The organism is Planktotalea sp. (assembly GCF_050633725.1).
Lineage (GTDB): Bacteria > Pseudomonadota > Alphaproteobacteria > Rhodobacterales > Rhodobacteraceae > Planktotalea.
Genome location: NZ_JBOEHB010000012.1, coordinates 1 through 55,617, shown reverse-complemented (window position 1 = coordinate 55,617; position 55,617 = coordinate 1). Strand labels below are relative to the sequence as shown.

General features: G+C 55.3%; 57 protein-coding genes (1 of these 57 only partly in view). 30 read left to right on the top strand and 27 right to left on the bottom strand.

The window, feature by feature from the left end; translation table 11 throughout:
* Both ACRBCU_RS11310 and ACRBCU_RS11305 read right to left on the bottom strand, forming a co-directional pair.
* On the bottom strand, positions 1 to 765 hold the beginning of the coding sequence (locus ACRBCU_RS11310) for a 2-isopropylmalate synthase (RefSeq protein ID WP_431365490.1). Its footprint begins 807 nt before the window's first position; 765 of the gene's 1,572 nt are visible here — the first part of the coding sequence; it begins with the start codon at positions 763 to 765; its stop codon lies beyond the left edge, outside the window.
* 330 nt (positions 766 to 1,095) lie between these two features.
* On the bottom strand, positions 1,096 to 2,511 hold the full coding sequence (locus ACRBCU_RS11305) for an MORN repeat-containing protein (RefSeq protein WP_431365489.1): 1,416 nt from the start codon (positions 2,509 to 2,511) through the stop codon (positions 1,096 to 1,098).
* 157 nt (positions 2,512 to 2,668) lie between these two features.
* On the opposite strand from ACRBCU_RS11305, the gene ACRBCU_RS11300 reads away from it, so the two are divergent.
* From ACRBCU_RS11300 to ACRBCU_RS11290, 3 genes are all read left to right on the top strand, one after another.
* The gene (locus ACRBCU_RS11300) at positions 2,669 to 4,342 is read left to right on the top strand and encodes an NAD+ synthase (RefSeq protein ID WP_431365488.1); all 1,674 of its coding nucleotides are present in this window, start codon (positions 2,669 to 2,671) and stop codon (positions 4,340 to 4,342) included.
* Between the two features lie 122 nt (positions 4,343 to 4,464).
* Positions 4,465 to 4,812, top strand: coding sequence for a hypothetical protein (locus tag ACRBCU_RS11295; RefSeq protein ID WP_431365487.1), 348 nt, complete (start codon positions 4,465 to 4,467; stop codon positions 4,810 to 4,812).
* Positions 4,809 to 5,402 (top strand): VTT domain-containing protein, encoded by a 594-nt coding sequence (locus ACRBCU_RS11290; protein ID WP_431365486.1) that lies wholly within the window; start codon positions 4,809 to 4,811, stop codon positions 5,400 to 5,402. Before ACRBCU_RS11295 ends, ACRBCU_RS11290 begins: the two co-directional genes overlap by 4 nt.
* A 15-nt stretch (positions 5,403 to 5,417) precedes the next feature.
* Here ACRBCU_RS11290 and ACRBCU_RS11285 read toward each other — a convergent pair whose 3' ends face one another.
* The 6 genes from ACRBCU_RS11285 to ACRBCU_RS11260 form a co-directional block, all read right to left on the bottom strand.
* Positions 5,418 to 5,756 (bottom strand): hypothetical protein, encoded by a 339-nt coding sequence (locus ACRBCU_RS11285; RefSeq protein WP_431365485.1) that lies wholly within the window; start codon positions 5,754 to 5,756, stop codon positions 5,418 to 5,420.
* Complete coding sequence (locus ACRBCU_RS11280; protein WP_431365484.1) at positions 5,756 to 6,652, bottom strand: amidohydrolase family protein; 897 nt, start codon at positions 6,650 to 6,652, stop codon at positions 5,756 to 5,758. Before ACRBCU_RS11280 ends, ACRBCU_RS11285 begins: the two co-directional genes overlap by 1 nt.
* A gap of 18 nt (positions 6,653 to 6,670) precedes the next feature.
* Complete coding sequence (yghU, locus tag ACRBCU_RS11275) at positions 6,671 to 7,522, bottom strand: glutathione-dependent disulfide-bond oxidoreductase (RefSeq protein ID WP_431365483.1); 852 nt, start codon at positions 7,520 to 7,522, stop codon at positions 6,671 to 6,673.
* A gap of 4 nt (positions 7,523 to 7,526) precedes the next feature.
* A complete protein-coding gene (locus ACRBCU_RS11270; protein WP_431365482.1) occupies positions 7,527 to 9,047 on the bottom strand; it encodes a malonate--CoA ligase in 1,521 nt (506 codons plus the stop codon).
* 208 nt (positions 9,048 to 9,255) lie between these two features.
* Complete coding sequence (locus ACRBCU_RS11265) at positions 9,256 to 9,723, bottom strand: hotdog fold domain-containing protein (RefSeq protein WP_431365481.1); 468 nt, start codon at positions 9,721 to 9,723, stop codon at positions 9,256 to 9,258.
* Between the two features lie 68 nt (positions 9,724 to 9,791).
* Positions 9,792 to 10,718: an MBL fold metallo-hydrolase gene (locus ACRBCU_RS11260; protein ID WP_431365480.1), complete on the bottom strand. Its 927-nt coding sequence runs from the start codon at positions 10,716 to 10,718 to the stop codon at positions 9,792 to 9,794.
* Positions 10,719 to 10,813: 95 nt separating this feature from the next.
* Here ACRBCU_RS11260 and ACRBCU_RS11255 point away from each other — a divergent pair, with 95 nt between their 5' ends.
* The 3 genes from ACRBCU_RS11255 to ACRBCU_RS11245 all read left to right on the top strand — a co-directional run bounded on the left by ACRBCU_RS11255 (position 10,814) and on the right by ACRBCU_RS11245 (position 14,143).
* On the top strand, positions 10,814 to 11,242 hold the full coding sequence (locus ACRBCU_RS11255) for a DUF1801 domain-containing protein (protein ID WP_431365479.1): 429 nt from the start codon (positions 10,814 to 10,816) through the stop codon (positions 11,240 to 11,242).
* 60 nt (positions 11,243 to 11,302) lie between these two features.
* Positions 11,303 to 12,628, top strand: a complete 1,326-nt coding sequence (gltX, locus tag ACRBCU_RS11250; protein ID WP_431365478.1) for a glutamate--tRNA ligase — start codon at positions 11,303 to 11,305, stop codon at positions 12,626 to 12,628.
* Between the two features lie 111 nt (positions 12,629 to 12,739).
* Positions 12,740 to 14,143 (top strand): MATE family efflux transporter, encoded by a 1,404-nt coding sequence (locus ACRBCU_RS11245; protein ID WP_431365477.1) that lies wholly within the window; start codon positions 12,740 to 12,742, stop codon positions 14,141 to 14,143.
* Here ACRBCU_RS11245 and ACRBCU_RS11240 read toward each other — a convergent pair.
* Positions 14,140 to 14,691, bottom strand: a complete 552-nt coding sequence (locus tag ACRBCU_RS11240) for a gamma-glutamylcyclotransferase family protein (RefSeq protein WP_431365476.1) — start codon at positions 14,689 to 14,691, stop codon at positions 14,140 to 14,142. The two genes, ACRBCU_RS11245 and ACRBCU_RS11240, sit on opposite strands and share 4 nt — an antisense overlap.
* Positions 14,692 to 14,765: 74 nt before the next feature.
* Here ACRBCU_RS11240 and ACRBCU_RS11235 point away from each other — a divergent pair, with 74 nt between their 5' ends.
* Positions 14,766 to 15,242, top strand: coding sequence for an RrF2 family transcriptional regulator (locus ACRBCU_RS11235; RefSeq protein ID WP_431365475.1), 477 nt, complete (start codon positions 14,766 to 14,768; stop codon positions 15,240 to 15,242).
* Positions 15,243 to 15,246: 4 nt separating this feature from the next.
* Here ACRBCU_RS11235 and ACRBCU_RS11230 read toward each other — a convergent pair whose 3' ends face one another.
* Positions 15,247 to 17,763 carry an ABC transporter permease gene (locus ACRBCU_RS11230; protein ID WP_431365474.1) on the bottom strand — a complete coding sequence of 839 codons (2,517 nt, stop codon included), beginning with the start codon at positions 17,761 to 17,763 and terminating at the stop codon, positions 15,247 to 15,249.
* Positions 17,760 to 18,434, bottom strand: coding sequence for an ABC transporter ATP-binding protein (locus tag ACRBCU_RS11225; protein WP_431365473.1), 675 nt, complete (start codon positions 18,432 to 18,434; stop codon positions 17,760 to 17,762). The genes ACRBCU_RS11230 and ACRBCU_RS11225 overlap by 4 nt, the downstream gene beginning before the upstream one ends.
* A gap of 30 nt (positions 18,435 to 18,464) precedes the next feature.
* On the opposite strand from ACRBCU_RS11225, the gene ACRBCU_RS11220 reads away from it, so the two are divergent.
* The gene (locus tag ACRBCU_RS11220) at positions 18,465 to 19,163 is read left to right on the top strand and encodes an arylesterase (protein WP_431365472.1); all 699 of its coding nucleotides are present in this window, start codon (positions 18,465 to 18,467) and stop codon (positions 19,161 to 19,163) included.
* A gap of 2 nt (positions 19,164 to 19,165) precedes the next feature.
* Here the strand turns inward: ACRBCU_RS11220 and ACRBCU_RS11215 are convergent, their stop codons facing one another.
* Entirely contained in the window at positions 19,166 to 19,807 is a 642-nt protein-coding gene (locus ACRBCU_RS11215; protein ID WP_431365471.1) for a TetR family transcriptional regulator C-terminal domain-containing protein, read from the bottom strand.
* A 166-nt stretch (positions 19,808 to 19,973) separates the two neighbouring features.
* Between ACRBCU_RS11215 and ACRBCU_RS11210 the strand changes: the two genes are divergently transcribed.
* The 8 genes from ACRBCU_RS11210 to ACRBCU_RS11175 all read left to right on the top strand — a co-directional run bounded on the left by ACRBCU_RS11210 (position 19,974) and on the right by ACRBCU_RS11175 (position 27,134).
* Positions 19,974 to 21,230, top strand: coding sequence for a Zn-dependent hydrolase (locus ACRBCU_RS11210; protein ID WP_431365470.1), 1,257 nt, complete (start codon positions 19,974 to 19,976; stop codon positions 21,228 to 21,230).
* A complete protein-coding gene (locus ACRBCU_RS11205) occupies positions 21,227 to 21,466 on the top strand; it encodes a hypothetical protein (RefSeq protein WP_431365469.1) in 240 nt (79 codons plus the stop codon). Before ACRBCU_RS11210 ends, ACRBCU_RS11205 begins: the two co-directional genes overlap by 4 nt.
* A gap of 37 nt (positions 21,467 to 21,503) precedes the next feature.
* Complete coding sequence (gene hydA, locus ACRBCU_RS11200) at positions 21,504 to 22,967, top strand: dihydropyrimidinase (protein WP_431365468.1); 1,464 nt, start codon at positions 21,504 to 21,506, stop codon at positions 22,965 to 22,967.
* A 15-nt stretch (positions 22,968 to 22,982) separates the two neighbouring features.
* A complete protein-coding gene (locus ACRBCU_RS11195; protein ID WP_431365467.1) occupies positions 22,983 to 23,765 on the top strand; it encodes an ABC transporter ATP-binding protein in 783 nt (260 codons plus the stop codon).
* 45 nt (positions 23,766 to 23,810) lie between these two features.
* Positions 23,811 to 24,674, top strand: coding sequence for an ABC transporter permease (locus ACRBCU_RS11190; protein ID WP_431365466.1), 864 nt, complete (start codon positions 23,811 to 23,813; stop codon positions 24,672 to 24,674).
* Entirely contained in the window at positions 24,671 to 25,510 is an 840-nt protein-coding gene (locus tag ACRBCU_RS11185; protein WP_431365465.1) for an ABC transporter permease, read from the top strand. Before ACRBCU_RS11190 ends, ACRBCU_RS11185 begins: the two co-directional genes overlap by 4 nt.
* A 38-nt stretch (positions 25,511 to 25,548) precedes the next feature.
* Entirely contained in the window at positions 25,549 to 26,538 is a 990-nt protein-coding gene (locus ACRBCU_RS11180) for an ABC transporter substrate-binding protein (protein ID WP_431365464.1), read from the top strand.
* Positions 26,539 to 26,627: 89 nt separating this feature from the next.
* The gene (locus tag ACRBCU_RS11175; protein ID WP_431365463.1) at positions 26,628 to 27,134 is read left to right on the top strand and encodes a hypothetical protein; all 507 of its coding nucleotides are present in this window, start codon (positions 26,628 to 26,630) and stop codon (positions 27,132 to 27,134) included.
* 23 nt (positions 27,135 to 27,157) lie between these two features.
* On the opposite strand, the gene ACRBCU_RS11170 is transcribed toward ACRBCU_RS11175, so the two are convergent.
* Positions 27,158 to 27,862: an endonuclease/exonuclease/phosphatase family protein gene (locus ACRBCU_RS11170; protein WP_431365462.1), complete on the bottom strand. Its 705-nt coding sequence runs from the start codon at positions 27,860 to 27,862 to the stop codon at positions 27,158 to 27,160.
* A 51-nt stretch (positions 27,863 to 27,913) separates the two neighbouring features.
* On the opposite strand from ACRBCU_RS11170, the gene ACRBCU_RS11165 reads away from it, so the two are divergent.
* From ACRBCU_RS11165 to ACRBCU_RS11135, 7 genes are all read left to right on the top strand, one after another.
* On the top strand, positions 27,914 to 28,567 hold the full coding sequence (locus ACRBCU_RS11165) for a hypothetical protein (protein ID WP_431365461.1): 654 nt from the start codon (positions 27,914 to 27,916) through the stop codon (positions 28,565 to 28,567).
* Between the two features lie 109 nt (positions 28,568 to 28,676).
* On the top strand, positions 28,677 to 29,390 hold the full coding sequence (locus tag ACRBCU_RS11160; RefSeq protein WP_431365460.1) for a succinate dehydrogenase/fumarate reductase iron-sulfur subunit: 714 nt from the start codon (positions 28,677 to 28,679) through the stop codon (positions 29,388 to 29,390).
* Positions 29,390 to 29,737: a succinate dehydrogenase gene (locus tag ACRBCU_RS11155; protein WP_431365459.1), complete on the top strand. Its 348-nt coding sequence runs from the start codon at positions 29,390 to 29,392 to the stop codon at positions 29,735 to 29,737. The genes ACRBCU_RS11160 and ACRBCU_RS11155 overlap by 1 nt, the downstream gene beginning before the upstream one ends.
* Entirely contained in the window at positions 29,734 to 30,087 is a 354-nt protein-coding gene (gene sdhC, locus ACRBCU_RS11150; RefSeq protein ID WP_431365458.1) for a succinate dehydrogenase, cytochrome b556 subunit, read from the top strand. Before ACRBCU_RS11155 ends, sdhC begins: the two co-directional genes overlap by 4 nt.
* Position 30,088: 1 nt before the next feature.
* Positions 30,089 to 31,849 carry an L-aspartate oxidase gene (locus ACRBCU_RS11145; protein WP_431365457.1) on the top strand — a complete coding sequence of 587 codons (1,761 nt, stop codon included), beginning with the start codon at positions 30,089 to 30,091 and terminating at the stop codon, positions 31,847 to 31,849.
* Positions 31,846 to 32,802: a fumarate hydratase gene (locus tag ACRBCU_RS11140; protein ID WP_431365456.1), complete on the top strand. Its 957-nt coding sequence runs from the start codon at positions 31,846 to 31,848 to the stop codon at positions 32,800 to 32,802. The genes ACRBCU_RS11145 and ACRBCU_RS11140 overlap by 4 nt, the downstream gene beginning before the upstream one ends.
* Positions 32,799 to 33,467: a fumarate hydratase C-terminal domain-containing protein gene (locus tag ACRBCU_RS11135; protein WP_431365455.1), complete on the top strand. Its 669-nt coding sequence runs from the start codon at positions 32,799 to 32,801 to the stop codon at positions 33,465 to 33,467. The genes ACRBCU_RS11140 and ACRBCU_RS11135 overlap by 4 nt, the downstream gene beginning before the upstream one ends.
* A 12-nt stretch (positions 33,468 to 33,479) precedes the next feature.
* Here ACRBCU_RS11135 and yihA read toward each other — a convergent pair whose 3' ends face one another.
* The 4 genes from yihA to ACRBCU_RS11115 all read right to left on the bottom strand — a co-directional run bounded on the left by yihA (position 33,480) and on the right by ACRBCU_RS11115 (position 38,279).
* On the bottom strand, positions 33,480 to 34,133 hold the full coding sequence (yihA, locus tag ACRBCU_RS11130) for a ribosome biogenesis GTP-binding protein YihA/YsxC (RefSeq protein ID WP_431365454.1): 654 nt from the start codon (positions 34,131 to 34,133) through the stop codon (positions 33,480 to 33,482).
* On the bottom strand, positions 34,130 to 34,870 hold the full coding sequence (locus tag ACRBCU_RS11125) for an MOSC domain-containing protein (RefSeq protein ID WP_431365453.1): 741 nt from the start codon (positions 34,868 to 34,870) through the stop codon (positions 34,130 to 34,132). The genes yihA and ACRBCU_RS11125 overlap by 4 nt, the downstream gene beginning before the upstream one ends.
* Complete coding sequence (gene yidC, locus ACRBCU_RS11120; protein WP_431365452.1) at positions 34,870 to 36,675, bottom strand: membrane protein insertase YidC; 1,806 nt, start codon at positions 36,673 to 36,675, stop codon at positions 34,870 to 34,872. Before yidC ends, ACRBCU_RS11125 begins: the two co-directional genes overlap by 1 nt.
* Before the next feature lie 122 nt (positions 36,676 to 36,797).
* A complete protein-coding gene (locus ACRBCU_RS11115; protein ID WP_431365451.1) occupies positions 36,798 to 38,279 on the bottom strand; it encodes an EAL domain-containing protein in 1,482 nt (493 codons plus the stop codon).
* 289 nt (positions 38,280 to 38,568) lie between these two features.
* Here ACRBCU_RS11115 and ACRBCU_RS11110 point away from each other — a divergent pair, with 289 nt between their 5' ends.
* The gene (locus ACRBCU_RS11110) at positions 38,569 to 39,939 is read left to right on the top strand and encodes a glutamate--cysteine ligase (protein ID WP_431365450.1); all 1,371 of its coding nucleotides are present in this window, start codon (positions 38,569 to 38,571) and stop codon (positions 39,937 to 39,939) included.
* Positions 39,940 to 39,974: 35 nt separating this feature from the next.
* Here ACRBCU_RS11110 and ACRBCU_RS11105 read toward each other — a convergent pair whose 3' ends face one another.
* The 7 genes from ACRBCU_RS11105 to ACRBCU_RS11075 form a co-directional block, all read right to left on the bottom strand.
* Positions 39,975 to 40,805: a tryptophan 2,3-dioxygenase gene (locus tag ACRBCU_RS11105; protein WP_431365449.1), complete on the bottom strand. Its 831-nt coding sequence runs from the start codon at positions 40,803 to 40,805 to the stop codon at positions 39,975 to 39,977.
* A 35-nt stretch (positions 40,806 to 40,840) separates the two neighbouring features.
* Complete coding sequence (plsY, locus tag ACRBCU_RS11100; protein WP_431365448.1) at positions 40,841 to 41,443, bottom strand: glycerol-3-phosphate 1-O-acyltransferase PlsY; 603 nt, start codon at positions 41,441 to 41,443, stop codon at positions 40,841 to 40,843.
* Positions 41,444 to 42,751 (bottom strand): dihydroorotase, encoded by a 1,308-nt coding sequence (gene pyrC / locus ACRBCU_RS11095; RefSeq protein ID WP_431365447.1) that lies wholly within the window; start codon positions 42,749 to 42,751, stop codon positions 41,444 to 41,446.
* On the bottom strand, positions 42,748 to 43,275 hold the full coding sequence (locus tag ACRBCU_RS11090) for a hypothetical protein (protein ID WP_431365446.1): 528 nt from the start codon (positions 43,273 to 43,275) through the stop codon (positions 42,748 to 42,750). Before ACRBCU_RS11090 ends, pyrC begins: the two co-directional genes overlap by 4 nt.
* Positions 43,272 to 44,258: a DUF4268 domain-containing protein gene (locus tag ACRBCU_RS11085; protein ID WP_431365445.1), complete on the bottom strand. Its 987-nt coding sequence runs from the start codon at positions 44,256 to 44,258 to the stop codon at positions 43,272 to 43,274. The genes ACRBCU_RS11090 and ACRBCU_RS11085 overlap by 4 nt, the downstream gene beginning before the upstream one ends.
* Before the next feature lie 112 nt (positions 44,259 to 44,370).
* Positions 44,371 to 44,892: a hypothetical protein gene (locus ACRBCU_RS11080; RefSeq protein WP_431365444.1), complete on the bottom strand. Its 522-nt coding sequence runs from the start codon at positions 44,890 to 44,892 to the stop codon at positions 44,371 to 44,373.
* Positions 44,889 to 45,842: an aspartate carbamoyltransferase catalytic subunit gene (locus ACRBCU_RS11075; protein WP_431365443.1), complete on the bottom strand. Its 954-nt coding sequence runs from the start codon at positions 45,840 to 45,842 to the stop codon at positions 44,889 to 44,891. Before ACRBCU_RS11075 ends, ACRBCU_RS11080 begins: the two co-directional genes overlap by 4 nt.
* A 100-nt stretch (positions 45,843 to 45,942) precedes the next feature.
* Between ACRBCU_RS11075 and ACRBCU_RS11070 the strand changes: the two genes are divergently transcribed.
* The 5 genes from ACRBCU_RS11070 (at position 45,943) to ACRBCU_RS11050 (ending at position 52,843) form a co-directional block, all read left to right on the top strand.
* Entirely contained in the window at positions 45,943 to 46,722 is a 780-nt protein-coding gene (locus tag ACRBCU_RS11070; protein ID WP_431365442.1) for a uracil-DNA glycosylase, read from the top strand.
* Positions 46,715 to 47,350, top strand: coding sequence for a LysE family translocator (locus ACRBCU_RS11065; RefSeq protein WP_431365441.1), 636 nt, complete (start codon positions 46,715 to 46,717; stop codon positions 47,348 to 47,350). The genes ACRBCU_RS11070 and ACRBCU_RS11065 overlap by 8 nt, the downstream gene beginning before the upstream one ends.
* On the top strand, positions 47,350 to 47,892 hold the full coding sequence (gene moaB, locus ACRBCU_RS11060; RefSeq protein ID WP_431365440.1) for a molybdenum cofactor biosynthesis protein B: 543 nt from the start codon (positions 47,350 to 47,352) through the stop codon (positions 47,890 to 47,892). Before ACRBCU_RS11065 ends, moaB begins: the two co-directional genes overlap by 1 nt.
* Before the next feature lie 94 nt (positions 47,893 to 47,986).
* A complete protein-coding gene (locus ACRBCU_RS11055; RefSeq protein ID WP_431365439.1) occupies positions 47,987 to 49,444 on the top strand; it encodes an efflux RND transporter periplasmic adaptor subunit in 1,458 nt (485 codons plus the stop codon).
* A gap of 3 nt (positions 49,445 to 49,447) precedes the next feature.
* Positions 49,448 to 52,843, top strand: coding sequence for an efflux RND transporter permease subunit (locus ACRBCU_RS11050; protein WP_431365438.1), 3,396 nt, complete (start codon positions 49,448 to 49,450; stop codon positions 52,841 to 52,843).
* Here ACRBCU_RS11050 and ACRBCU_RS11045 read toward each other — a convergent pair.
* Complete coding sequence (locus ACRBCU_RS11045; protein WP_431365437.1) at positions 52,840 to 53,649, bottom strand: protein-disulfide reductase DsbD domain-containing protein; 810 nt, start codon at positions 53,647 to 53,649, stop codon at positions 52,840 to 52,842. The two genes, ACRBCU_RS11050 and ACRBCU_RS11045, sit on opposite strands and share 4 nt — an antisense overlap.
* Positions 53,650 to 53,785: 136 nt before the next feature.
* Between ACRBCU_RS11045 and ACRBCU_RS11040 the strand changes: the two genes are divergently transcribed.
* Entirely contained in the window at positions 53,786 to 54,361 is a 576-nt protein-coding gene (locus tag ACRBCU_RS11040) for a YqgE/AlgH family protein (RefSeq protein WP_431365436.1), read from the top strand.
* On the opposite strand, the gene ACRBCU_RS11035 is transcribed toward ACRBCU_RS11040, so the two are convergent.
* The gene (locus ACRBCU_RS11035; RefSeq protein ID WP_431365435.1) at positions 54,358 to 55,437 is read right to left on the bottom strand and encodes a 5-(carboxyamino)imidazole ribonucleotide synthase; all 1,080 of its coding nucleotides are present in this window, start codon (positions 55,435 to 55,437) and stop codon (positions 54,358 to 54,360) included. The two genes, ACRBCU_RS11040 and ACRBCU_RS11035, sit on opposite strands and share 4 nt — an antisense overlap.
* Positions 55,430 to 55,617, bottom strand: a 188-nt coding sequence (locus tag ACRBCU_RS11030; RefSeq protein ID WP_431365434.1) for an AIR carboxylase family protein, incomplete at its 5' end; no start/stop codon positions are given. The genes ACRBCU_RS11035 and ACRBCU_RS11030, both read right to left, overlap by 8 nt.

Here is a 55,617-nt window from a genome sequence, read left to right as displayed (position 1 = left end):
GCCGCGCACTTTCAGCGCCATGACGACCTCTTCGAGCGCAGTGTTACCCGCGCGCTCGCCTAAACCGTTGATGGTGCATTCAATCTGACGCGCGCCGCCCTCGACGGCCGCCAAAGAGTTCGCAGTCGCCATGCCCAGATCGTTATGGCAGTGCGTTGCAAAGATGATGTTATCCGCGCCTGGCACCTTTTCGATCAACATACGGATCAAATCTGCGCTTTCGCGTGGGGCGGTATAGCCAACAGTGTCGGGAATATTGATCGTCGTTGCACCCGCTTTGATCGCGATTTCAACGGTGCGGCAGAGGTAATCCTCTTCCGTGCGCGTGGCGTCCATTGGCGACCATTGGATGTTGTCACAAAGGTTGCGCGCATGAGAAACCGTATCGTGAATGCGCTCGGCCATTTCGTCCATTGTCAGGTTCGGGATCGCGCGGTGCAAAGGGGATGTGCCGATAAACGTGTGAATGCGCGGTTTGCTTGCATGTTTCACCGCCTCCCAGCAGCGATCAATGTCGGCAAAGTTTGCGCGGGCGAGGCCGCAGATCACCGAATTACGCGAGTTTCGTGCAATCTCGCTCACAGCGCGGAAATCACCCTCTGACGCGATGGGGAAACCCGCTTCGATGATATCAACGCCCATGTCATCCAAAAGGCCAGCGATCTCCAGCTTTTCATCATGTGTCATCGTCGCGCCGGGGCTTTGTTCGCCGTCGCGCAATGTGGTGTCAAAAATGACGACGCGGTCTTTATCTGTATTTGTCATGGTCTGTCTCATTTGCATTTGACCTGCTTAAGCGGGCCTATATCCGGAATTTCAAGGTGAAGTGGCGCGATCTTGCATCCCCTGAGCGCTCGCGCCGACCGGCACGCTCAGAGGCTGGTAAGTAGGAGCGCGAGGCCAAGCAGAGACGCAGCGCGGGCGCGCTGTGCATCAATCTGGATATGGCCAATCGTTTTCATGAAGTTGGTTATAACGCGATTCCCGTTAAGGAAAACCCCTTTTTGGCGGCTCCAGTGTTTGGCAGTGCTTTGCACGAGATGCCAAAGCCAAAAATTGTTTTGCTGATGCCTGCGAAAGCGCGCTTAACAGGCCTTATTCGTTTGACCCGGCCGCGGGTTCGGAAAGCTGGCCATTGACCCACAGGCCAGAAACAACTTTGCCATCCGTATAGCGCATTTCACCCTGACCTTCGCGTTTGCCGCCAGCGAATGCGCCCGTATACACATCACCGCTTGCATAGGTTGCAACGCCTTGGCCGGTCATTGCTCCGTTGGCCCATGCGCCTTCATAGGAAAACCCGTCTGCCATGCGAAATGTGCCGCGTCCGCTACGTTGACCGTCTTTGAACTGGCCCTCGTAGATTGATCCGTCTGGAAAGCTTGCCGTGCCATTGCCCGTGATCTGATTGTCGAGCCAAGCGCCTTCATATCGGTATCCGTTCGGCCGTGTCATAACGCCTTGGCCGTTGTGTTTGGCGTCCTTGAATTCGCCTTCATAGATTGTGCCGTTCGCATAAACCGCACGACCTGTTCCTTCGATAACGTTAGCGACCCACTGTCCTTCGTAGCCCGATCCGTTGGGGTAAGTAATTTTGCCTTTTCCTTGTGCGAGACCGTCTTTCATCTGGCCTTCATAGACTGAGCCATCGGGGTAATTCACGCGCCCAATCCCGTCGATTAGCCCTTTGCGCCACTCACCCGAATATGTGTATCCATCTGTTGCGGTGAATGTTCCGTTGCCGTCGCGCAGATCATTCAGGAAATCACCGACATAGGTATCGCCATTTTGGTAAGTGACTTTGCCTTGGCCTTCGCGGCGCCCCGCGACCAAATCGCCCTCGTAAAGATCGCCGTTAGGCTGGATAACTTTACCAAGCCCACTCAGCTGACCACCGCGCCAAGGGCCGTCCAAAATCATTCCATCGCTCAGAGTGAAAACACCAATGCCCTCGCGTTTGCCGTCTTGGACCTGCCCATGATATTCAGAGCCGTCAGGATAAGCGATTGTTGCGGCGCCCTCTTTGACGCCATTTACCCAATCGCCTTTGTATGTGTAGCCATCCGCTCGGCTTAGAACGCCTTTACCGTGCTGCTTGCCACCTCGAAACCCGCCCTCATAACGATTGTTGTCTGCGCTTATCGAAATGCCAGTGCCTTGCGGCACGCCGTCTTGCAGGCTGCCTTCATAGGTGCTTCCGTCAGAATAGGTGATCTTGCCGATGCCCTCGGGCTTGCCCTTGGCAAACGCCCCTTCATAAACCGCGCCATCAGGGAATTGCGCGCGTCCTTGCCCCAAAATTTCACCTGCAACCCAATCGCCAGAGTATTCATACCCGTTCGGTAGCTTCAAAGTTCCCGTGCCGTGCTGCATGCCATCTTTGAACGTGCCTTCATACACCCCGCCATCATCATATTGCTTGGTCTGAACGCCCGTCGTTTGCGCGCTAAGGCCAACAGGGAGTGACATCAAAACAAGGCTGGTAGCAAAGGCGAGAGGGGCGAGGCGCATGGGCAAGCTCCGTTGCGAGAGGTCAAAATTCTGGTGCGAGCCTAGTTCACCCCCCGTGCAAAGCCAATTGATTTTCGCGCGCTCGTGCGCGGTGCCTCTTTCCCTCGCTCTTGGCTGTGATACATCTTTGCAAACTTGAATTGCCGGAGCGCATGTTATGACTGTTGCCACCCCATCTGATCGCTTTCGGATCACTCTTGGCCAATTAAACCCGAGCGTGGGTGACATAGCTGGAAACGCTGCCAAGGCGCGCGCTGCTTGGGAAGCAGGCCGCGACGCTGGTGCGGATCTCGTGGCTCTGCCAGAGATGTTCATCCTTGGGTATAATGCGCAAGATTTGGTGATGAAGCCCGCAGTGCAAGCCGCGTGCCTCGCGGCGATCGAAACACTTGCCAATGAATGCAAAGACGGTCCTGCTTTGGCAATCGGTGGCCCAAGCGTTGAAGAGGGCAAGCTTTATAACGCTTATTTCATCTGCCGCGGCGGAAAAATCGTTAGCACTTCGCTTAAGCATCACTTGCCAAACGAAGATGTGTTCGACGAAGTACGCATCTTTGACAGTGGTCCCTTGGGCGGTCCTTACTCAGTAAGCAACACCCGTATCGGTAGCCCGATTTGCGAAGATGCCTGGCACGAAGATGTGACCGAAACTCTGGAAGAAACAGGGGCAGAGTTCTTTCTTGTCCCGAACGGCTCGCCCTACTACCGCGGTAAGTTTGATGTTCGCATGAACCAAATGGTCAGCCGCGTTGTCGAAACGGGTCTCCCCTTGATCTATTTGAACATGGTAGGGGGTCAGGATGATCAGGTCTTTGACGGCGGCTCTTTCGCCTTGAACCCGGGCGGCGCTTTGGCGGTGCAATTACCGGTCTTTGATGAAGAGATCGCGCACATTGACCTTATGCGCACGGATGAAGACTGGCGCGTCGAAGAGGGCGCCAAGGCCGTGATCCCAGGCCAGTTCGAGCAGGATTACCGCGTTTGCGTTGAAGCTCTGCGCGATTACATGGGCAAAACAGGCTTTAAGAAAGTCCTGCTTGGCATGTCAGGCGGCATTGATAGCGCGCTGGTCGCAACCATCGCGGTGGATGCGCTGGGCGGCGAGAATGTGCGCTGCGTGATGCTGCCGTCGGAATACACCTCCCAAGGCTCGCTTGAGGATGCCAAAGACTGCGCAGAACGTATTGGCGCGACTTATAACTTCGTCCCGATCAAAGAGGGGCGCGATGCGATCACCAACACGCTTGCACCTTTGTTCGAAGGATATGAGAGCGACATCACGGAAGAAAATATCCAGTCTCGTCTGCGTGGCCTGTTGCTTATGGCGATGAGCAACAAGTTTGGATCAATGCTGCTGACCACGGGCAACAAATCCGAGGTCGCCGTCGGATATGCAACGATCTACGGCGATATGGCGGGCGGATATAACCCGATCAAAGACATGTATAAGGTCCGCGTGTTCGAAGTCTGCCGTTGGCGCAACGAAAACCATTTTGACTGGATGTCAGGACCAAAGGGTGAAGTCATCCCACCTTCAATCATCGACAAGCCACCGTCTGCGGAGCTGCGCCCTGATCAAAAAGACAGCGATAGCCTGCCCGATTATCCTATCCTTGATGGGATTTTGGAAATGCTGGTGGACGATGATGCCTCAGTCGCGGATTGTGTTGCGGCAGGGTATGAGCGTGATGTGGTCAAAAAGATCGAGCATCTGCTTTATATTTCCGAATACAAACGCTTCCAATCTGCGCCCGGCACCCGCCTATCACGGCGCTCATTCTGGCTTGATCGACGTTATCCGATTGCGAACAGGTGGCGCGACGAAAGCTAAGCGCCGAGTTTCGGTTCTTGATTTAGCGCAATGATTTTGGCTGCCTTTGCGAGTAACCAAATCGCAAAAGGGGCAACTCTGCTCGCTTGTTTGGTCGTTGCTAAAGAAAAGCACCTCTTAATATGAAACCCCCGATTAAGCCTTTTCATCTCGGAAAAATCCTAATCGCAGCGCTGCTGACTGCGCTCGCGTTTGCGCTCTTGTCGTTGTTCCTTTTGTTCGTGCAGGCGCGCAACGCGCAACACCATTTGGCGGGAGAGGTGATCTCTGTCGAAGGCACGTCAATCACCATCCAGAATGCTCGAGGAAAGAAAACGGTCCTTGTTGTACCTTCTCAGGCAACGCTGCATGGGGTTGATGCGATTAGTGGGCTTGTTCTGGGTCAGCACATAATGAGCAAAGGAATGTTCATTGACGAAGTGTTCGAAGTTGACCGCCTTCGTGTGGTTCGGGATTTCGAACGCAAATGACAAGCATAAGAAAAAGCCAGTCCAGACGGCGCTCATTGATCCTCAAAGCGAGCCTTTTTGTTGCTGTTTACCTCGCAATTTCGCTCTCTCTAGCGAGTTTTCCAGTAGATTCGCTGATAGACAGATTAGGCAGCAATAACGCCTATCTGTTGATGTTCTTCTTGGGCGTTCTCGGGGGCTTTACCACATTTACAGGGGTTCCTTATCATCTCATTCTGATGAGCCTCGCTGCGGGAGGGCTTAACCCAATTGCATTGGGGGCCTGTACCGCCATTGGCGTGATGCTTGGTGATAGCACGATGTTCCTGATCGGGAGTAGATTAAAGGACACTCTGTCGCCAAGAATGCGCGCAACGGTCGAGCATTTGTCCAGCTACTTGTCTCGTCATCCAAGGCTGATTTCGCCGACATTGGTGGCTTACGGAATGGTCTCGCCCTTTTCCAATGACTTCATCGTCGCCTCGCTTAGCATGATGGGATACACTTATTGGCGCACCATTATTCCACTGACGTTTGGCAATATTTTCTACAACATCGCGCTCGCATATCTTGGCGTTTATGCCTACGAAATGATCATTGATTGGTTTTGAACGCGAGAGCTTTGACTAGCGCAACCCAACCGCCGTGCATTGCACGATCAGCGATCCGTTCATTGTCGGCGTATTCACCTGCACTACAATCTGCGCATATTGATTTGGATCGCCCACCAGATATTCGAGCGACTGTAGGCATTCATCCAAAAAGCCATCGGTCTCGAGCTGAAGCGTGACGCCACCCTCAACCAGTTCAATCTCAAGCACCTCAGGGTCTTCTTCAAATTCGGGATCAATCGCTTTTATCGAGGCGATTTCGCTTCCAAGAATTCGGTAGTCTTCGAATTTCTGAAAGCCAAAAGCGGCGCTGCCACATGAGATCGCCAAGAAAAACCCAACAAGGCGAAGCATCATCTCTTTCCAATCAACTCGTTTGATACGTCTCGTCCAAACACCCGTTCAGCATTGCGGTACGCAATCTTCTCGGCCACGTCGCGCGGGAGCAAAGACAGCCAGCGGCGATTAGATGCGATGATGGACTCGTAACTGTCCCATTGACTGTTCACCCACGTATCACTGCCCACCATCAAACGATCTTGAAACTCAAAGATGATCTTTGCCCATTCAGGATCAAGTTTGCGATCAAAGCCGGCAATCGCGTGTTCACGCAGGGACGTATCCGCGAGCAGATCAGGAAACTCAGCCATTAACCGATAGACTTCGCGCGCAGGTTCACCGAGGCCCGCATGGGCCCAGATAACTTTGACCTCTGGATCAAGATCATAAAGCCAACGGATCGGCTCTGCACCGGAATGAACATGCAAGTACAAGTCCTGCGCCTTGGCCATTTTGATCAGCTTGCGGAACAGTGCCTCATCCCACATGGCGCGATTGCGTATGTGAAATTCGCCAATTCCCTGATGCGGATATTTCTCTAACCGACCTTCAAGATAATCGGCCATTTCAGGAAACTCGGTCCAATTCGATGACCCTGCACTCCCATGATAGGGCCGCAGTTCTGGCACAATGCGGTTCGGCGCAAACTCCCACAGGCGAATAGTGCCCTCATCTGGCGTTGATGAAACCAACCCCATTGCAACGCCGGTGCGATCCATCAAACCGACAATCGCCTCGACAGGATATTCGTCCCATGCAGGTTCTTTGTAATGGATATGTGCATCAAAGATCGGCACATCTTTGATTGCATCGCCAATCGGATGATCATGATTGCCTTGATCAGAAAAGGCGACAATCGGCGCAAGGATCAGCGCCGATACCAACGAAAAAACTCTAGATTTACGCATCATTTCGCCCTTCCTAGTACCTTACTTTGCAAGCACCGCATCAATGTCCGCCGCTGAATGACGGTTTGGCAGTTGTTCGTTCTCTGGCCCCCAAGAGGTATTCACGATCTTACCACGTTTCACCGCCTCGCGCTCGCCAATCTGTGCAGTCCAGCGCTGAAGGTGCTTATAGCTCTTTACGTCCAAAAACTCACCCGCCTCATAAGCACCGCCCAAGGCAAGCCGCCCGTACCACGGCCAAATGGCCATATCAGCGATCGAATATTCACCGCCTGCAAAATATTCGTTCTCGGCGAGATGACGATCCAGCACGTCCATCTGCCGCTTCACTTCCATCGCGAAACGATTGATTGGGTATTCCATTTTGAAAGGCGCGTAGGCGTAGAAATGACCAAAGCCACCCCCGAGATAGGGCGCGCTGCCCATTTGCCAAAACAGCCAGTTAAAGCACTCTGCACGCGCATGCTCTGGGATGAAGGCACCGAATTTTTCGGCCAAATACATCATAATCGATGCGCTTTCGAAGAGGCGCACAGGGGTGTCGCCAGAATAATCCATCAGCGCGGGAATCTTGGAATTCGGGTTCACCTCAACAAAGCCAGAGGAAAACTGATCCCCTTCGCCAATGTTGATGATCCATGCGTCATACTCCGCGCCCGTATGCCCCGCTGCCAGCAGTTCCTCTAACATGATGGTAACCTTCACTCCGTTGGGCGTACCCAGCGAATGAAGCTGCAAAGGATGCTCGCCGCGTGGCAATTCTTTGTCATGCGTTGGCCCAGCAATCGGGCGGTTAATGCTTGCAAACTTGCCGCCACTTTCCTGATCCCATGTCCAGACTTTAGGCGGTGTGTATTCTGTCGTGTCGCTCATCGGTTTAGCTTTCTGTTGGAGTGAAGAGCGACGCATAGTCGCCTCTTAGGGCGTTCTTTTGCACTTTACCCATCGTGTTGCGGGGCAGTGCGTCCAAAATAATAATCTCGCGGGGGTGTTTGAAACGGGCCAACTCATCCTTGCAGGCTTGCATGAGCTGGGTGGTGTCAGGGCCCGCGCCTTCTGGAACCACGACCGCAACAGGGCTTTCACCGAAATCAGGATGCGGCACGCCAATCACAGCACTTTCTTTCACGCCGGGTTGATCGTCGATGATCAACTCGATCTCTTTTGGATAGATGTTGTAACCGCCCGAAATGATCAGATCTTTGCCGCGACCCACAATCTGCACGTAGCCATCTTCGTCAACCAGCCCCAAATCACCCGTGATAAAGAAACCATCGTCACGCAGTTCTTCGCGGGTCTTTTCCGGCATCTGCCAGTAGCCTTTGAACACATTGCGCCCGCGCACTTCGATCACGCCAATCTCGCCCTGCGCCAATTCGGTTCCGCTCTCAGGATCACAAATCTTCAACTCAACACCCGGCAGGGGAAAGCCGACCGTGCCAGCCTTGCGCATGCCCTCATAGGGGTTGGAGGTGTTCATGTTGGTTTCGGTCATCCCGTAGCGCTCAAGGATACGCTGCCCCGTGCGCGCTTCGAATTGTTCATGGGTTTCCGCCAACATCGGAGCAGAGCCAGAAATGAACAGCCGCATATGGGCCGCCGCGTCGCGGGTGAACCCGTCGTGATCAAGCAAACGCGTGTAGAATGTAGGAACCCCCATCATCGACGTTGCGCGGGGCATCTGCTCCAAAATCGTATCGGGATTGAACGCGGCCATGAAAATCGCTGAACCGCCACACAGCAGCGCGATATTTGTCGCCACAAATAGCCCATGCGTGTGGAATATAGGCAAAGCATGCAGCAACACATCGTCTTTGGTGAAGCCCCAATAATCTTTTAGCACTTCCGAGTTCGAGAGCAGATTATCCTGCGTCAGCATCGCACCCTTAGATCGACCTGTGGTGCCGGACGTATAAAGAAACGCGGCCAAATCATCAGGCCCGCGCGCAACAGTTTGCGTTTGCTCGGGCTGAGACGTTGCCGCGTCAATCAACGTCCCGTTGCCAGCCCCATCCAACGTTAGCAGCTTTGCGCCTGTCTTTGCGGTAATCTCGGAAATCGCGGCTTCTTTTGCGGGATCGCAGACCACGATTTTCGCGCCACTGTCCTCGATGAAATACGCCAACTCGTTCGCGGTATAGGCGGTATTCAACGGTAAGAATATCACACCCTTTTGCACGCATGCCGCATAAACAGCCAATGCTTCGGCGGACTTTTCGACCTGTAAGGCCAGTCTGTCGCCAGCTACCAATCCCAAAAGATCAAGCGCGCCGCCGATCTGCGCAGCTTGGCGCAGAAAGGCATCATGGGTCAGGGTGCTCCCATCTAGTAGGTGAAGAAACGGCGTCGACTTCCCTTGATGCGGGGCAAATAGGGCGTCAAAAAGCGTGTTGGTCATCGTGCCTCGCTCTCGGTCTTTTAGATCAATCTGCGACAAACTGCCCTTTGATCCCGATATGCACAATCCCCAAAGGCCAATTTGTGATAAGTGATAAAGCCCAGAGGGGCACCAAGCGCGACTTGCTGCCTTTACGCTCGCGCGGTGGCTGTCGCACTTTTCTCTGCTCTATTCAAAAATCGCGCAACACAAAGCAGGTCTAAACGCCCTACTTTGGCTTTTCACTAATCCAGAGCTTGATGACCCCTTCAACAACCGCCACGCCATCTTTGCGCCGAGCGACCACCGCGATATCTACGTCGCCCACTTTCCAATCGGCGGGATCGCTGATCGCTTCGCAAACCAAATCCGTGTCGCCCTTGGCGGGGTAGGACAGCTCCATCCCCTTGGGAATCCAGCGCAGGTGTTTGGGGATTGTGGCTTCAGCCAGAAAGCCCATCGCCATTTCGAGCCCATTGGCCACGGCGATCACATGCACCGTGCCGATGTGGTTCTGCACCGACTTGCGTTTCTTCAGGAAAACCTCGCAATGACCAGGCTCCAGCTTTTGCACCAAAGGGCGGATCGTGCGGAAATAGGGGGCTTTGCGGGATGCGTAGATTGAAAAGAGCTGCCGCCCGAACGGCCAGCCAAGCATCTTTTCATAAGTACGCAGAATGTAGGGTTTGTATGTCATGCGCGCCAGATTAGACGGCTCTTACCGGTTTGGCGCGCATGACGTTGGATCACTTTAGGTCAAGACGTTTACACCAACAGCTGATAGCTGTGCGGCGTGTAGTGATAGCCCTCGCCGCGTGTCTCCACATAGCCGATACCAGGGAAGGGCATGTGATAGCCGATGAACGGGATTTGATCCGCCGCCATCATATCCAGCATTTTGCGGCGGGTGGCTGCGGCGGCTTGCTTGTCGCGGTCGAACTTCACTTCCCACTCAGGATAGGCCAGGGACCAAACGTAGTGGTTGGCGAAATCTGCCGCGATGATCAATTGCTTCCCGTCGCTTTCAAGGCGATAGGCCATATGGCCGGGCGTATGCCCAAAGGCTTCTTCTGCCGTGATACCAGAGGCAACGCCGCCGCCACCCTCAAGGAAGCTCATCTTCTCGGCCAGCGGTTTCACTTTGCCGTCAAAGCCTTTGTTCTCGGCACCCACCATCGTGTCGTACTCAACGCGGCCCGTGACATAGCGCGCATTGGCGAAGGTCGGCGTGCCCTCATCGCTCAAACCGCCAATGTGATCGCCGTGGCTATGGGTGATGACAACCACATCGACCTGATCTGGCGTGTAGCCCGCAGCGGCAAGCGCGGCGGTGATGCCTTTTGCGTTCAATCCTGTATCAAAGAGAACAAGCTCGCTACCCGTGTTGACCAAGGTCGGCGTAAAGAAGAACTGCGCCTTGTCGATCGGCAGGCGCGCCATTGCAGAGGCTTCCGCGAATTCCTCGGCGCTGACGTTCATGCCAAAGATGTTTTGTGGGTTCTCGACCGTGCGATTGCCCGCCAATAGCGTCGTGACTTCGAAGCTCCCAAGTTTGACCCGATTGAAGAGCGGCACGCCCGCACCCATCATATCTGCGGCGGCCAAAACGGGCTGGGAAAGGCTTGCCGCAAGAGGCAGAGATGCGGCCCCAAGCAACGCGGTGCGTCGGTTCATTATCAATTTCTTGTCCATAAATTCATTCTCCTCTGTTGATTTGAAAGCAATTGTAGCGCAGTTTTTTGGAATATCGACGTTAGTTATGTTCGCAATTTCGTGAAGAGGTCGGGATGAGTCAAAACAAAACACAAGCCACAGAGGTGGATCCGCGCGATTTCATCGAGACCATCGAACACAAGGTCCGCAAAGCCGATGCGCTGGTTTTGCTCGATCTCTTTACCTGTGTCACAGGCTATAAACCCAAAATGTGGGGCCCGACTATTATTGGATTTGGGCGCTATGATTACACCTATGACAGCGGGCATAGCGGCAGCTCCCTCGCCACTGGCTTTTCCCCGCGCAAGGCCAGTCAGTCGATCTATATCATGCCCGGCTATCAGGATTACGGCGCGATCATGGACCGTTTGGGCAAGCACAAGCTGGGCAAGGCCTGTCTTTATGTGAACAAGCTGGCGGATATTGATCTGGCGGTGCTGGAGGAATTGATCACCGTGGGTCTTAAAGACTTGAACGGCTATTGGCCCGTGCATCCTGAATAGCGCCGAATCTGGACATCGGGGGCATCCTGTGAGAAAGCAGCGCCAACAGGAGATGCATCCATGACAACCACCCGTTTCGCCCCGTCCCCGACTGGCTATATCCACGTTGGTAACCTGCGCACCGCGCTGTTCAACTATATGATCGCGCGCAAGGCGGGCGGTACGTTTATTCTGCGTATCGACGACACCGATCCTGTGCGCTCGGAAGAGAAATATGTGGATGCGGTTCAAGAGGATCTCGAATGGCTGGGTTTGACGTGGGACAAGGTGGAACGCCAGTCCACGCGTCTTGATCGCTATTCGGAAACCGCTGACAAACTGCGTGAAATGGGCCGCTTTTATGAGGCGTTTGAAACGCCGACCGAGCTGGACCTGAAACGCAAGAAACAGCTGAACATGGGCAAACCGCCCGTTTATGACCGATCTGCACTGACGCTCTCTGATGCCGAAAAAGAAGCGCTGCGCGCTGAGCGTGGCTCTGGCGTTTGGCGCTACAAACTGGATCAGGAACGTATCGAGTGGAATGACGGCATCCTTGGCGACATCTCTATTGACGCGGCATCCGTGTCTGATCCCGTGCTCATTCGCGGCGATGGTCAGGTGCTTTATACGCTCGCCTCCATTGTGGATGACACCGATATGGGCGTCACAAACGTTGTGCGTGGTTCGGACCACGTGACCAACACGGCGACGCAAATCCAGATGATCAAAGCGATTGGCGGGAATGTTCCTGACTTCGCGCACCACTCTCTTTTGACGGGTCCGCAGGGTGAAGGCCTCTCCAAACGTCTCGGCACACTTGCCTTGCGCGATCTGCGCGAAGCGGGTGTTCAGCCGATGGCGCTGCTTTCGTTGCTTGCACGTCTGGGATCGTCCCAGCCTGTTGAGTTGCGCAGCAACGTCGAGGAGCTGATCGAAGGTTTCGATATCTCGCAGTTCGGCTCTGCTCCGACGAAATTCGATGTGGATGACCTCTATCCGCTGACTGCGCGTTATAACCACACTCTCCCGCTTGAGGCCGTCGCCGATCGTATCGACGCGCTGGGCGTGCCAAAGGATCAGGCCGCGCGCTTCTGGGATGTGGCGCGCGAGAATATCACCGTGCTGAACGATCTGTCCGAATGGGCCGATCTTGCGCAGAACGGTGCAGAGCCTTTGATCGACGCGGGCGATGAAGACTTCATTGCAGAGGCGATGACAATGTTGCCAGACGGCCCTTACACCGACGCGACGTGGGGCGAATGGACATCAGCAGTGAAAGCCGAGACTGGCCGCAAAGGCAAAGGTCTTTTCATGCCGCTTCGCAAAGCTGTCACAGGGCGCGAACGTGGGCCGGATATGGCTTCGCTTATGCCGCTGCTACAAGTGATCAAAGCAAAGGGTTGACCCTTAACGCGACAATTTCTTTGCAAAAGAAATTGCAAATCTTCTTGCAAGAAGATTTGGTGCGCACTGTAGATGGGGCGGTATAGACCCTCCTGCCCAAAGGAGGGTCACATGTCCGATGCACAAGCCAAATTCCTAACAGGTTCGCTCTTCAAGCACGTCTCGGTGATGTCGCTCACCGCTTCGGTGGGTCTCATGGCGATCTTCTTTGTCGACTTTGTAGATATGATTTTCATCTCTATGCTGGGCAAGTCCGAACTTGCAGCGGCGGTCGGCTATGCGGGCGCAATCCTGTTTTTTACCTCCTCTTTCGGCATTGGCATGTCGATCTCAGCAGGCGCTTTAGTGGCGCGCGCGTTGGGTGCAGGAGATGAAGCTGAAGCCAAGCGCAAAGCCACCCACGCGTTGATTTATGGCGTGTTATTCGGTGCGGTATTTGCTGCCTTTGTTTGGTTCAATTTGGGCTTTTTGGTCTCCCTGCTTGGCGCGAGCGGGGAGACCCATGCGCTTGCGGTTCTCTACCTTCAAATCATTGTTCCTACGCTGCCATTCTTGATGATTGGTATGGTGGGAGGTGCAATTTTGCGCGCCCATGGCGATGCAAAACGCGCGATGATGGCAACGATTTATGGCGGCGGAGTCAATGCGGTGCTCGATCCGATCTTGATCTTCGGTCTCGACATGGAACTCACAGGCGCAGCCCTTGCGTCTGTCGCGGCGCGTCTCACAATGGCCGCTGTATCGCTCCGGCCTATCTTAAGGCATTACGGCGGTTTCGTGCGTCCAGAACTGCGCGATCTGATGATTGATCTACGCCCTGTTTTGGCCATCGCGTTTCCAGCGATATTGACACAACTGGCCACACCCATTGGCCAAGCTTATGTGACCCGAACCATGGCTGACTTCGGCGAAGCTGCAGTTGCGGGCATGGCGATTGTGGGGCGTCTCACACCTTTAGCGTTCGGCGTTATCTTCGCGCTCTCTGGCGCAGTTGGTCCGATCATTGGACAAAACTTCGGGGCAGGGCAGCATGATCGCGTGCGAGGCGGGTTTACTGCTGGCGTGGTCTTTGTCGGCATATTTGTGGTTTGCATGACCATTCTGCTTTTCTTGGCGCGCTCACCTATTGCGGATGTTTTCACAGCCACGGGCATCACACGCGAATTGGTCTATCTTTTTTGCGGCCCTCTCGCGCTGGTGTTCTTTTTCAATGGCCTGTTGTTTGTTGCTAATGCGAGCTTCAACAACCTTGGCCATCCCTATTATTCCACTTGGCTCAATTGGGGACGCCACACGCTTGGCACGATCCCTCTTGTGATCCTTGGGGCCGCTTGGTTCGGCGCACCTGGTGTTCTGATCGGGCAGGCCGTTGGCGGCGTTATCTTTGGCACGCTTTCAGCAATCCTCGCTTTGCGGGTCATGCGGAAGGTCGAAGGGGATGCAACCGCAATCGCCAAACCTGACCCTTTCGCGCGGCAGGCTCGCCTCATGCAGCGTAGCTCTTTCAGGCGTTAAGCGAGGATAATCTTGCACTCAAGCGCATCAATAGCTTGATCAACAAACTGCGTTTCGCGAGCAGATAAAACCTGGTGACGCGGATAATGCGGCGCGCGTCTGTCATCCAGAATAGGCGCGTCCCAGCCATGCGTTGTGGCAAAGAATAGCGCGGCACCTGCTTCTCCAAACTCGTTCAGATAGCCTTGGACGACGACATCAAGATAACTGAGCAGGATAGGGTGCGTCGCGGCGACTGAGGCCTTGTGAGGAATGGAATAGATCGCCGTTCCTTCATGCTCGCTTAGCGCGATCCTATCGTAGCCAGCCTCTCGATTATCCAAGGCAGTCCAATCACCGAGCGGGACTTCTGCGCTCAACCCCTGAATTTCGCACATCGGGTCCGGCACCGCCGTTAGAAACGCAAACTCGCGCAAGGCGGTATGTCGCCACAAACGCGCCCATCCTTTTACACGCGTGCGGCGTACCTCTGGATAGTCGTGCGTTGCCGTATTGACCAAGCTTCCGTACCCAAAGAACCGAGGCGTCACATTGCTTGCTTGATCCATATCAATGACGTTCCCCTTCGTTTGCTGGTACTTCAACACGTATACCGAGCGCTGCTTGACGGGAAGAGGATGTAATGCGCGTTACCAAAAGAACCAATATCGCAATGCGTGTGCTCATGTATTGCGCCGCAAATTCTGGGCATTTGGTGACCAAAGCGGACATTGCGAAATGTTGCAATGCTTCGGAAAACCATCTTGCGCAGGTCATTCACCAGCTTGCCCAGCTCAAATATTTGCATACTCAGCGCGGTCGAAATGGTGGGCTTACACTTGGCCGCGCTCAGCAAGACATTGCAATCGGCGATGTGTTCCGGGCGATAGAAGGCCCTGTTCCACTTGCTGAATGTTTTGCAGACACGGACGATACCTGCCCCTTGGTTGAATCCTGTCGTTTGCGCGGCGCGCTGACAGCCGCAGCCGAGAGTTTCTATTCGCATTTAGACGGCATTACGCTTGCTGATCTTGTGTGTGATAACACGCCTTTGCTTGATCTATTGACGGATGCGAAGTGCACCAAACCATCTTGCTCTTCCGCGATGGAAGTCGCTTAGCCTGTTATTCCTGCGATCTTAGGATGTGTGCTGGCCGCGCTCTCAAAGGGCGCCATGCAAAGGCTAATCCAGACACAAGCGTCGCGGCAGTGCCACCAAAAATGATCGCGGCGGCATTGCTCCAAATCACTTGATAGCTGGTTTCCATCACAAAGGTGCTCACGGCCCATCCGCCAAGTATGCCTGCGCCAAGCGCAACCAACCCTGAACCGGCCCCCAAGATTGCTGCGCGCAAAGCAAAACTAAACAAAATACGCCGACGCGTCGCGCCAAGTGTTTTTAGGATGGCTGCTTCAAAGGTGCGGGCTTGCTCGCCCGACGCAGACGCACCGATTAACACCAAGAGCCCTGTGAGCAAGGTGGCAGCAGCCCCATAACTGATCGCGGCGGCCAATCCTTCCAGCACGCTGGACACCCGCGCAATCGCATCACCGACGCGAATTGCAGTAATGTTTGGAAACTCGGTGCCAAGATCGCGCAGAATCTGCGCTTCACTTTCAGGCGTGGCATAAACGGTTGAGATAAAACTGTGCGGCGCCCCTGAAAGCGCGCTTGGGTTCATGGACATGATAAACCCGATGCCAGCCGTTGAGAAATCTACTTCTCGAAGGCTTGCAATAGTCGCGGTGATATCGCGCCCAAGGATGTTCACGGTTATCTGATCACCCAACTTTAGGTTCATTTCTTCGGCTTCTTCCGCCGCAAAGCTCACCAATGGCGCACCAGCGTAGTCGCGATCCCACCATTCACCGCTTAAAACGCGCGTGTTGTCAGGGACTTCGGTTGAGTAGGTGAGGCCGCGATCCCCTTCAAGAACCCAATGATCCCCTGCTACGTCACGCGCAGGTTGCCCATTGATCTGAGTGATAATCCCCCGCAACATGGGCGCGCTGTCAATTCGGCTCACTGCTGGATCGTTCTCTAGCCGCGCCAGATAGCCCTCCATCTGATCCTTTTGGATATCCACGAAAAAGTAGGACGGAGCGACGCTTGGCAGATCACGTGCGATTGCGCCGCGAAGGTTGCCGTCGATCTGGCCGACAGCCGCAAGAATGGACAGGCCAAGCCCGAGCGAAAGCACGACAGAGACCGCTTCTTTACGTGGGCCGGAAATCGCGCGTAATGCCCATCGCAGAGACGGGCGGCCGCGGCTCAAAGGAGCGGCGCGCCTTGCGATGAAACGGATCAGATGCGCGGCAAGAACCAGTAAAAGCAGCGCTCCCAATATGCCTGCCGCTGTCCATAACGTGAGGAACAGAGCGCCAGAAAACCAACTGGCAAAGCCAAGCAAGAGGGCAATCAAGAAACCTGTTGCCAGAACAAAGCGCAACGCAGGCAATCGCGCGCCGCCTTGAGCTGCATCCCGGAACAATGTGGCCGCGCGAATGTTTTCTGTGCGGGACAGGGGCCAGGTTGTGAAGATGAGCGCGGTTAAGACACCATAAAGTGCCGCTTCAAAAAGCGGCTTCGGGTAGATTGCGAATGCAGTGGGGATTGGCAGTCGCTCGGTTATCAAAGGGGCCAAAACGAGAGGCGCAAGCGCGCCTAATAAAAGACCAATAATGATACCGAGCAGGCTCAGCAGACCGATCTGAATAAAGTAGGTCTGGAAAATCACTCGGCGCTCCGCACCCAGCGTGCGCAGCGTAGCAATAACAGAGGTTTTTCCCTTTAGATAACTGTTCACAGCAGCGGACACGCCGACGCCACCGATTGCTAAACCAGATAGCCCGACCAGCACCAGAAACGCACCAAGACGCTCGACAAAGCGCGCAACGCCCGGCGCGCCATTGCGCGCATCTCGCCAGCGCATTCCACTTTTAGCTAGGCTTTCTTCGGCATTCTTACTCAGAAGGTCGAGGTTCGTGCCCTCCGCCAGCTTCAAACGGTATTTGCTCGAAAACAACGTCCCTGCATCGAGCAACCCTGACGCACTTAGCGCGCTTTTTAGAACGATGACGCGTGGCCCAAGGCCAAATCCACCGCCTGCACTATCAGGCTCATGGGTTAAGGCGGCGGTCAGTCTAAACTCCTGTGTGCCCAACTTGAAACTATCCCCGATCGACAGGCCAAGCCGATCAATGAGAACCCGCTCCATCACCGCTCCCGGCAAATCGCCTTGCCCTGCAAGTGCGTCGCTGATCGGCATTTCGGGATTTAGCCCAACCTCGCCGATCAACGGATAAAACTCATCGACTGCTTTTACTTGAGTCAATGCGCGTTGATCCCCGACCACAGCCATTGATCGAAAGTCCGCAATCTCGGAGATCTTCAGCGCGTTTGCCTGCATCCACGCGCGCTCCCCCTCATTTGCAAAACGATATGTCAGTTCTAATTCAGCGTCGCCGCCCAAGAGCGCGGCACCTTCGCGCGCCAGCCCAGCTTCGATTGAGGTTCTTACAGTTCCAACAGCCGCAATCGCTGCAACGCCTAAAGCAAGGCACGCCAGAAAAATGCGAAAGCCCTTGATCCCGCCGCGCAATTCGCGCCGTGCAAATGTGAACGCTAATGCGAGGCTCATTGCCCGGTGCCTTCGATTCGACCGTCCCGTAAACGCACGATTCGCTCACATCGCTCAGCAAGCGCATTGGAGTGGGTCACTAAAACCAATGTCGCCCCGTCGCGCGCTTGCAGTTCAAACAAAAGGTCCATGACAGCATTGCCATTGGCTTCATCCAGATTGCCCGTAGGTTCATCGGCCAACAAAACATCAGGTCGAACAACCATCACGCGGGCGAGGGCGACGCGCTGTTGCTCGCCCCCTGACATCTGGCTGGGATAGTGATCCGCGCGATGACTCAGGCCGACGGTTTCCAGCTCCGCTGCAGCTTTGGAAAAGGCGTCCTTGTCCCCCGCAAGCTCCAGCGGGGTCGCAACATTTTCTAACGCAGTCATCGTCGGAATGAGGTGAAAAGACTGAAACACCACGCCCATCGCGCGTCGACGAAATCGCGCTAGTTCGTCTTCGTCCATATGGGTGAGATCTTGTCCCAATGCGGTGACATGCCCTGCGCTCGCGCGCTCTAATCCGCCCATCAACATCAGCAAGGAAGATTTACCCGAACCTGAAGGTCCAACAAGCGCAAGTGAGCTGCCTTTTTCGACATCAAGCGTGATGCCATGCAGAATATCTACCCTGCCGGCATTGCCATCCAGAGAAAGCTGCGCATCTTTAAGGGAGAGAGAAAGCATTGGCGGTCGCCTGATTTGGGAGTGTTGTTTTTGAAATATGGGATTTTGAAAGGTGCCAACAAGGCGTTCGTTTCAATTGCGCTGATTTTTATACTGCTTGGCACACTTGCGCTGCCTGCTCGGGCTAACCCGCTTACCGTTGTCGCCTTTGGCGATAGTCTGACGCAGGGTTACGGCCTTCGCAGCGATGATGGTTTTGTACCTCAACTGGCGCAATGGCTGTATGACAACGGCGTGCAAAGCAGTGAGCTTCGTTTGATCAACGCGGGTGTGTCTGGGGATACTACAGCAGGGGGCGCTGCGCGGATCGAGTGGACGCTAACAGAGGATGTCGATGCCATGATCCTTGCGCTAGGTGGCAATGATTTATTGCGTGGCATTGACCCCGCGATCAGCCGCGCAAACCTTGAGAGAATTATCCAAGCGGCGAATGCGCGTGCAGTCCCTGTGTTGCTTGTTGGCTTGGTTGGCACGTCAAATTACGGGCCAGAATATAAAGCCGAATTCGACAAAATGTATCCCGAACTAAGCGCGCAACATAGCACGCTATATGCGCAGGACTTTTTCGCGGGATTGCTCGAGGCTGACGGCACAGTTGATCGCGATGCGGTGCGCGCGCGTATGCAAGCTGATGGTATTCATCCTAACCGCGAAGGCGTCCGTGATATCGTGCGCGGACTTGGACCTTCTGTTCTGGAACTGATCGATCGCGCGCGTAATGCGCGATAAATTCAAGGCGTTAGAAGTTTCGTGTAGAGCTGGGTAAGAAAGTCGCGCGCACCGAGTTCGCGGCGTTCTTTGTCGGGCATTAAAACCTGAATTTGTGCAGCAAAATCAGCGTAATGCTGCGTTGTGGCCCAAATAGAAAAGATCAGATGCGCAGGGTCGGATTTTGCGATTTTTCCCTGCTCCATCCAGTTGGCGATAACGCTCGTGCGATCGTCAAACAATGGATTTAGATCCGCCACCAGATGCGGCTCCATGCGCGGCGCGCCTTGCAGGATTTCGTTCGCAAACAGCCGGCTTTCGCGCGGTAATTCGATTGCCATGTCCAGTTTGCGATGCACGTACCCGATTAGCTCTTCTATCGGATCGCCGTTCGGGTCCATCTCTTTTAGCGGATCAAGCCAAGTCTCCATCAATTGGCTGAGCAACGTGACATGAATATCTTCTTTGCCGCCAAAGTAATAAAGGATGTTTGGCTTGCTCAAACCGGCGCCCGAAGCAATTTGATCCAGCGTTGATCCGCGATACCCGTGGCTAGAGAACACTTCCAATGCCGCATCCAGAATAAGCTTGCGATTGCGCTGCTGAATTCGGCTCGGAGCTTTCTTGGCTGCCTTTGTGCTGTCCGTCACAGTTTTCAAATCCATTTGCCTCATGCTTAGTATTTAGGCGTTCTCAAAGCAGCGCTCAAATGCGTTGCAAATCTCCACAAGTCAATCCTTGACAGAGTTAGCCCACATTGCAATCGTGTCTTTACCAAATGGTAAAAAAGTGACCGACCAGCCAAACGATTAGCAAGACGGGGGAAACGCCATGGCCGCACCGGGCGAGAATCTAAAGATCAATGGGGATCGGCTGTGGGATAGCCTCATGGAAATGGCCAAGATCGGCCCCGGTGTTGCGGGTGGCAACAATCGCCAAACGCTGACGGACGAAGACGCCGAAGGGCGCGCGCTCTTTCAAAAGTGGTGCGAGGATGCAGGTTGCACCATGGGTCTCGATAGTATGGGCAATATGTTCGCTGAAAAAGCGGGCAGTGATCCAAGCGCCTTGCCGGTTTATGTTGGCTCGCACCTAGATACCCAGCCGACGGGCGGCAAATATGACGGTGTTCTAGGCGTGCTTGGCGGCCTTGAAATCCTGCGCACGATGAATGATTTGGGGATCAAGACGAAGCATCCCATCGTTGTGACCAACTGGACCAATGAAGAAGGCACGCGCTATGCGCCTGCCATGCTCGCCTCTGGCGTTTTTGCAGGTGTTCACACCGAAGACTGGGCCTACGCGCGCGAAGATGCTGAGGGCAAAAGTTTCGGTTCCGAGCTGGAGCGCATTGGCTGGAAAGGCGAAGAGCCTGTCGGCGCGCGCAAAGACAAGATGCACGCGTTTTTTGAGCTGCACATCGAACAAGGGCCGATTCTCGAGGCCGAAGGCAAAGACATCGGCGTTGTTACGCACGGGCAGGGCCTGTCGTGGACGCAGGTGACGATCACGGGTAAAGACAGCCACACAGGATCGACCCCCATGCCCATGCGCAAGAACGCTGGGCTTGGCATGGCGAAGGTTCTGCAAAAGGTGGACGAGATCGCATGGTCGCACAAACCCCACGCCGTCGGCGCGGCTGGCCATATCGACGTTTACCCGAACTCGCGCAACGTGATCCCCGGCAGGGTGGTCTTCACGGTCGATTTCCGCTCGCCCGAGCTGTCGGTCATTGAGGACATGGAAGCGCGCCTGCGCGTTGAAGCCCAAGCGATTTGCGATGAGTTGGGGTTGTCAGTCGAATTTGAAAAGGTCGGCGGCTTCGATCCGGTCGCCTTTAACGAAACCTGTGTCACAGCCGTGCGTTCGGCAGCGGAGCGTCTCGGTTATTCCCACATGAACCTGATTTCTGGCGCGGGGCACGATGCGTGCTGGATCAACCAATGTACGCCGACGGCGATGGTCATGTGCCCTTGTGTTGATGGGTTATCGCACAATGAAGCAGAAGAAATTTCCAAAGAATGGGCGACAGCGGGAACTGATGTTTTGATGCACGCCGTTCTGGAAACAGCGGAGATTTTGACATGAAAAAGCTTGGACTCGCCTGCATGCTGGCTCTTTTTGGGTCAAGTGTTGCGGCCCATGAATATCACCGCTGGAGCGGGCCTTTGCCAGCGTTGGTTGAACAGAACTTGCCAGCAGATATCCCCGCGTCCGATGTTTTGGTGAAGGATGGCTGCTTTTTCTATCTCTATGAAGGGCAAGTTTTTCAACTTCTTAACGGAAACTCTGGGGCCGCAGGTCTGCCGATTTGCATCGGCTGACGGGCCAATGCACACTAACTAGCTAAGGGATAGAATGATGGGCACCAAAGTAATCAAAGGCGGCATGGTCTGCACAGCAGATCGCACGTGGAAAGCTGACGTTCTGATCGAGGGCGAAGTGATCAAGCAGATCGGCGAGGACCTGAAGGGCGACGAATATATCGACGCGGAGGGCGCCTATGTGATCCCCGGCGGCATTGATCCCCACACCCATCTCGAGATGCCGTTCATGGGCACCACCGCTGCTGAAACATTCGAGACAGGCACATGGGCCGCCGCAACAGGCGGCACCACGATGATCGTTGATTTCTGCCTGCCCGGCGAGGACGGCGATCTGAAGAACGCGATCAATGAATGGCACCGCAAATCCGCGCCGCAAATCTGCTCTGACGTTGGCTATCACATGGCAATCACGGGTTGGGATGAGGGTGTTTTCAACGGCATGAAAGACGCCGTCGATATGGGCGTCAACAGCTTCAAACATTTCATGGCCTACAAAGGTGCCTTGATGATTGAGGACGATGAAATGTTCGCCTCTTTCAAGCGTTGCCGCGAGCTGGGCGCTTTGCCAATGGTGCATGCGGAGAACGGCGATCTCGTCGCTGAGATGCAACAAAAGTACTTTGACGAGGGCATGACAGGCCCAGAGGGCCACGCCTATTCCCGCCCGCCTGAGTTCGAGGGCGAAGCCGCCAACCGCGCGATCACCATTGCCGATTGCGCAGGCACGCCGCTCTACATCGTTCATGTTTCTTGCGAGCAAGCGCATGAAGCCATCCGCCGCGCGCGCCAAAAAGGCATGCGCGTTTATGGTGAGCCATTGATCCAATTCCTGACGCTCGATGAAACCGAGTATTTCCACCAAGATTGGGACCACGCCGCGCGCCGCGTCATGTCGCCTCCCTTCCGCAATAAGGAACATCAGGACAGCCTTTGGGCGGGTCTGCAAGCGGGCTCCCTGCAAGTGGTTGCCACCGACCACGCGGCCTTCACGACCGAGCAAAAACGCGCTGGCCGCGATGATTTCCGCATCATTCCGAATGGCTCGAATGGGCTAGAAGAACGCCTCGCGGTGCTCTGGACCGAGGGCGTGGAAACAGGCCGTCTCACGCCGAACGAGTTCGTGGCAGCGACGTCCACAAACGCGGCCAAAATCCTCAACATCTACCCCAAGAAAGGCGCGATTGTTGAAGGCGCGGACGCGGATATCGTGGTTTGGGATCCGAAAATCAGCAAAACGATCAGCCCCGCGAACCACCATTCGATCCTTGATTATAACGTGTTCGAAGGCTTCGACGTTACCGCTCAGGCGCGCTACACGCTGAACCGCGGCGAGGTCATCTGGGCATGGGGTCAAAACAGCCAACCCCAGCCGGGCCGTGGGCGTTTCATCCCGCGTCCAGCCTTTGCGGCGCCCAATGTTGCGCTCTCCAAATGGAAAGAGCTGAACGCACCGAAGATGATCAAACGCGATCCGATGAACATTCCCGCAGGCATCTAAAGCAAGGCGCAGACATTGAGCAAAGACACTATCATCAGCGCTAAGGACCTTAGCCTGACATTCCAGACCAACGACGGGCCAGTGCATGCGCTCAAGGATGTGTCATTGGACATTCACAAGGGCGATTTCGTCAGCTTTATCGGCCCGTCGGGTTGCGGCAAAACCACGTTTTTGCGGGTCATGGCCGACTTGGAACAGCCGACCTCTGGCGAGATAACCGTCAATGGTGTCAGCCCCGAAGAGGCCCGCCGCGCGCGTGCTTATGGCTATGTGTTTCAGGCCGCAGGGCTTTATCCATGGCGCACGATTGGCGGCAACATTCGCCTGCCGCTGGAGATCATGGGCTATGACAAGTCCGATCAAGCAGAACGTGTGAAGCGGGTTCTGGAACTGGTTGAACTCGACGGATTTGAGAAGAAATTCCCATGGCAGCTCTCTGGTGGCATGCAGCAGCGCGCCTCCATCGCGCGAGCGCTGGCGTTCGATGCGGACATTTTGCTAATGGATGAACCCTTTGGCGCGCTGGATGAAATCGTGCGCGACCATCTGAACGAGCAATTGCTCCACCTCTGGGATCGCACGCAAAAGACCATCGCTTTTGTCACGCACTCCATTCCTGAAGCAGTCTACCTATCCACCAAAATTGTCGTCATGTCCCCGCGCCCGGGCCGCATTGCCGATGTGATAGAAAGCACATTGCCGCGCGAGCGTCCGCTCGATATTCGCGACAGCCCCGAATTCATCGAAATCGCCCACCGCGTGCGCGAAGGCCTAAGGGCGGGGCATAGCGATGACTAGATCAGTGGAGTGGCAATTTGGCGTTGTGCGAATGGGCTGGCAGCTATGAAAAACCTATTGCCCATTCTCACCGTTGTCGCCGCGATCATTGCGCTTTGGTATGGGGCTGCCGTTTGGCTCAACGCGCCATGGGCCTATGACAAGGCACAGCGCGCCGAGGTGCAGCTTTCCACGGGCGAATTGATCGCCGACACATGGTCGCAAAAGAAGCCCAAGCTGCCTGCGCCGCATCAGGTTACGCGCGAGATTTGGAAGACCACTGTAGAAAAGAAGATCACCTCCAAACGCTCGCTGATTTACCATTCGTGGATCACCCTTAGCGCGACGCTTCTGGGGTTCGCACTTGGCGCGGTCCTTGGTATCGCATTGGCCGTCGGCATCGTCTTCAACCGCACAATGGACATGAGCGTGATGCCGTGGATCATCACTTCGCAGACCATTCCGATCCTCGCCGTTGCCCCGATGATTATCGTGGTTCTGAACGCGATTGGCATTCAAGGCCTGCTGCCCAAGGCGATTATTTCAATGTATTTGTCGTTCTTCCCGGTGGTCGTCGGCATGGTCAAAGGGCTGCGCTCGCCTGATCATATGCAGCTCGATCAGATGCGCACATGGAATGCGAGCGGCGCGCAAACCTTCTGGCGTTTGCGTCTGCCGTCCTCTATGCCCTACCTCTTTACGTCGCTCAAAATTGCCATGGCAGCGGCAATCGTCGGCGCAATCGTGGGTGAACTTCCTACAGGAGCAGTTGCTGGCCTTGGCGCGCGTCTCTTGGCGGGTAGCTATTACGGACAAACCATCCAAATCTGGAGCGCACTTCTGGTGGCCGCTGCTCTTGCCGCTTCGCTCGTGGCAATTATTGGGCTGATCCAGCGCATCACCCTTAAACGTATGGGGATGGCGCAATGACTTGGCTATTTGCAGGGGCAGTTTTCTGGGCGCTTGGCTGGTACGCAAACGTGCGCCTGTCCGCGCTGCCCAAGTCGCGCGCAACATCTCTTTTGGTTCCGATCATCTTCGGCGTAACGCTTCTAATCATTTGGGAATGCGTCGTTCGCGGATTCCAAATCCAACAAGTGCTTTTGCCCGCGCCCTCTGTCATCGCAGCACGCTTCGCCGCCTCCCTCGACATACTGTGGCAGGACTGGGTTCAAACCGTGCTCAAGGGCATGATGAGCGGATATATCATCGGCTGCCTCGCGGCCTTCGCGACAGCGCTTGCCGTTGATCGCTTCGATTTCCTCAAACGGGGCCTCTTGCCGGTTGGCAACTTCGCCGCGGCGCTCCCCATCATCGGGATGGCCCCCATTCTGGTGATGTGGTTCGGCTTCGACTGGCAATCCAAAGCTGCCGTGGTGGTCGTGATGATCTTCTTCCCGATCCTCGTGAACACCGTGCAAGGCCTCGCGTCCAGTGATGCGATGCAACGCGATCTGATGCGCACCTATGCAGCAGGCTATTGGAAAACCCTCTTTAAACTGCGCCTGCCTATGGCGCTTCCGTTCATCTTCAACGGGTTGAAAATCGCGACCACATTGGCGCTGATCGGGGCCATCGTGGCCGAGTTCTTCGGCTCGCCCATCCGTGGCATGGGCTTTCGTATTTCCACAAGCGTCGGCCAATTGGCGCTTGATCTGGTCTGGGCAGAAATCGTGGTCGCAGCGATCACCGGATCAGTATTCTACGGCGGAATGGCACTGCTGGAACGCAAATGGACGTTCTGGCATCCGTCACAACGAGGTTGAGCAAAACGATTATAAAACAACCAACTAGGAGAGAAAAAATGAAAGTACTTTCAAAATGGGTCGGCGCTGCTGCCCTCGGCGCGATGTCAACGATGGCGCAGGCCGCTGACGATTTGACACTACAACTCAAGTGGGTCACGCAAGCGCAATTCGCGGGCTACTACGTCGCGCTCGACAAGGGCTTTTACAGCGACGAAGACCTCAACGTGACGATCAAGCCCGGTGGCCCTGACATCGCTCCAACGCAGGTTCTTGCGGGTGGCGGCGCGGATGTCTCCGTTGACTGGATGCCAGCGGCCCTCGCGGCGCGCGAGAAGGGCCTGCCGATGGTCAACATCGCCCAGCCGTTCAAATCCTCTGGCATGATGCTGACCTGCCGCAAGGACGCGGGCATTTCCTCTACGGATGATTTCGCAGGCAAAACGCTGGGCGTTTGGTTCTTCGGCAACGAATTCCCCTTCCTCAGCTGGATGAGCAAACTGGGCCTTGCCACGGACGGCTCTGACGGCGGCGTCACGGTTCTCAAGCAAGGTTTCAACGTCGATCCACTGCTGCAAAAGCAAGCGGCTTGCGTGTCCACAATGACCTACAATGAGTACTGGCAGGTGATTGACGCGGGCCTTTCGCCTGACGATCTGATGGTGTTCAAATACGAAGACCAAGGTGTCGCTACGCTTGAGGACGGCCTCTATGTGCTGGAAGACAAGCTCGCGGAAGAGGGCATGGAAGACAAGCTGGTGCGCTTCGTGCGCGCATCCATGAAGGGTTGGAAATACGCGGAAGCGAACCCGGATGAGGCGGCTGAAATCGTGCTCGACAACGATGCATCAGGCGCTCAAACAGAAGAGCACCAGAAACGCATGATGGGCGAGATTGCCAAGCTGACCGCAGGCTCCAATGGTGCATTGGTCGAAGCCGATTACGAGCGCACGGTTCAATCCTTGCTCTCAGGTGGCTCCGACCCTGTGATCACCAAAGCGCCTGAAGGCGCATGGACACATGCGATCACGGACAAAGCGCTGAACTAAGCGCTAATTGTCAAAAAGCTAAAGAAGGCCGCTCCAAAGGGGTGGCCTTTTCTGTTATGTGAGGTGCCAAATTCATTGGGGGGATTGTCGTGGAAATTGGTGCAACCGTTGTCGTAAACGACAAAATGCAACGCGATTACATTTACAAAATTTCAGCGCCGCTTGGTGATGTGAAATCGGATGTTTTTGCCCCATATTTTTCACCACAAGAGATGCTCGAAATGGGTGTTTTCGAAGGGAAATATTGCAATGATTGCACGGGTGAATTCCCCGAGAGCTGGTTTCAAAACGCAAAACTGAGTACGCGCGCAGACCCGTCAGTAAATTATTTTGCGATAAAAAGTCGGCAGCCACTATCTGTTTGGCAGCAAAAGGGATGGATTTTGGAACCTGATCCCAGAGGGTGGTTCCAATGGTATTGCCGCTATTTTCTTGGCCGTCGGTTGCCGATGGTAGACGCGGTGCAGATCAAACGCTGGCGCGGTTTTGCGCGCCATGCTGGGCAAGTCAGAGCAAATTGCCAGCCAGCCGATATCTTCTGCCGACCCCGTCAAAGACAGGCGCTGCTACAGTGGTCTTACGATCCGCTCATCTAACGAAATAAATCGCGATCTATTCTTCACGCCACCCGCACATCCGCCCAAATTGGCAAATGATCCGAGGCGCGGCGGGCGCGTTTACTTTCATCGACACCAGCGTCGGCAACCTTAATCCCGCCCCGATGCGCTATCTTATCGAGCGCGGCAATCGGGCGGGCGGCGTGGAAGGAATGACCGGGACTGAGCAAATCAAAATCCTCCTCCAACGGCTCAAATCCACGCTTGGTGGACCACTCGTTAAAATCACCCATGATCATCGCATCACGAGAGCCAGACAGCTCAGAGACCAACGTTTCCAGCTGACGCAGCCTGTGTCGCCGCGCAAGGCCAAGATGGGTGGCGATCACTGTCACAGGCCTTGGCATATCCAGATCAAACCGCACCGCACCGCGCGGCTCCAAGCCCGGCAGGGCAATGCGCGCGATGTTTTTTGCATGCAAACCTTTGCGCATCAACACGGCATTGCCATGCCAGCCAAGGCTCACATCATTCGTGGCAACGTTAAGCACTTCAAAATCGGTCTCATGCTCAATCAACCGCCGCGGCAATGCAGAGGGGCGTGCACCAAGGCGCATGTCCGCTTCCTGCAACGCCACTACGTCGGCTTCCAAGCAATTGATTACGTCAAGAACGCGATGCGGATCGCGGCGCTGATCAAGTCCTTTGGCTTTGCGAATATTGTAACTCGCAAAACGAAGGCTCTTTGGTTCGTTTTGGGCTGTCATAGGGTATATATATGAAGAAACCTGCAAGAAAGAAGGGAGCGTCCAACCAAAATGCATCTCACGAAGGGACATAGCCGCGTCATGTTGGTGCTTTGGGGCGCATTGCTCTTAACAGCGCTCATTGCTCTTGGATTGGGGAGATGGGACCTTTCGTTCGTCTCATTTGCTACTTTCGCGCTCGCGGTAGCTCCGGCCCTCTTGGCAAAGCGGTATGCAATCACTTTGCCTTTACCGTTTCTGATCGCAACGACCTTGTTCGTGTTTGCATCTGTGTTTCTTGGCGAAGCCTTTGGGTTTTATGATCGCTTATGGTGGTGGGATATCGCGCTGCACGGCTCCTCAGCGGTCGCATTCGGTCTGTTTGGTTTCTTGTTTATTCTCACGATTTTCGAAGGCGATAGATTTGCAGCGCCGCACGTGGCCATATGCTTTTTGTCGTTCTGCTTGGCGATGACCGTCGGCAGCTTATGGGAAATCTTTGAATATGGCATGGATCGTGGCTTTGGGCTGAACATGCAGAAAAGCGGCCTAGACGACACGATGAGCGATCTTATCGTGGACGCAATGGGTGCAAGCATCGGAGCGCTTAGCGGATATTCCTATCTAAAGGGCCGCGAACGCCGTTTGCTCGCGCCCTTGGTTCGCCAGTTTGTCGAAGCAAACCGTCGCCTATACCAAAACGCGCGCAAAAGGATTGGGCGTTAAGCTTAAGTAAGCGTTGCTTTCAGAAACTTAAAGGAAATGTAGGCTTACTAAAGCCCAGCTAAGCGCTGTAGACTGCCGAAGCGAGAAAACCAATGGATACTCAATCGGCATGACCTCAGACGTCTTAAAGGTAACGATAGATCGCGGTCAGCAGGGCGATGCGACCTTTGATGTTCCTGCCTTTGAAAACCAGACCGTGCTCGATGTCGTCTCTTGGGTGCAGCAGAACGCCGATCCGACCCTGAGCTATCGCTTCGCCTGCCGCGTCGGCATGTGCGGAAGCTGCGCGATGATGGTGAATGGCGTGCCGCGATGGACCTGCCGAACACATATGTCAAAGGTGTTGAACGGTAATGCCGTGACCATAGGTCCGTTGCGAAACTTGCCGCTGATCAAGGACTTGGTCGTCGATATGGACCCATTCTTTGACAAATGGATCGCTGCCGAAGGCGTGCATCACGGCGCGCTCACACGTGACGATCCCATCTCTGCGATAGATGAACAAAGCGCGCATCGCGTAGAAGCAAATGCAGGCATCGAGTGCATCAATTGCTCTGTCTGCTATGCCGCTTGCGATACCGTTGCGGGCAATCCCGACTACCTTGGCCCCGCTGCTTTGCAACGGGCGTGGACACTGCTCAATGATGCAAAAGATGAAGGGCGCACCGCGATCTTAGACGCGGTGTCAGGCAAAGGTGGATGCCACAATTGCCACTCCATGGGCTCCTGCACCGCCTATTGCCCCAATGATCTTGACCCGATGTCTGCCATTTCGGGTCTGAAACGCGAAACTGCAAAATCCTTCTTCAAACGGAGCGGCTGATGCTCAACTTGCGCCTCTATATGCTGCAACGGATCACCGCGCTTTTGATGGCTCCGCTGGTGCTGGGACATTTGGCGGTCATGATCTACGCGATCCAGAACGGTCTAAGCACCGCAGAAATTCTAGGCAGAACGCAAGGGTCCGCTCTGTGGTTCCTGTTCTACGGAACCTTCGTTCTCGCAGTCTCAATTCATGGCGCTATCGGTCTGCGCACGGTCTTTCACGAATGGGGCGGCATAAAAGGGCCTGCGCTGGAAACGCTTATGTGGGCAATCGGCATCGCCCTTTTTGCCCTAGGCGCACGCGCGGTTTGGGCGGTGACGTTTGCAACAGGATTAGGCGCATGAGGGCGGCAAAAGGCATCACATCGCGCGCGCACCCGCTATGGCTGGCCTACATCCTGCACCGTATCTCGGGCGTCGGTTTGGCACTTTTCCTACCGCTACATTTTTGGGTGCTGGCGATGGCGATGACCAACCCAGAACGGCTCGACGGTTTTTTGCATCTGACGGAAAACGGCGTGGTAAAACTGGCAGAAGTCGCGCTCGTCTTTGGATTAGCAGTGCACATGTTCGGCGGCTTGCGCCTTATGGCGATGGAATTCCTGCCGTGGAGCGCTTCGCAAAAGTCCCTTGCCGCCGGCGCGACAGCGATCTCCTTCCTCATCGCAGCTTTGTTTTTCATGAAGGCCATTTGATATGCGGCTATCAGACATAGAACGCCACGACACCGACATCCTGATCATCGGCACGGGCGGCGCGGGCCTCTTCGCGGCGCTTCATGCGCAGCAAAAGGCACCCGAGGGCACCAAAATAACCATCGCTGTCAAAGGTTTGATTGGTAAATGCGGCTGCACGCGTATGGTGCAAGGCGGTTACAACGTCGCGCTTGGCGGCGGTGATACGGTCGAGCGCCATTTCATGGATACGATCAACGGTGGCAAGTGGCTTCCCAATCAGGACATGGCTTGGCGGTTATGTGAACAGGCGGTTGTTCGGGTGCGCGAGCTTGAAAACGAAGTGGGCTGCTTCTTTGATCGCAACACCGATGGCTCACTGCATCAAAAGGCCTTCGCTGGCCAAACCGCAGATCGCACAGTCCACAAAGGTGATCTAACAGGCATCGAAATCATCAACCGCTTGATGGAAAAGGTGCTCGCCAGCGGCGTTGAAAAACTGCAAGAGCATCGCGCTGTTGGGCTGATCCCGACTAAAGATGGCTCTGCTTTGGCTGGCGTTTTGATGATCGACATGCGCACCGGAACATTTCGCCTAGTGCGCGCCAAGACGGTTTTGATGGCAACGGGCGGTGGCCCGTCAATGTACAAATACCACACGCCGAGCGGCGATAAAACGATGGACGGTTTGGCGATGGCCCTGCGCGCGGGGCTCAAATTGCGCGATATGGAAATGGTGCAATTCCATCCAACGGGCCTGCTGGCTGGCGATCACACCCGCATGACAGGCACCGTGCTAGAGGAAGGACTGCGCGGTGCAGGCGGCCAGCTCATTAACCACAATGGCCAACGCTTCATGTATGACTACGACGCCAAAGGCGAGCGCGCCACGCGCGATGTGGTCAGCCGTGGCATCTATGCGGAGATGCGCAAAAACAACGATCCAAAGCAAGAAGGCGTGTTCATCTCTATGTCCCATCTGGGTCCCGAGAATGTTCGCAAAAAGTTCAAAGGCATGGTGAACCGCTGCGCGGACAGCGGGTTTGATCTGGCCGCTGGCCAAGTCGAAGTCGTGCCAACCGCGCATTATTTCATGGGCGGCGTGATCGTCGACGTGGATACGCGCACCGCGATGGAGGGGCTTTATGTTGCTGGCGAAGACGCAGGCGGCGCGCATGGCTCGAACCGTTTGGGCGGCAATGGTGTGGCCAATTCCACCGTTTATGGCGGTATCGCTGGCGATACGATGGGCATGGACATTCGCCAAATGCCGACCCTTCGTGACCCCGATGAAACTGTGCTTGCGGCGGAACTCGAACGTGCAATCCATCCTCTGTCCCAAAAGCCGGATTTGGTGCTGCCCTTGCGCAAACAATTGCAAGACCTGATGTGGGACGACGTCGGCGTGATGCGCACCGAAGCGGGCATGAAACGCGGGCTAACGGGCATCGCAGGGGTGTCCGATGCGCTAATGGATGTGGGCGTTGACGCTAGCAATCTCGCCTTCAATCTTACGTGGCATGACTGGCTCAACATGCGCTCGCTCTGCGATATTTCCGAGGTGATTGCCAAAGCTGCACTCACCCGCGAGAACTCGCGCGGGGCGCATTTCCGCGAAGATTTCCCAGAGCCGGGCGCGATGGAAGACAGCGATTTCACCGTGGCGCGCTTAACGGGCGGCAAAGTAGAGCTGACCCGCGAACCCGTTCAATTCACCGTCGTGCGCCCGGGCGAAACCATCTTGCCCGAAGGTTCACCAGAAACATTGGTGGCCGCGCAATGATCCCGATAAACCTTATCCAATCCACCGCCGAAGCCCTTATGGACAAAGCCGCAATCGAGATCCCACAGGACTATCTCGATGGGCTACAACAGGCCGCCAAAACCGAAGACGGCGATCTGTCGTCTTTCGTTCTGAAAGCCATGCTTGAGAATTACGAAGCCGCAAAAGAAGACCGCCGCGCCATGTGTGGCGACACGGGCGTGCCGCGTTGGTTCGTGAAAATGGGCAACGGCGCGTGTGTTGAGGGCGGGATGGTCGCGCTTGAATCCGCGCTGCGCCGCGCAACGGCGAATGCGACAAATGGGGTGCCACTTCGCCCCAACCGCGTGCATCCTCTTTGGCGAACCGATCACAACAATAACGTCGGCATCGGCGCGCCTGAGATTGAATACGGGTTCGAACCAAGCGGCGACTGGATTGACCTAATCACCGTGCACAAAGGCGGCTTGTTCGGCTCTGACTACCGCATGCTTTTCCCGTCTGACGGCATCCAAGGGATCAAACGGTTTTACCTTGATAGCCTCATGGCCTTTGGCAAACGTGGTCTTGCTTGTCAGCCTGCGATCATCGGTATCGGGCTTGGCGGCTCCAAGGACATCTGCATGAGCCTTGGCAAACGCGCTTCGACGCTGCGCGTTGTTGGCAGCCAAAACTCTGACCCGAAAATTGCTGAAATGGAGGCCGAATTCAAAGAGCTGGGCAACTCGATCGGCATGGGCGCAATGGGGTTTGTCGGCAAGAACATGGTAATCGATTGCAATATCGAGGTCGGCTATTGCCACACGGGCGGCATGCCGATGTCTGTGCACGCCTTTTGCCTGTCCTCGCGCCGCGCGGTTGCGCGCCTGTTCCCCGATGGGCGCGTGGAATACCGCACTGATCCCGATTGGTTCACACCTTATCAGCGCCGTGAAACCGTCGATTGGGAACCTGCACTGGAGGCTGCGGAATGAGCAATTTGCGTGAAATTGATCTCTCCACAACACCAACGGATGAGGCCATCGCAGAGCTGCGATTGGGGGACATCGTTTACCTCTCTGGCCTGATGTATACCGCGCGCGAAGGGGTCTATATGCGCGCGCTGGAGGATCAGGCAAACATTCCGATGGAATTGCCCAGCCAATCAGCCGCGAATTTTCACTGCTCCCCCGCCGCGCGGATCAACGCAGACGGCAGCTTTGATATGGGCGCGGTCACGGCTACGGCCTCGTTCCGCTTTGCCAAATGGTTGCCCGAATGGATGGCCAAAACAGGGGCCAAACTGATCGTAGGCAAGGGCGGCATGACCTCGAAAGACTACAAAGATTACTTCGTGCCCAATGGCGCGGTGTATCTGTCAACTGTTGGTTACGGTACAGGCGCGCTTTTGGGGCGCGGCGTCGAAAGCGTTGAGGCGGTCCATTGGAACGAAGAGCTGGGCATTGCGCAAGCCATGTGGGTGCTGAAATGCAACCGCATGGGGCCGTTTATCGTGGCTTCGGATTTAAACGGTGACTGTCTGTTCGAACGTGAAAATGCAAAGATCGCAGGCAATATCGAGCGGGTTTACGAAGGCACGCGCCCCGCAACGCTTAAGCGTTACGGAGAAAGTGATGACCGCGCCGATGAAGTGATCTAGCGTTTTGGAAGACTAAACAAGCGTCGCAATAATTGCGCGCAAAGTTGGAATGCCATCGCCCTTTTCTGACGATGTAACAATCATCTCGGGAAAGGCCGCAGGGTGTTTGGCCAACTCACCGCGCACTTGGTTCAGAACCTTTTCGCGTTCGGCTGCTTTCACCTTATCGGCTTTGGTTAGGATGCACTGAAAAGTTACCGCGCTGGAATCAAGAAGGCTCATGATTTCATGATCGACTTTCTTCACACCGTGGCGCGCATCAATGAGTACAAACGCACGGCGCAGGGTTTGGCGACCTGAGAGATATTGCTTGAGCAATCGCTGCCATTTTTCAACCACAGCAAGGGGGGCGTTGGCGTATCCATAGCCGGGCAAGTCGACCAGATAATGTTCATCGCCTGCAGTAAAAAAGTTAATTTCCTGCGTGCGCCCTGGCGTGTTTGATGCGCGTGCAAGACCTTTGCGACCAGTCAGCGCGTTGATAAGTGAGGACTTACCCACGTTCGAGCGCCCCGCAAAGCAAACCTCCATGCGGTCTGGATCAGGCAATCCAGACATGGCAACAACACCTTTGACAAAATCGGTCTCGCCCGCAAAGAGCAGACGACCCTTTTCCAAAGAAAATTCGTCCGGTTCGTCAGCGACAGGGAAAGGAAGCTGGCTCATATCAATTCTACCTTACTGTCGATTTCGATTGTGCCGCCTTGAATCACTTCGGCGCGCACGGAAAAGTCTTGGTGTCCAAATGCATCCAAGGCGGAAAGCACGTCAACATCCTTGAGGCCCGTTTCGGGATTTGAATGCGTTGCTGGGCAGCGATCTGTTCGCTCAACCGGGCGCAAGATAGCTGCGCCAATGCGAATGTCTTTTCCCATCCAGTCGAATTCTTCCCATTCGGAAAACCCATCAATCCAAATGTTTCCGCGCCAGCGATCGGGTGAAATATCCATGCCGAGCTGTCGCTCAACCGCCTTGTGCGACGCCACATTGCAAAGCGTCACTGACGGAAAGTCACTGTCTGTCATGCCGCGATTGGGCACTTTCACGATGCGCGTGGATTGCGCGCGATTGCTTGGCATCAGCGGCTTTACCCACGCGAGAAACGGCGCGATATCACCGTCAGGATCAAAGCTGAGCGCACCCAGTTGCGGATGGGTCAAAGTGACAACGCCGGACGCTTCATTCAATTGCGCGTTCATCGCCATTAGCGCGGGCACTTTGCTAATGCGATTGAAGTTCGCGCAAGCAGACCATGTGGAATTGTCCGCTTTTGAGGCTTCATGCGCAACGGCCCAAACACGATCGCCAGGCATGGTCTGCCCGGCGATTAATGTTGTGGAAGATATTGCTTCGCGCCCGTGCGATTTGATCGGGTGGCGCCAAAGGGAGGTGACGGTGCCCATCACTCTTCCTTTGGTTTGCGCTTGAAGCTGGCTTTGATGTTGCCAAACACGTCCGGCTTTACCCCTTGGCTGCGCATAATCAAATACTGCTGCGTAAAGGTGATCGTGTTGTTTGCGATCCAGTAGACCACAAGGCCAGATGCGAAAGAGCCGAGCATGAACATAAACACCCAAGGCATCCATGCAAAGATCATTGCCTGCGTTGGATCGGTGGGCGCGGGGTTCAGCTTTTGCTGCATCCACATGGAGATACCAAGGATGATTGGCAAGATGCCCAGCGAGAAGATTGCAAAGATCGATCCTGCCTCGGGCGGCGAGAAGCTCAGCAAGCCAAAGAGGTTTAGGATCGACGAAGGATCGGGCGCGGAAAGGTCTGTAATCCAACCTAGCCAAGGCGCGTGACGCAATTCGAGCGTGACGAAAATCACCTTATAGAGCGAGAAAAAGATCGGGATCTGCACAAGGATTGGCAGGCAGCCCGACGCAGGGTTTACCTTTTCCTTCTTATACATCGCCATCATATCTTGCTGGAGTTTTTGCTTATCATCGCCAGCATTTTCTTTGATCTTTTCCATCTGCGGCTGAAGCGCTTTCATCTTCGCCATAGACACGTTCGACTTATACGCCAGCGGGAAGAGAACGAGTTTGATCAAGAACGTCAGACCAATGATTGCCCAACCCATATTGCCGATAAAAGCGTTTAGGTAGTGAAGAACCGCGAAGATTGGCTTGGTCAGGAAAAAGAACCAGCCCCAATCGATGCTATCAATAAAGCCTTCAACACCCGCTTTTTCATAAGCGCGGATGGTGTCCCACTCCTTGGCACCTGCAAACAGCTGGGTCGTGACGGCTGTGCTTGCGCCCGGTGCGAGTTTTTGGGTCGGAAGGACAGCTTCGGTTTGGTAAATGTCGCGCCGCTCATCGTATTTGGCTGTTGACTTGAACGGGCCCGGAGCCGGGATAAGTGTGGTCATCCAGAAGTGATCGGTGAAACCGACCCAGCCTTCGTTTGCGACTTGGGTGACATCCGCGCGTGCGCCTTCATTCGGGTTGATGTCGAAATCGGGCATGTCTGAATAATCGGTTTCGGTCAGTTCACCGTCGGACATAGCAACAACGCCTTCATGCAAGATGAAGAAGTTCTTTAGATCTTTCGGCTCGCCATGCCGCGCGAGAATACCGTAGGGCGCGAGGCTGACTGTGCCATCGCCCGTATTTTCAACGCTTTGCGTAACGGAGAACATAAAGTCCTTGTCGACTGAAATCTCGCGCGAGAAACGCAGGCCAGCGCCATTATCCCAGCTTAGGGTGACGGGGGTATCGATTGTTAAAGCAGAGCCTGCTGGGGCGTTCCAAATGGTATTTGGTCCAGGAACTTGCTCGAACGAAAGACCCGCGCCGGGCGCCCAGCCGTAAAGCGCGTAGTAGGGCGAGTTGCTGCCTGTTGGGGACAACAAATCAACGATTGGCGATCCCTCTTCGAGGCTTTCGCGGTAGTCTTTGAGGGCAAGCTGATCAATGCGGCCACCAAGCAAGGAAATAGAGCCCTTCAGGCGTTCTGTTTCGATGGAAACGCGCTCTGCTTCTGTAGCGGGCTCAACGTCGGCTGCGCCAGCATTTGATCCAGCAGTCGCGACGCCTTGATCTGTTGAGGCTGTCGGCAAAACGGCTTGGCCTTCAGCGCTGACCACAGCGTTAGGATCGGTTGGCGTTGGCTCGGGCGGCGGGAACAAAACGAACCATACCAGAATAACAATGAAACTCAGAGCCGTCGCGAGGATGAGGTTTTTGTTTTGATCGTCCATGAAACAGGGCCGCCTCGTGTTTAACGCATTAGGGCTGCGTTCAACGATGTGTATGCGAAAAGGTCAAGTAGATTCGCTGTTTATTGGGAGTGTTGCGGCGTTCCGCAGCGGGTTAGCGCCTGTTAACCCGTTTTGCGGCCTATTTTTGGCACGGACGTGCGCCGTCCTTGATAATCGCGGATCCACGGAATTGTTTGCTCGATCGGCATTGGTTTTGCAATGCCGAAGCCTTGCACATAGCGACACCCAAGCTGGGCAAGTATCGTGTGTTCCCCCAAGGTTTCAACGCCCTCAGCCAGACAGCTGAGCCCAAGGCGGTCTGCCATCATTAAAATCGTCGCAACCATCTTTTGTTGCTCGCTGTCGAGGTCTGCTTTGGCAACGAAAGAGCGGTCAATTTTCAAGCGCCCGACAGGGAGTTTGCGAAGCGTCGAGATCGACGCGTGACCTGTGCCAAAATCGTCAAGATCAATCCGACACCCAAGCTCAGCGAGCCGCGCAACGTTGCGCACGATCATGTCATTTGAATTGTCCGCGACGACGCTTTCGAGTATTTCGATACAAAGCCGGTGCGGGGCAATGTCATGTCGGTCCAAGTCCCAAGCGATTTTCTCATAGATGCGCGGGTTTGCGAGATCGGATTCTGAATAATTTACACCGACTGTTTCGATTTCCAATCCCGCGCTATCCCATTCTCTGAGCGCCAAAAGGCTTTGGGACAGCATGACGTCGCTCAACCGCTCCATCTGGCCTGCTTTTTCCAGAATCGGCAGGAAAATACCGGGTGCGAGCCACTGATCTGCGTCGGTTTTCCAGCGCGCCAACGCTTCGAAACCACAAACTTGGCCGGTGTCTGTGGATACCTGCGGTTGGAAGAAGGCGACAAGATTCGTATCAAGTGTTCCGCATAGGTCAGACAGCGATGAATGATTCTTTGCCGGTAGGCTAACGGATTGCGATTTGGCAAATGCCCGGATCGCGTCGGGGCCATTTAATGTCGCCTCCTGCAAAGCGCTCTGTGCCTGTCGCGAGAGGGCCTGCGGGTTTGCGCTGGATGTTTGCGCTAAGGTGAAGCCGATACAACTGCTTAGATAGAGGGGATCGTTCCCGATAAAAAACGGCTCATCCACAGCGGATTGCAGGCGACTGGCTTGTTGAACGCAAGCTTCCAAATCTAGGTTGCTTGTTGGCTTGTTCGCGACTTGCCAGCTTAACGGGCCGCTGCGCTGAACAATGTCGTGCTCGCGCAGAATGGTGGAATAACGATGTTGCAGTGCATTTTGAACCTGTTGCAGATCCGTGCCATTCAGGTGTTTGAGATGCTCTGGCGCATCGTCAATCGCAATTGCGAAGAGGGCTATTCGATCCGTTGGTTTTGCATGGCTAAGAAGCGACGTAAGGTCGATTTCACCAAAGTTTTCTGAAGGGGGCTGGGCGTCAATGCCTGCGTCGCTCGCGACCTTTGCGTCGTCAAACCCGATCGTCATCGCCCACAGCAAAGGAAGCCCTAAGGCACAGGCAATCAGGCCACCCTCACCAACAAGCCAATATGCGCCAAGGCAAATTGCAGGTAAAAAGGCCAAAATATGTGGGCCCCAGATCATATTTTTAATCTGTCTTCGGAAAGTTGATGATTTTCGTACCTTTGGCATGAGCCGCCCTGCTGCCGTAATTGATCTGTATAGTGCAGGGCTGTGATGCCAGAGCAGAGCGCAGATTCCGTTAACATTGCTCCGCATTGAACCTCGAATTTTAGCGAAATTTTTTGGGCTGACTTAACCTAGACAAGAGCGGTGACGTCTTTGTGCGCATTCGCAGAGCCTCCGCGCATTGACACCTCTTACAATTCACCCCAAGGCTGAGGGTAAGAAATCAATACGAAAGGCGCGCGCCATGTCTATTCCTCAAACTGGTGGTGGTCCAATTGAACGGCATGAACAACTGGCTGAACACCTCGCGGAAGGGTGCCGCCCAAAGGAAGATTGGCGCATTGGCACTGAACATGAAAAGTTCGGCTATCTGACCGACACCCATGCGCCGCTGCCCTTTGAAGGTGAACGCTCCATCGTGGCTGTGCTTGAAGGTTTGCGCGATCGTCACAATTGGAGTGAAGTGCGTGAAGGGGGGCACTTGATTGGTCTCGAAAAGGACGGCGCGAATGTTTCGCTAGAACCGGGCGGCGCGTTAGAGCTTTCCGGGGCTCCTTTGGAAACCATCCATGAAACGTGTGATGAAGTGAACCAGCACCTGCGCGAAGTGCGTGAGATTTCTGACGAGATCGGGGTTGGATTTATCGGGCTTGGCGCTGCGCCTGAATGGACCCATGAAGAGATGCCATTGATGCCCAAAGGGCGTTACAAGTTGATGAACAACTACATGGAAGACGTGGGCACCATGGGCACCGCCATGATGCGTCGGACTTGCACGGTTCAGGTAAATCTCGATTTTGGCTCTGAAGCGGACATGGTCCAAAAAATGCGTGTGGCGCTGGCTTTGCAGCCCGTTGCAACCGCGCTATTCGCCAATTCGCCGTTCTTTGAGGGCAAAGTTAACAATCACAAAAGCTGGCGCAGCCTGATCTGGCGCAACCTTGATGACGCGCGCACTGGCATGTTGCCGTTTGTATTCGACGAGGGCTTTGGCTTTGAGGCCTGGGTTCAATATGCGCTCGATGTGCCGATGTATTTTGTCTATCGCGATGGCAAGTATATCAATGCTTTGGGCATGTCGTTTCGTGATTTTCTTGATGGGAAACTGCCTGCATTGCCCGGTGAAACGCCAAGCATGAGCGATTGGGCAGATCATCTGACGACGGCCTTCCCTGAAGCGCGTTTGAAGAAGTTTATCGAAATGCGCGGCGCGGATGGCGGGCCTTGGCGTCGTCTTTGCGCGCTGCCTGCGTTTTGGGTGGGTTTGACGTATGATCAGACCGCCTTGGATGCTGCGTGGGACTTGGTGAAGGACTGGGACGCTGAAACGCGTGAAGCCTTACGCGTTGGAGCGTCGGTTGATGGGTTGCAGGCGGTGGTTGGCGACATCAAGATGCACGACCTTGCCCGCGAAGTTGTGGCGATTTCGCAAGCTGGCCTAAAAGCACGCGCGCGCCCCGGTGCGGGTGGCTTGGTGCCTGATGAAACCCATTTCCTTAACGCGCTGCACGAAAGCATCGAGAGCGGTCAGGTTCCTGCGGATGAATTGCTAGAGAAGTACAAAGGCGACTGGGGCGGCGATTTAAGCCGGATTTACGACGAGTATTCCTACTAGCTCGCACACAAATTTCTAGGCGCGGGCAGCAAAGTTTAGAGTTGCCCGCGCATGTTCCAAAGCTCTGGAAATAGCTCGACCTCTAGCATTTTGCGCAGGTATTTGACGCCCGCAGTGCCGCCTGTTCCGCGCTTGAAGCCAATAATGCGCTCGACCGTTGTGACGTGATTAAAGCGCCAACGGCGAAAGTAATCTTCCAGATCAACAAGCTTTTCGGCCAGTTCATAAAAGGTCCAATGCTGCGCAGGGTCTTGGTAAACCAAGGTCCAAGCTTGCATGATTGCATCATTTGCAGCGTGCGGTTGATCCATCTTGTAGCTATCGGGCGCGAACGCGATATTGAGATGCGCAGCGAGTGCGTCCAAGGCGACGTGGTACAGTGATTTGGTCTGTAGCTCTTGGGTCAACATCTGGTGCAGGTCAGTGCGATGTTCATGAACCTTCATCATCGCCTGATTGCGATTGCCCAAGATGAACTCGATGAGTCGATACTGATGGGATTGAAAGCCTGACGAGGCACCAAGGTCGTCGCGAAAGGCCGTATATTCGCTGGGCGTCATCGTGCGCAAAACATCCCACGCACTGTTTAACTGCTCGAAGATACGCGATACGCGCGTGAGCATTTTAAAGACGGACGGAAAGTCGCCTTGCACCAGTTTCTCACGTGCGGTTGCAAGTTCATGCAGAGCCAAGCGCATCCATAGTTCTGACGTTTGATGCTGAATGATGAAAAGCATTTCATCATGTGCGGTTGATTGCATGTTCTGCGATCCAAGGATCGGATCGAGCGAGAGGTAGTCAACGTAGCTCATGTCCTTGGCGAAGGACATTTTTGCGCCGTCTTTTCCAGGATCATACGCGCTCATGGGGCGAGATGCTTTTGCAAAGGTAGGATCATGGGTTATTTTCCGATTTTGGGTTCGGTTCCAGCACGCAGTCGCGAAATGTTTTCTTTGTGGCGCCAGAACACAAGGATCGTGAGAGCGACGCCCATTAAGAAGCCTTCGGGATATCCAAGCAGCGTCATCCAAAAGGTCGATGTGCCTGCTGCGACTAGCGCAGCAAGTGAAGAGATGCGTTTGAGGGCAGCAACGACGAGCCATGTTGCGCAGCAGGCGGCTCCGACAGGGAAGCTAAGGGCGAGAAGCAAGCCCAAGAACGTCGCGACGCCTTTGCCGCCTTTGAACTTGAGCCAGACAGGAAGGCAGTGACCAATGAGCGCCATGAGTCCTGCAAGCTGCGCGGCGTCTTCGCCTGCCATTGCGCGCGCGCAAAGGGCCGCGATTGCGCCCTTTACGCCATCAAGAACCAGCGTCGCAATCGCCGCGGGTTTAGAGCCTGTTCGCAGCACATTGGTCGCGCCTGTGTTGCCAGAGCCAATGTCGCGCAAATTGCCAAGGCCCATCGCATTAGAGACCAAAACGCCAAACGGGATAGAGCCAAATAGGTAGCCAAACACGGCCCAGAGCAGCAGCGCGAAGGCGCCTGTTTCGATGATCGGCATTTATTCTCTTTCAAAAACGGGGCGACCCGCCACATAGGTTGCTAGCACTTTACCCTGCATCCGAGCGCCGTCAAACGGAGTGTTCTTCGATTTACTCTTAAGTTTGAAGCGATCCATGATGAAAGGTGCGTCGGGATCGAAAAGGACAAGGTCGGCAGGGGCACCGACACTGAGGCGACCTGCATCTAGGCCAAGACGTTTGGCCGGGGCGAGGCTCAGAGCGCGCCAGAGGGTGGGCAGGTCCATGTAGTCATTGTGGATAAGGCGCATCGCAGCGGGCAATAGCGTCTCCATCGCGACCGCACCAGAGGCGGCTTCTTCAAAGGGGAGGCGTTTGCTTTCTTCGTCTTGCGGTGTGTGCATCGACGAAATGAGATCGATTGTGCCGCTCGCCAATGCTTCGATCACGGCGATGCGGTCGTCTTCGCTACGCAGGGGCGGCTTGACCTTAAAGAAGGTTCGGTAATCGGCGACGTCGAGTTCATTGAGCGTCAGGTGATGGATCGACACGCCCGCGGTTATATCAAGGCCATTGTCTTTGGCACGGGCCAGCGCGGGCAGGGCGCGGGCGGTGGTGATTTGATCGACGTGATAGCGCACGCCTGTCATTTCAATCAGCGCGATGTCGCGATCAAGGCCCATGCGTTCGGCCATTGGGGATACGGCGGGCAGGCCACGCAGAGAGGCGAATTTGCCAGAGGTGACAGCGGCGCCCTTGCTCAGCGTTGGTTCTTGAACGTGGGCAATGACCAGCGCGCCGAGGGAGCGGGCATAGGTGAGCGCGCGGGAGTAAACCTTTGTGTCACTCGCGACGTGATCGCAATCGGTGAAAGCCACCGCGCCTGCGTCTTGCAAAAAGCCGATCTCGGTCATCTCGCGCCCCTCGCGGCCCTTGGTCAGCGCGGCCATTACCAAAACGTTAACGGGGGCCGCCTCATTGGCGCGGCGGCGCACGAACTCGAGGACTTCGGGGTTATCAATAGCGGGAGATGTGTCAGGACGTGTGACCATTGTGGTCACGCCGCCTGCGGCCGCTGCGAGGCCCGCGCTGCGATAGCTTTCTTTGTGACGCTCGCCCGGCTCACACACTTTGACGCCGATGTCGATGATTCCAGGGGCGAGGCATTTGCCGAGGCAGTCTATGACCGTTTCTTCGCCAGAGGTTTCGCCGCGAAACTGATTCTCTTTAGTTTCAACATCTTGCGTAGAATTTGACGTGATAACGCCTGAAGAAACCGTTAACTCACCGATCTCGTCGGTTCCCGTTTCAGGGTTAATCAAGCGGGCGTTTGTGAACCGAATGTTCATGTGGTTTCTTTCTGAATTTGGCGCATCATTTTGTGCAGCGCGCGTCCGTCTTCGATACGGGAAAAACCGATGCGTTTGCCAGCAAAGAAAACGCTATCGGGTGGACCGACTTTTAGAATGATATCGGTGTTCGCATCTATGGCGTAGTCCCGCAAAAGTTTGCCTTGGGTCGGGTGATCCGTCGCAATGAAGGCGCGTTTCGAGGTAAGTGTGTAGTGGGTTTTGGAGCGCAAATACGCTTGCCAAAATGCGTGACCGATCGCGTTGTAAAACCCGATTAGGAAAAAGGGGATGCCAAAGAGCGGGAAGAGTTTAGGGAAGACACCGCCAAATCCATTGAACCCGCCTGTGATATTCGCGGCCATGCCCATCCAGAAGATCGAAAATCCCATGAAAAAGACACCCATGCCAGCGCTCATCACGTCGGTGTTGTGAAAGGACAGGCCTGCAACAGGGCGACCTTGCCAGAGGATGCTTTCACCCTCATCGAGCAATCCGTCCCAACCTGTTGGGGCAGAGGTCATGCGCTGTCACCGCGAGTATATTGGCGTTCAAGTCGCATGATGTAGGGTTTGAAAACTTCGTGCATGCGGGTGGCCTTTTGGACCAGCCAAGCATGTTGGGCTGGCCAGTCATTGGTGTTGTTCACGTCGGCCGAGCGAGCGATGCAAATCCGTGCGTCTTTTTTGTCTGGTAGTTCTTGCCAATCGAGCGTTTCGCCGAGTTTTGCCTCGATTTCATCGCGTTGGGCATAAAGTTCGAGAAAATCGCTTTTCGCCCATTTGCCTGAGAAATAGACCTCTGTGCGGACCCATTGATCCCTTGTGTTCATCGACATATTCAGGGCCGTACCTGTTTTGCCGATGCCGTGGCCCATCCATGAACCAGCTTGCGGCGACAAAGGTCTAAGGACGCCGTTATGCGTGGCAACGACCGTCTGAACAGCGTTCCAATAAGACTTTTGCATCTTGCGCGTTGGGGAAAGTTCGCCGTCTTCAACAATGCGTTTTGCTGCGGCGGTGCTGCGGGTCCAATCGTTGGGTTGGCTCACAACGTTGAACTTGGGTGCGGCTTGGCTGTCACCGATGCGCCAGAGTTCGACTTCGAGCACAAAGAACCTGACCTCTACATCTGTAATTTCGTTGAGCCAATCCACGGCAGCACGATGTTCTTCTGTCACCTTCGCCGCGATCCAGACGATGGTGACTGCATCTAAGCCAGCAGCGTAAGTAATAAGCTGGCCAAGATGTGTGTGGTCCGTGCGCTCAAGTTGGTTTTCGATCAAAACCCATTTGTTGGTGGTTGTGTCCTTGCACAGAATGTCAGCGCGAAAGGGGCCGACATTTTGCTCAACGGCTTCGAGTTCAAGGTCAATGCCAAGGGTGTCACCCAAAAGCGAAAGGTTATCGGTGCCAGCCAGCCAAGGGGTGAAATCTTGCGCCTCTGTTTTCCAGATGTCCCTAAGGGCGATCCGCGTGAGGCGTCCGAGGTCTGTTGGTTCGTTCATGTCAGGCGATCCAGATGAATAGCGTGACAAATACAGCAAGTAGGATGAGCACATACATCGCGACTTTGCCGGACATTCTGGGGTCTTTTGGCTCTTGCATGATGGACCTCGGTTAGCGGGCGAAGATGGTGAAAATGATAACGGCGATCAGGATGAAGGTGGCGTACATCCAAGTTGCTAAGCCGTTTGTGTTGCGCGCAGGTACGGGCGCGCTGGAAAGGGTTCCTTTGGCGCTGTCGCTGCGTAGGGGTTTGGCGGTTAGATCGAGCGGCACTTCGCCAAAGGTTGCAATCCAGCGGATCGGCTTTTGCGGGGTCAGCGTGGCGGCCATACCGCCGAAAGCTGCAGAGCGGATCAGCGCCACATGGCCTTTGAGCGCGCGGATTTGCGGGCGCAGTTGCACGACTTCGGATCGGGTAACGCCGATGCCGTGGATCAAGTAGCCGTCGAGGCCCATGTCTTCGAGATCGTCGAGGTTGATGAGGTCGACTTGCTCTGCATCCAGAGCAACGCCGCCAAGGGCCGCGCCGAGCGCATCTATGTCGAATTTACGTGCATCTGCGAGAGGCAAATCAATCGAAAAGAGCCGGACAACGCCATGCTCGGTTGGAGTGATCTGCATTGGTGTGTTCACACCATCACTCCTTCTGGCTGTTTGGCGCGTCTGTTGCGCGCCAGAAGGTCCATTGCGGCCATGCGCACCGCGACGCCCATTTCGACCTGTTCCTGGATCACAGAGCGATTGATGTCATCGGCGATGTCGCCGTCGATTTCCACGCCGCGATTCATCGGGCCGGGGTGCATGACGATGGCGTCGTCTTTGGCGTAGCTGAGTTTCTCGGCGTCGAGGCCATAGCGGTGGTAGTACTCGCGCTCGGACGGGATGAAACCGCCGTCCATGCGTTCTTTTTGCAATCGTAACATCATCACGACGTCTACGTCCTTAAGGCCTTCGCGCATGTCCTCAAAGACTTCGCAGCCAAATTCGCTGATTTGGGACGGCATCAAGGTTGGCGGGCCGATCAGGCGGATGCGGTTTTCCATTTTACCAAGCAACATGATGTTGGAACGTGCCACGCGCGAGTGGGCGATGTCGCCGCAAATGGCGATGGAGAGGCGGTGCAAGCGGCCCTTGGCACGGCGGATGGTGAGCGCATCGAGAAGGGCTTGGGTCGGGTGTTCGTGGCGACCATCGCCCGCGTTGAGAACTGCGCAGTTCACTTTTTGCGCCAGCAGATCGACTGCGCCTGAATGGGGATGGCGCACGACCAAGAGGTCTGGGTGCATCGCGTTCAAGGTCATCGCCGTATCAATCAGGGTTTCGCCCTTTTTGATCGAGCTGGCCTGCATCGCCATATTCATAACGTCTGCGCCAAGGCGTTTGCCTGCGAGTTCAAAGCTGGCCTGTGTGCGGGTCGAGTTCTCGAAGAACATATTGACCTGCGTCAGCCCTGCGAGTGCGTCGGAGTGTTTATGTGCTGTGCGACCTTGATCGACGTATTGATCTGCGAGATCGAGAAGGGTTGTGATCTCGCTAGGGTGCAAATGCTCGATCCCGAGCAGGTGTGATTGGGTGAATGTCACGCGGCGCGGCCCCTTATTGTTCGCGGTGTTATAGGCGCGGTGTTGGGTGCGGGCAAGATGGGGCGTTTCCTATCTTGGCCTCTAGGCGTAGATTGGGCGTATGGAATCGGCATTAGATTATCATACGGCAAAAGCGTTGCTGGAATGGCAGGTAGAATTCGGGGTGGATGAAGCCATTTCCGAGCAGCCTGTGAACCGTTTTGAGGTAAAGCCTGCGCCGAAAAAGGTTGCGGCGGCTGTCGCGCCTGTTGCACCAGCTATTGTGCCCGGGATTGCCCAGAAGCCTGCCGAGGTGGACGGTGTTGAACTGGCGCGCGCGGCGGCAAGCGGTGCGGGTGACATTGGCGCGCTCAAGTCGGCATTGGCTGAATTTGACGCCTGCGAGCTAAAGCGCGGCGCACGAAATCTGGTGTTTGCTGATGGTGCGCTTGGGTCTCGTGTGATGGTGATTGGAGACGCGCCGACGCGCGATGAAGATCGTGAGGGGCGACCGTTTGTCGGGGATGCGGGAGTGCTGCTGGACAAGATGTTTGGCGCGATTGATCTAGGCCGCGAGCAGGGCGTTTATCTGACAACCGTTCTGCCGTGGCGTTTGCCGCGCAATCAGGATGTTCAGCCACGTGATCTTGCGATGATGGTGCCATTTTTGGAGCGGCATGTGGCTTTGGCCAAACCCGAGGTTTTGGTGCTGATGGGCAACCTTGCTTGCCAAGCGACGCTAAAGAAGCGCGGCATGTCTCGGTTGCGAGGGGAATGGTCAGAGGCAATGGGGCTGCCTGCGCTGCCGATGCTGCATCCCGAGGCGTTGTTACGCTCTCCTGAGAAAAAGCGTGAGGCTTGGGCGGATTTGTTAAGTTTGAAGGCGCGGTTGCGTGGTTGATCCTCTTGTTTTGCTGGCGTTCATTCCTGCTGCGTTGCTGCTGAACCTGACGCCCGGCGCGGATATGATGTTCTGCTTGGGGCAAGGTTTGCGGTCTGGCAAGTTACATGCCATCGCGGCAAGTGCCGGGATTACGCTAGGCGGAATGGTGCATGTTGTTTTGGCGGGCCTTGGGTTAAGCACTGCGATTGCTGCGCTTCCCTTTGCGCTTGAAACTATTCGCTGGATTGGTGTGGCTTACCTGCTTTGGCTTGCGTGGAGCAGTTGGTCTGCGCATTCACCCAAGGTTTCGCGACGAGGCACGCCCGAATTAAGCGCATGGCAAGCCTTTTGGCAGGGCTTCATCGTAAATATGAGCAACCCCAAGATCATTTTGTTTGTCTTGGCCTTTGTGCCGCAATTCGTCGATCCCGCGCGCGGGAGCGTTTTGGCGCAATTTGCCTTGTTTGGCGCAGTTATTGGGCTAGGTGGTTTTGTGATCAACGCAGCGGTAGGCGTGCTATCGGGTGTGTTTTCGCAACGCGTTGGGCAAGGTGGGCGCGGGGCGCGGATCTTGTCGAGATTGAGCGCGATGGTTTTTGTGGGGCTTGCTCTAAAATTGGTCTGGTTTGAAAAGGGAACGCAGTGATGAGCCGAATTGATGAAAGCAAAGAGTTTGTGGCGGTTCGGATTGCTGTACTGACGGTATCAGACACGCGGGAATTGGCTGAGGACCGCTCTGGCGATGTTCTGGCGCAGCGCTTGACGGATGCGGGGCATCTTTTGGCGGATCGAAAGATCATTCGTGACGAGCGCACAGAAATTGCTGAGCAATTGCGCGCTTGGTGCAATGATGAAGCGATTGACGTGGTGATTTCTACGGGTGGTACGGGCCTGACAGGGCGCGATGTCACTGTAGAAGCGCACCGCGATGTTTATGAGAAAGAAATTGAAGCCTTCGGCACAGTGTTCACCCATGTGAGCATGGCCAAGATTGGCACGTCCGCAGTTCAAAGTCGCGCGACGGGCGGCGTTGCGCTTGGCACCTATCTCTTTGCGCTGCCGGGCAGTCCTGGCGCATGCAAGGATGCATGGGATGAAATATTAAGCTTTCAGCTGGATTATCGGCACAAGCCCTGCAACTTTGTGGAAATAATGCCGCGTTTGGATGAACATTTGCGACGGAAATAACCTGCGCGCACGTATCACCTAAAATGTGACTGGATTTAGCCTTATATTTCAGGTCACACACCTAGAGTGTATGTTTCGTTAGGATTGCTAAGCTATGAGATTTCTTCGCCAAAGCCTGTCCGGTTTGTTCCTTCTCGCTATGACGGGCGCATTGCTTGTTTATGCAGGCTCGCTCGTATTTGGTGCTGTGCAGTCACGGTTGAGCGAAGAGTCACGTCCAAACCGATCCCGCGAGCGGGTCTTTTCGGTGACGGTCATTCCAGCGCAGATGCAAACGGTAGCGCCGATTTTGACAGCCTTCGGGCAAATCGAAAGCGCGCGAACGCTTGAGCTGCGCGCAGGCGCGGCAGGCACTTTGTTAGAGTTGTCGGATAGCTTTGTTGAAGGTGGCAGTGTTGAGGCGGGCGAAGTCCTTGCCTTGATTGATCCTGCTGAGGCGCAAAGCGCGCTGGATCGCGCTGTGAGCGACTTGAGCGATGCGCATTTGGAAGAGCGCGAAGCAATTCGCGCCGTCGGATTGGCGCAGGATGAAGTGAGCGCGGCGCAAGAGCAGGCTGCGTTGCGGGTGAAAGCGTTTGAACGTCAGACAGATTTGGCTCAGCGCGGTGTTGGCACAGCGGCCACTGTGGAGACAGCGGAACTTGCAGCGTCTTCCGCGCGGCAAGCGGTTTTGACGCGTCGGCAGGCTTTGGCGCAAGCCGAGGCGCGGGTCGAGCAGGCGCGCACAAGGTTGGCGCGCGCGGAGTTGGCCAAGTCGGATGCCGAGCGCAAGTTGGGCGATACGCAAATCACGGCGGAGTTTGCAGGGGCCTTGTCAGATGTAACGGCTGCACGCGGTGGATTGGTGACAGCGAACGAGCATCTTGCGACCTTGATTGATCCGAGCGCGCTGGATGTGTCTTTCCGCTTGTCCACGGCGCAATATGCGCGACTTTTGAATGAGCAAGGTGCACTGAACGCTGCGCCTGTGTCGGTGGTGTTGGATGTGTTTGGCGCGGATTTGGTGGCGACAGGCACGCTTAGCCGCGATAGCGCGGCGGTGGGCGAAGGACAATCGGGGCGTTTGGTTTTTGCCACGCTTGATGCTGCGCCGGGGTTCAAACCCGGCGATTTCGTGCGTGTTGAAGTGACCGAGCCAGAGCTGCGCGGTGTTGTGCGCCTGCCAGCAACGGCATTGGGCGCGGACGGGAATGTTTTGCTCATCGGCGAAGGCGATCGCCTTGAGGCGATGCCAGTGCGTCTTGTGCGCCGTCAGGGCGATGATGTTCTGGTGCGGGGCCGCGATCTTAGAGGGCGCAATGTTGTAAGCGCGCGCACGCCGCTTTTGGGTGAAGGGATCAAGGTGAAACCCCTGACCGCAGAGGGCGCGAGCGAGATTGAAGAGCCCGAGATGCTAGAGCTAAGCGCAGAGCGCAAAGCCAAAATTCGAGCGTTTGTGGAAGCGAACAAGCGCATTCCTGACGAAGCTAAGGCCCGTATTCTGAGCCAGCTTGATAAGGACAAGGTTCCTGCGAAAATGGTGCAGCGGATCGAAGGGCGTATGGGGGGATAAACGATGGTGCGTGATATTTCCCGTGGTGCAGGCGGTGTGCTGAGTTACTTTGTACGTCATCGCACGCTGGCGAATTTGCTGTTGGTTGTGATGTTGGTTGCTGGTGCTGTGACCATTCCGAAAATGCGGGCGCAGTTCTTCCCTGATGTTGTTGTCGATACGGTTTCTGTTTCGGTCACATGGGATGGCGCTGGCGCGGAAGATGTAGATGCTGCGATTGTGCAGGTTCTGGAGCCTGCTTTGCTGGCCGTAGAGGGTGTTGATAGCTCAAGCGCGACAAGCCGCGAGGGCAGTGCCAGCGTCGCCTTGGAATTTGAACCAAGCTGGGACATGGCACGCGCGGCGGATGATGTGCAATCGGCTGTCGATCTGGTGACGGGGTTGCCTGACGAGGCGGAAGAACCTGTAGTGCGGCGCGGTCAATGGCGTGATCGCGTAACCGATGTGGTGATCGCTGGCCCTGTGGGCGTTGAGCAATTGGCGCTGTTTGCAGACGAAATGATCATTCGGCTGTTTGCGAGCGGTGTGACCCGCACAACTGTGCGCGGGGTCGCGGCAGGGCAAACGCTTGTTGAAGTGCCTTCACGCAATTTGATCGCGTATGATTTGGCAATGTCAGAAATTGCTGAGGCGATTGCGGCAGAGGTAGATGCAGATCCTGCGGGTGATGTGTCTGGCGGCACCGCGCGTGTGCGTACGGGTGTTGAAAAGCGCACGCCAGAGCAGATCGCGCAGATTGTGTTGCGCTCGAATGATGATGGCTCAAAGCTACGCGTTGGCGATGTTGCGACATTGTCCAAGGGCGGCGTCGATCGTGAGCTTGGCTTTTTTGTGGGTGATAGTCCTGCGATGTCGATCCGTGTTGATCGCTCTAGCCAAGGGGATGCGATTGATATCCAGCATCAGGTCGAGGATGTCGCGGCTAAGATGCAAGAGACCTTGCCAAACGGGGTAACGATTGAGCTGATCCGCACCCGCGCCGAGGCAATTAGCGGCCGTTTGGAGCTGTTGCTGGACAACGCGTTGACGGGGCTTGGCCTTGTGGTTTTGCTGCTGTTTTTGTTCCTGAATGCGCGCACTGCGTTTTGGGTCGCGGCTGGCATTCCGGTGGCTTTGTTTGCGGCCATTGCGATCATGTATATTGGCGGATTGACGATCAATATGATTTCGCTCTTTGCGCTGATCATCACGTTGGGCATTGTTGTTGATGACGCGATTGTTGTTGGCGAACATGCCGACTATCGCGCGCGCGATTTGAAAGAGCCGCCTGTTGTTGCAGCAGAGAATGCGGCGCGGCGCATGGCTATGCCTGTGTTTTCAGCAACGTTAACCACGGTCATCGCCTTTTTCGGACTGGTCGCGATTGGCGGGAGGTTTGGCAGCTTGATCGGCGATATCCCTTTCACTGTGATTGCCGTTCTGATTGCATCGCTCGCAGAGTGTTTTTTGATTTTGCCCAACCACATGAGCCACGCTTTGGCGCATAGCGCAAAGGTGCATTGGTATGATCTACCCAGCCGCGCTGTAAACGTTGGCTTTGAGTGGGTGCGCGACAAGCTGTTCCGTCCACTGATCGCGGGCGTAATCTGGGCGCGTTATGCGGTGTTTGCGGGCGTAATCGTCGTGCTCGCCAGCCAAGTGGTTCTGGTCATTAGCGGCGATGTGCAATGGCGGTTCTTTAATGCGCCCGAGCGCTCGTCGGTGACGGGTAACTTCACCATGGTTGAAGGCGCGAGCCGTGAAGATACGGCCGCAATGATGCGCGAGATGCAGCGCGCCACGAATGAGTTGGCCAAGCAATACGAAGAAGAGCATGGGCGCAATCCGCTTGATTACGTGATGGCAACGCTTGGCGGCTCTGCGGGCCGTGGTTTGGCGGGATCTGATACCAAAGACAATGATTTGCTGGGCGGCATTTCGATCGAGTTGATCGATGCGGATTTGCGTCCTTACTCAAGTTTTTCCTTTGTTGCGGACCTGCAAGACATCGTGCGCCGTCATCCGTTGACTGAAAATCTCGCGTTTCGCTCTTGGCGCTCAGGTCCGGGTGGTTCTGCGCTGGATGTGCAGTTCTTTGGGGCGAGCTCCGATACGCTGAAGGCAGCAAGCGAGGCGCTTCAGTCCGAGGTGGCGCGTTTTCCAGAGGTATCGGCGGTTGAGGATAACCTTGCCTATGACAAGGAAGAGCTGATTTTGGAGCTAACGGCGCAGGGGCAGGCTTTAGGCTTTACGATTGATCAATTGGGGCGGGTGCTGCGCCATCGTTTGAACGGGATTGAGGCGGCGAGCTATCCCGAGGGGCCGCGCAGCGCGACAATTCGTGTGGAGCTACCTAGCGATGAGCTGCGCGCCGATTTTCTTGATAGCACCTTGCTGCGCAGCAAATCGGGCAGCTATGTGCCCTTGGCAGACATTGTGAGCGTGAAACAGCGCACTGGTTTTTCCACTGTGCGGCGCGAAAACGGTGTTCGTTTAATTTCGGTGACGGGCGACATTTCCGAGGATGATCCCGCCCGCGCAAGCGAAATTGAAGATGCGTTAGAGCAGCAAATTTTGCCGCGCATCGCCTCAGATTTGCAGGTCGATTGGCGTTTGTCTGGTCAATCAGAGGATGAAGATGCGTTCCTTTCGGATGCGATGACAGGTTTGGTGCTGTCTCTGACGGGGATCTACCTGGTGCTTTCGTGGGTGTTCTCAAGCTGGACGCGGCCTGTGGTTGTCATGGCTGTTATCCCGTTTGGATTGATCGGCACGATTTATGGTCATGCGGTTTGGGACGTGCCTTTGTCGATGTTCTCTGTGGTTGGATTGCTTGGCATGACAGGAATTATCATCAACGATTCCATCGTATTGGTGACAACAATTGACGAATACGCCGAAGATCGCGGGCTGATGCCGTCGATCATTGACGGCGTTGCGAACCGTTTGCGGCCGGTAATGTTAACCACGCTGACGACGGTTTTGGGGCTGATGCCGTTGCTGTTTGAACGCTCAAGCCAAGCGCAATTTCTAAAACCAACGGTAATCACTTTGGTCTACGGATTGGGCTTTGGAATGGTGCTGGTTTTGTTGGTCGTGCCGTCGCTGATTGCGATGCAGTATGATGTGCGAAGACGGGTGGATTCGTTTAAACGCGCATTGGCGTTTCGCGCGCGCGCGCCGCGTCTGTTTTTTGGCGGGCTTGCGGCTTTGACGGTGCTTTGGCTTGCCGTAACAATGGGCTATGCCGCTGTTTATGAGGGGCTTTTGCCGCAAGTTGCGCAGATATTGCCACGCCTTGAAACACTGCCTTTCATGGCCGCGAGCTTTATCGTTTTTGCCGCAGGCATGATCGTGTTGGTCTTTCTCGGGTATGTTGCGTCTTTGCTGGCAGTGCTTGCGGTGCGCAGGCGGGCCTAACTGCCTTTACAGCCGGCGACTTCAACGGCGCGGGATTCGCCTAGTAGGGTGATGCGCAATCGCGAGCGATTGAGCATGAAAGGCGCGCCTTCTACGTGCTGAATTTCGGTGGTCGCGGTGATTTTTTTGCCGCTGCGTGTCATCTGTGGCTCGGCCACCCAAAGCAGAGGGTTGGCAGTTTCAATGACCATTGCCTCGTTTTGCCCGACTTTGGGCAGGGTGAGCGAGGTCTTAAGCGTGATGCCATCAGCGGAGGGCGAAACCGAGCAAGTCACATTGCGCGCGCCAGCCTCTGCGCCAGAAAAGGGGCGATCTGCCAAGGCGGCGGCGATGCTAGGATCGCGCTTTTTGCTGTTTGCTGGCAAGATTGCACGAATTGTTAAGGTTTGCGGAATACAGATTTCATTGCAAACACCGATATCAATTGTCGCGGAAAGGGAAATATCGCTGCCCTTGGATTTGGGCATGACCTGCAAAGGCAGAACCACGTGGTCGTGGTAGACGATCGAGCGCAATCCGTTTTGTTGGTAGACCTGCGGGCGCGGCCAGACCACTTGTGCGGCTTTGAAATTTTGCGAGCCTTGCATGTTAAACGTCGGCGGAATGCCTGCATCACCAGGCGCGCGCCAATATGTGTGCCATCCTGGCTCTAGATCGATTTTGATCGCCGCCATGTGGCTGCCATCGCTTTGGCGCCAGCCCGTTAACAGCGAGGCTTGCACAACGTCATCAAAGTTCTGTGCAGTGCTGATCGTGGGAAAGCAAAGCGCTGCGGCGGCAAATAAATGGGTCGTATTCAGTTTCATATTGTCTGGGTGCAGGAGTTGAGCGGCAATTCCAAGTCACTAATTTGCGAGGATTGTTGCCGACGTCTCAACTTTGGCTTGCGAAACGCTGCTCTCGGTCGCATCCTTTGTGCAGTAATTTGGGTTAAAGGACCGTATGAATATCAGTGAGCCGTCTACGGAACTCGTCGGCAAGTGTTTGATCGCAATGCCAGATATGCTGGATCCGCGATTTAGAGGCAGCGTCGTTTTCCTATGTGCGCATTCAGGCGACGGGGCGATGGGGCTGATTGTGAACAAGCGAGTCGAAGATGTGAAATTGACTGATCTTATGGATCAGCTCTCCATCCCAAAAGGCACCTCTGGCAATGATTGGCCGGTTTATTTTGGCGGTCCTGTAGAGCATGGGCGCGGTTTTGTGCTGCATACTCCTGAATATCGTTCTGATCTGTCTACGTTGGACGCAGGTGATGCGTTCGCGATGACGGCGACAATAGACATTCTTGAAGACATTGGCGCAGGCAAAGGCCCTGAAAAGTCGCTTGTGGCGCTTGGCTATGCGGGTTGGGGGCCCGGCCAGCTTGAGGCTGAGATCGCTGCCAATGGTTGGCTGATCGTAGAGGCTGGACCCGAAGTGGTTTTCGATCAACCCGACGCTGAAAAATGGTCTGCATCGCTTGGCGCGCTGGGCATTGACCCTGCGATTTTGTCGTCAAGCGGGGGTAATGCCTAGCTTGCGGGCGCGCCTGTAACGCGGTTCACGTGGCCCATTTTGCGCCCCGCTTTCACGTCGCTTTTGCCATAGAGATGCAGTGCAGTTTCGGCCTGCGCAGCAAGCGTTGGAACGCGGTCCATGTCGTCGCCAATCAGGTTTTCCATCACCACATCGCTATGACGCTGACCATTGCCAAGCGGCCAACCTGCAATCGCGCGGATGTGCTGTTCGAACTGGTCCACGGTGCAGCCGTTCTGCGTCCAGTGGCCCGAATTGTGCACGCGCGGGGCGATTTCGTTTACCACGAGGCCATTTGGCGTAACGAACAATTCAACGCCCATGACACCAACGTAATCAAGTGCGTTCAGGATGCGCCCTGCGAGGATAACACCATCCATGCGCAGGCTGGATTTGACGTTCGCAGGCACCGTTGTCTTGCGTAAAATACCGCCATCGTGGACGTTTTCACCCGGATCATAACAAGCGACTTCGCCCGTTGTGCTGCGCGCGGCGATCACAGAGATTTCGGCGCTGAAATCAATGAAGCCTTCGAGGACAGAAGGAGCATCGGCCATGTCGGCCCACGCTTGCGCTGCGTCATCGGCTGTTTTCAGGCGCGCTTGCCCCTTGCCATCATAGCCGAAACGGCGGGTTTTGAGGATCGACGGCGCGCCGATTTGGGCGACGGCGGCTTGCATCGATGCGAGGTCGTCAACCGCTGCATAGGGCGCGACGGTGAGACCGAGACCAGAGAGGAAATCTTTCTCTGTTATACGGTCTTGCGAGATGCGCAGCGCTTCGCGACCCGGGCGGATCGGAGCGAGGGAGCCGAGCAGATCAAGTGCAGAGGTCGGCACGTTTTCGAACTCATAAGTGATCACGTCAACAGCTTCACCAAAGGCGCGCAGAGCGGCCTCATCTTCGTAAGAGGCGGTGGTTATAGTGTCCGCGACATGGCCCGCAGGCGGGTTCGCGCCCGGCTCAAAAATATGGGTGCGAAAGCCAAGGCGCGCTGCCGCTACCGAGAGCATGCGGCCAAGCTGACCGCCGCCAAGAATTCCAATGATTGCGCCTTGCGCGAGAGGATCAGACATCGGTGGGTTCCTCTGGAATAGAAGCGGACAGCGCGTTGCGCCATGCATCGAGGCGCTCGGCCAGCGCGGGATCGTTGGTCGCGAGAATGCCCGCCGCCATCAAACCAGCGTTGGCCGCGCCAGCGCCGCCGATCGCCATTGTTGCGACGGGAAAGCCGCGCGGCATTTGCACGATGGAAT

Bases quoted from the DNA above. Each gene is read 5' to 3' on its own strand.
- ACRBCU_RS11305 (WP_431365489.1), bottom strand. From the start codon at position 2,511: ATGCGCCTCGCCCCTCTCGCCTTTGCTACCAGCCTTGTTTTGATGTCA.
- ACRBCU_RS11300 (WP_431365488.1), top strand. From the start codon at position 2,669: ATGACTGTTGCCACCCCATCTGATCGCTTTCGGATCACTCTTGGCCAA.
- ACRBCU_RS11295 (WP_431365487.1), top strand. From the start codon at position 4,465: ATGAAACCCCCGATTAAGCCTTTTCATCTCGGAAAAATCCTAATCGCA.
- ACRBCU_RS11290 (WP_431365486.1), top strand. From the start codon at position 4,809: ATGACAAGCATAAGAAAAAGCCAGTCCAGACGGCGCTCATTGATCCTC.
- ACRBCU_RS11285 (WP_431365485.1), bottom strand. From the start codon at position 5,756: ATGCTTCGCCTTGTTGGGTTTTTCTTGGCGATCTCATGTGGCAGCGCC.
- ACRBCU_RS11280 (WP_431365484.1), bottom strand. From the start codon at position 6,652: ATGATGCGTAAATCTAGAGTTTTTTCGTTGGTATCGGCGCTGATCCTT.
- yghU (WP_431365483.1), bottom strand. From the start codon at position 7,522: ATGAGCGACACGACAGAATACACACCGCCTAAAGTCTGGACATGGGAT.
- ACRBCU_RS11270 (WP_431365482.1), bottom strand. From the start codon at position 9,047: ATGACCAACACGCTTTTTGACGCCCTATTTGCCCCGCATCAAGGGAAG.
- ACRBCU_RS11265 (WP_431365481.1), bottom strand. From the start codon at position 9,723: ATGACATACAAACCCTACATTCTGCGTACTTATGAAAAGATGCTTGGC.
- ACRBCU_RS11260 (WP_431365480.1), bottom strand. From the start codon at position 10,718: ATGGACAAGAAATTGATAATGAACCGACGCACCGCGTTGCTTGGGGCC.
- ACRBCU_RS11255 (WP_431365479.1), top strand. From the start codon at position 10,814: ATGAGTCAAAACAAAACACAAGCCACAGAGGTGGATCCGCGCGATTTC.
- gltX (WP_431365478.1), top strand. From the start codon at position 11,303: ATGACAACCACCCGTTTCGCCCCGTCCCCGACTGGCTATATCCACGTT.
- ACRBCU_RS11245 (WP_431365477.1), top strand. From the start codon at position 12,740: ATGTCCGATGCACAAGCCAAATTCCTAACAGGTTCGCTCTTCAAGCAC.
- ACRBCU_RS11240 (WP_431365476.1), bottom strand. From the start codon at position 14,691: ATGGATCAAGCAAGCAATGTGACGCCTCGGTTCTTTGGGTACGGAAGC.
- ACRBCU_RS11235 (WP_431365475.1), top strand. From the start codon at position 14,766: ATGCGCGTTACCAAAAGAACCAATATCGCAATGCGTGTGCTCATGTAT.
- ACRBCU_RS11230 (WP_431365474.1), bottom strand. From the start codon at position 17,763: ATGAGCCTCGCATTAGCGTTCACATTTGCACGGCGCGAATTGCGCGGC.
- ACRBCU_RS11225 (WP_431365473.1), bottom strand. From the start codon at position 18,434: ATGCTTTCTCTCTCCCTTAAAGATGCGCAGCTTTCTCTGGATGGCAAT.
- ACRBCU_RS11215 (WP_431365471.1), bottom strand. From the start codon at position 19,807: ATGGATTTGAAAACTGTGACGGACAGCACAAAGGCAGCCAAGAAAGCT.
- ACRBCU_RS11210 (WP_431365470.1), top strand. From the start codon at position 19,974: ATGGCCGCACCGGGCGAGAATCTAAAGATCAATGGGGATCGGCTGTGG.
- ACRBCU_RS11205 (WP_431365469.1), top strand. From the start codon at position 21,227: ATGAAAAAGCTTGGACTCGCCTGCATGCTGGCTCTTTTTGGGTCAAGT.
- hydA (WP_431365468.1), top strand. From the start codon at position 21,504: ATGGGCACCAAAGTAATCAAAGGCGGCATGGTCTGCACAGCAGATCGC.
- ACRBCU_RS11190 (WP_431365466.1), top strand. From the start codon at position 23,811: ATGAAAAACCTATTGCCCATTCTCACCGTTGTCGCCGCGATCATTGCG.
- ACRBCU_RS11185 (WP_431365465.1), top strand. From the start codon at position 24,671: ATGACTTGGCTATTTGCAGGGGCAGTTTTCTGGGCGCTTGGCTGGTAC.
- ACRBCU_RS11180 (WP_431365464.1), top strand. From the start codon at position 25,549: ATGAAAGTACTTTCAAAATGGGTCGGCGCTGCTGCCCTCGGCGCGATG.
- ACRBCU_RS11170 (WP_431365462.1), bottom strand. From the start codon at position 27,862: ATGACAGCCCAAAACGAACCAAAGAGCCTTCGTTTTGCGAGTTACAAT.
- ACRBCU_RS11165 (WP_431365461.1), top strand. From the start codon at position 27,914: ATGCATCTCACGAAGGGACATAGCCGCGTCATGTTGGTGCTTTGGGGC.
- ACRBCU_RS11160 (WP_431365460.1), top strand. From the start codon at position 28,677: ATGACCTCAGACGTCTTAAAGGTAACGATAGATCGCGGTCAGCAGGGC.
- ACRBCU_RS11155 (WP_431365459.1), top strand. From the start codon at position 29,390: ATGCTCAACTTGCGCCTCTATATGCTGCAACGGATCACCGCGCTTTTG.
- sdhC (WP_431365458.1), top strand. From the start codon at position 29,734: ATGAGGGCGGCAAAAGGCATCACATCGCGCGCGCACCCGCTATGGCTG.
- ACRBCU_RS11145 (WP_431365457.1), top strand. From the start codon at position 30,089: ATGCGGCTATCAGACATAGAACGCCACGACACCGACATCCTGATCATC.
- ACRBCU_RS11140 (WP_431365456.1), top strand. From the start codon at position 31,846: ATGATCCCGATAAACCTTATCCAATCCACCGCCGAAGCCCTTATGGAC.
- ACRBCU_RS11135 (WP_431365455.1), top strand. From the start codon at position 32,799: ATGAGCAATTTGCGTGAAATTGATCTCTCCACAACACCAACGGATGAG.
- yihA (WP_431365454.1), bottom strand. From the start codon at position 34,133: ATGAGCCAGCTTCCTTTCCCTGTCGCTGACGAACCGGACGAATTTTCT.
- ACRBCU_RS11125 (WP_431365453.1), bottom strand. From the start codon at position 34,870: ATGGGCACCGTCACCTCCCTTTGGCGCCACCCGATCAAATCGCACGGG.
- yidC (WP_431365452.1), bottom strand. From the start codon at position 36,675: ATGGACGATCAAAACAAAAACCTCATCCTCGCGACGGCTCTGAGTTTC.
- ACRBCU_RS11115 (WP_431365451.1), bottom strand. From the start codon at position 38,279: ATGATCTGGGGCCCACATATTTTGGCCTTTTTACCTGCAATTTGCCTT.
- ACRBCU_RS11110 (WP_431365450.1), top strand. From the start codon at position 38,569: ATGTCTATTCCTCAAACTGGTGGTGGTCCAATTGAACGGCATGAACAA.
- ACRBCU_RS11105 (WP_431365449.1), bottom strand. From the start codon at position 40,805: ATGAGCGCGTATGATCCTGGAAAAGACGGCGCAAAAATGTCCTTCGCC.
- plsY (WP_431365448.1), bottom strand. From the start codon at position 41,443: ATGCCGATCATCGAAACAGGCGCCTTCGCGCTGCTGCTCTGGGCCGTG.
- pyrC (WP_431365447.1), bottom strand. From the start codon at position 42,751: ATGAACATTCGGTTCACAAACGCCCGCTTGATTAACCCTGAAACGGGA.
- ACRBCU_RS11090 (WP_431365446.1), bottom strand. From the start codon at position 43,275: ATGACCTCTGCCCCAACAGGTTGGGACGGATTGCTCGATGAGGGTGAA.
- ACRBCU_RS11085 (WP_431365445.1), bottom strand. From the start codon at position 44,258: ATGAACGAACCAACAGACCTCGGACGCCTCACGCGGATCGCCCTTAGG.
- ACRBCU_RS11070 (WP_431365442.1), top strand. From the start codon at position 45,943: ATGGAATCGGCATTAGATTATCATACGGCAAAAGCGTTGCTGGAATGG.
- moaB (WP_431365440.1), top strand. From the start codon at position 47,350: ATGAGCCGAATTGATGAAAGCAAAGAGTTTGTGGCGGTTCGGATTGCT.
- ACRBCU_RS11055 (WP_431365439.1), top strand. From the start codon at position 47,987: ATGAGATTTCTTCGCCAAAGCCTGTCCGGTTTGTTCCTTCTCGCTATG.
- ACRBCU_RS11050 (WP_431365438.1), top strand. From the start codon at position 49,448: ATGGTGCGTGATATTTCCCGTGGTGCAGGCGGTGTGCTGAGTTACTTT.
- ACRBCU_RS11045 (WP_431365437.1), bottom strand. From the start codon at position 53,649: ATGAAACTGAATACGACCCATTTATTTGCCGCCGCAGCGCTTTGCTTT.
- ACRBCU_RS11040 (WP_431365436.1), top strand. From the start codon at position 53,786: ATGAATATCAGTGAGCCGTCTACGGAACTCGTCGGCAAGTGTTTGATC.
- ACRBCU_RS11035 (WP_431365435.1), bottom strand. From the start codon at position 55,437: ATGTCTGATCCTCTCGCGCAAGGCGCAATCATTGGAATTCTTGGCGGC.